The sequence below is a fragment of the Kitasatospora sp. NPDC057738 genome (genome assembly GCF_042798815.1).
Lineage (GTDB): Bacteria > Actinomycetota > Actinomycetes > Streptomycetales > Streptomycetaceae > Kitasatospora > Kitasatospora lactacystinica.
Genome location: NZ_JBHVJT010000001.1, coordinates 212,024 through 261,250 on the forward strand (window position 1 = coordinate 212,024; position 49,227 = coordinate 261,250).

Annotated in this window: 39 protein-coding genes, 2 pseudogenes and 2 riboswitches; of the genes and pseudogenes, 22 read left to right on the plus strand and 19 right to left on the minus strand. The window is 74.4% G+C overall.

The annotated features are described in order from the left end of the window. Positions 1-41: 41 nt before the first annotated feature. Positions 42-1,322 (minus strand): sensor histidine kinase, encoded by a 1,281-nt coding sequence (locus ACFVGO_RS00905; RefSeq protein ID WP_380630478.1) that lies wholly within the window; start codon positions 1,320-1,322, stop codon positions 42-44. Positions 1,323-1,588: 266 nt separating this feature from the next. Here ACFVGO_RS00905 and ACFVGO_RS00910 point away from each other — a divergent pair, with 266 nt between their 5' ends. Both ACFVGO_RS00910 and ACFVGO_RS00915 read left to right on the plus strand, forming a co-directional pair. Continuing rightward, complete coding sequence (locus ACFVGO_RS00910) at positions 1,589-2,170, plus strand: hypothetical protein (RefSeq protein ID WP_380630479.1); 582 nt, start codon at positions 1,589-1,591, stop codon at positions 2,168-2,170. Between the two features lie 216 nt (positions 2,171-2,386). Continuing rightward, positions 2,387-3,121, plus strand: coding sequence for a (2Fe-2S)-binding protein (locus ACFVGO_RS00915; protein ID WP_380630480.1), 735 nt, complete (start codon positions 2,387-2,389; stop codon positions 3,119-3,121). Between the two features lie 40 nt (positions 3,122-3,161). Here ACFVGO_RS00915 and ACFVGO_RS00920 read toward each other — a convergent pair whose 3' ends face one another. Then, the gene (locus ACFVGO_RS00920; protein WP_380630481.1) at positions 3,162-3,998 is read right to left on the minus strand and encodes a cache domain-containing protein; all 837 of its coding nucleotides are present in this window, start codon (positions 3,996-3,998) and stop codon (positions 3,162-3,164) included. Positions 3,999-4,049: 51 nt separating this feature from the next. After that, on the minus strand, positions 4,050-4,802 hold the full coding sequence (locus ACFVGO_RS00925; RefSeq protein WP_359907770.1) for an FCD domain-containing protein: 753 nt from the start codon (positions 4,800-4,802) through the stop codon (positions 4,050-4,052). A gap of 255 nt (positions 4,803-5,057) precedes the next feature. Here ACFVGO_RS00925 and ACFVGO_RS00930 point away from each other — a divergent pair, with 255 nt between their 5' ends. From ACFVGO_RS00930 to ACFVGO_RS00940, 3 genes are read left to right on the plus strand one after another with little or no spacing between them, the layout of a single operon-like run. After that, positions 5,058-6,581 carry an amino acid permease gene (locus ACFVGO_RS00930; protein WP_359907773.1) on the plus strand — a complete coding sequence of 508 codons (1,524 nt, stop codon included), beginning with the start codon at positions 5,058-5,060 and terminating at the stop codon, positions 6,579-6,581. Beyond that, positions 6,578-7,843, plus strand: a complete 1,266-nt coding sequence (locus ACFVGO_RS00935) for a CaiB/BaiF CoA transferase family protein (RefSeq protein WP_380352348.1) — start codon at positions 6,578-6,580, stop codon at positions 7,841-7,843. The genes ACFVGO_RS00930 and ACFVGO_RS00935 overlap by 4 nt, the downstream gene beginning before the upstream one ends. Positions 7,844-7,869: 26 nt before the next feature. Then, entirely contained in the window at positions 7,870-9,030 is a 1,161-nt protein-coding gene (locus ACFVGO_RS00940; RefSeq protein WP_359907862.1) for an acyl-CoA dehydrogenase family protein, read from the plus strand. A 159-nt stretch (positions 9,031-9,189) separates the two neighbouring features. Here the strand turns inward: ACFVGO_RS00940 and ACFVGO_RS00945 are convergent, their stop codons facing one another. The 5 genes from ACFVGO_RS00945 to ACFVGO_RS00965 all read right to left on the minus strand — a co-directional run bounded on the left by ACFVGO_RS00945 (position 9,190) and on the right by ACFVGO_RS00965 (position 16,002). Continuing rightward, complete coding sequence (locus ACFVGO_RS00945; protein ID WP_359907779.1) at positions 9,190-10,251, minus strand: hypothetical protein; 1,062 nt, start codon at positions 10,249-10,251, stop codon at positions 9,190-9,192. A 224-nt stretch (positions 10,252-10,475) separates the two neighbouring features. Continuing rightward, the gene (locus ACFVGO_RS00950) at positions 10,476-12,080 is read right to left on the minus strand and encodes an alpha-amylase family glycosyl hydrolase (RefSeq protein ID WP_380630482.1); all 1,605 of its coding nucleotides are present in this window, start codon (positions 12,078-12,080) and stop codon (positions 10,476-10,478) included. Positions 12,081-12,332: 252 nt separating this feature from the next. After that, positions 12,333-13,058, minus strand: coding sequence for a bifunctional 4-hydroxy-2-oxoglutarate aldolase/2-dehydro-3-deoxy-phosphogluconate aldolase (locus tag ACFVGO_RS00955; protein WP_380630484.1), 726 nt, complete (start codon positions 13,056-13,058; stop codon positions 12,333-12,335). Then, positions 13,055-14,701, minus strand: a complete 1,647-nt coding sequence (locus ACFVGO_RS00960) for a D-aminoacylase (RefSeq protein ID WP_359907788.1) — start codon at positions 14,699-14,701, stop codon at positions 13,055-13,057. The genes ACFVGO_RS00955 and ACFVGO_RS00960 overlap by 4 nt, the downstream gene beginning before the upstream one ends. Continuing rightward, on the minus strand, positions 14,701-16,002 hold the full coding sequence (locus tag ACFVGO_RS00965) for an amino acid deaminase (protein WP_359907790.1): 1,302 nt from the start codon (positions 16,000-16,002) through the stop codon (positions 14,701-14,703). Before ACFVGO_RS00965 ends, ACFVGO_RS00960 begins: the two co-directional genes overlap by 1 nt. Positions 16,003-16,232: 230 nt before the next feature. On the opposite strand from ACFVGO_RS00965, the gene ACFVGO_RS00970 reads away from it, so the two are divergent. The 4 genes from ACFVGO_RS00970 (at position 16,233) to ACFVGO_RS00985 (ending at position 19,464) form a co-directional block, all read left to right on the plus strand. Beyond that, positions 16,233-17,372 carry a sugar kinase gene (locus ACFVGO_RS00970; protein WP_380630485.1) on the plus strand — a complete coding sequence of 380 codons (1,140 nt, stop codon included), beginning with the start codon at positions 16,233-16,235 and terminating at the stop codon, positions 17,370-17,372. 31 nt (positions 17,373-17,403) lie between these two features. Then, a complete protein-coding gene (locus tag ACFVGO_RS00975) occupies positions 17,404-18,153 on the plus strand; it encodes an IclR family transcriptional regulator (protein ID WP_359907796.1) in 750 nt (249 codons plus the stop codon). Positions 18,154-18,187: 34 nt separating this feature from the next. Next, on the plus strand, positions 18,188-18,616 hold the full coding sequence (locus ACFVGO_RS00980; protein WP_359907799.1) for a RidA family protein: 429 nt from the start codon (positions 18,188-18,190) through the stop codon (positions 18,614-18,616). Between the two features lie 128 nt (positions 18,617-18,744). Next, complete coding sequence (locus ACFVGO_RS00985) at positions 18,745-19,464, plus strand: DUF2470 domain-containing protein (protein ID WP_359907802.1); 720 nt, start codon at positions 18,745-18,747, stop codon at positions 19,462-19,464. A 64-nt stretch (positions 19,465-19,528) separates the two neighbouring features. On the opposite strand, the gene ACFVGO_RS00990 is transcribed toward ACFVGO_RS00985, so the two are convergent. Both ACFVGO_RS00990 and ACFVGO_RS00995 read right to left on the minus strand, forming a co-directional pair. Then, entirely contained in the window at positions 19,529-21,079 is a 1,551-nt protein-coding gene (locus ACFVGO_RS00990) for an APC family permease (RefSeq protein WP_380630487.1), read from the minus strand. Between the two features lie 387 nt (positions 21,080-21,466). Continuing rightward, positions 21,467-22,459 (minus strand): peptidoglycan DD-metalloendopeptidase family protein, encoded by a 993-nt coding sequence (locus tag ACFVGO_RS00995; RefSeq protein ID WP_380352358.1) that lies wholly within the window; start codon positions 22,457-22,459, stop codon positions 21,467-21,469. Between the two features lie 2 nt (positions 22,460-22,461). Beyond that, positions 22,462-22,662: riboswitch (cyclic di-AMP (ydaO/yuaA leader) on the minus strand. Positions 22,663-22,953: 291 nt separating this feature from the next. Here ACFVGO_RS00995 and ACFVGO_RS01000 point away from each other — a divergent pair. Further along, positions 22,954-24,495 (plus strand): MFS transporter, encoded by a 1,542-nt coding sequence (locus ACFVGO_RS01000; protein ID WP_380630489.1) that lies wholly within the window; start codon positions 22,954-22,956, stop codon positions 24,493-24,495. A 7-nt stretch (positions 24,496-24,502) separates the two neighbouring features. Here ACFVGO_RS01000 and purB read toward each other — a convergent pair whose 3' ends face one another. Next, on the minus strand, positions 24,503-25,942 hold the full coding sequence (gene purB / locus ACFVGO_RS01005; protein ID WP_359907812.1) for an adenylosuccinate lyase: 1,440 nt from the start codon (positions 25,940-25,942) through the stop codon (positions 24,503-24,505). Between the two features lie 109 nt (positions 25,943-26,051). On the opposite strand from purB, the gene ACFVGO_RS01010 reads away from it, so the two are divergent. Continuing rightward, the gene (locus tag ACFVGO_RS01010) at positions 26,052-28,181 is read left to right on the plus strand and encodes a HelD family protein (RefSeq protein WP_380630491.1); all 2,130 of its coding nucleotides are present in this window, start codon (positions 26,052-26,054) and stop codon (positions 28,179-28,181) included. A gap of 49 nt (positions 28,182-28,230) precedes the next feature. Here the strand turns inward: ACFVGO_RS01010 and ACFVGO_RS01015 are convergent, their stop codons facing one another. The 3 genes from ACFVGO_RS01015 to ACFVGO_RS01025 form a co-directional block, all read right to left on the minus strand. Continuing rightward, a complete protein-coding gene (locus ACFVGO_RS01015; protein WP_359907818.1) occupies positions 28,231-28,686 on the minus strand; it encodes a MarR family transcriptional regulator in 456 nt (151 codons plus the stop codon). A gap of 81 nt (positions 28,687-28,767) precedes the next feature. Further along, positions 28,768-29,184 carry a DUF3037 domain-containing protein gene (locus tag ACFVGO_RS01020; protein WP_359907821.1) on the minus strand — a complete coding sequence of 139 codons (417 nt, stop codon included), beginning with the start codon at positions 29,182-29,184 and terminating at the stop codon, positions 28,768-28,770. Beyond that, positions 29,181-29,936, minus strand: a complete 756-nt coding sequence (locus ACFVGO_RS01025; protein WP_380630495.1) for a HipA family kinase — start codon at positions 29,934-29,936, stop codon at positions 29,181-29,183. Before ACFVGO_RS01025 ends, ACFVGO_RS01020 begins: the two co-directional genes overlap by 4 nt. A 203-nt stretch (positions 29,937-30,139) precedes the next feature. On the opposite strand from ACFVGO_RS01025, the gene ACFVGO_RS01030 reads away from it, so the two are divergent. Then, positions 30,140-31,498 (plus strand): NAD(P)/FAD-dependent oxidoreductase, encoded by a 1,359-nt coding sequence (locus ACFVGO_RS01030; RefSeq protein WP_359907826.1) that lies wholly within the window; start codon positions 30,140-30,142, stop codon positions 31,496-31,498. 79 nt (positions 31,499-31,577) lie between these two features. Here ACFVGO_RS01030 and ACFVGO_RS01035 read toward each other — a convergent pair whose 3' ends face one another. After that, positions 31,578-32,777, minus strand: a complete 1,200-nt coding sequence (locus tag ACFVGO_RS01035) for a GDSL-type esterase/lipase family protein (RefSeq protein WP_380630497.1) — start codon at positions 32,775-32,777, stop codon at positions 31,578-31,580. Between the two features lie 273 nt (positions 32,778-33,050). Further along, positions 33,051-34,388: an aminotransferase class I/II-fold pyridoxal phosphate-dependent enzyme gene (locus tag ACFVGO_RS01040; RefSeq protein WP_359907831.1), complete on the minus strand. Its 1,338-nt coding sequence runs from the start codon at positions 34,386-34,388 to the stop codon at positions 33,051-33,053. Between the two features lie 34 nt (positions 34,389-34,422). On the opposite strand from ACFVGO_RS01040, the gene ACFVGO_RS01045 reads away from it, so the two are divergent. The 6 genes from ACFVGO_RS01045 (at position 34,423) to ACFVGO_RS01070 (ending at position 40,151) form a co-directional block, all read left to right on the plus strand. Next, positions 34,423-35,094: a pyridoxamine 5'-phosphate oxidase family protein gene (locus tag ACFVGO_RS01045; RefSeq protein ID WP_380551428.1), complete on the plus strand. Its 672-nt coding sequence runs from the start codon at positions 34,423-34,425 to the stop codon at positions 35,092-35,094. A 14-nt stretch (positions 35,095-35,108) separates the two neighbouring features. Further along, positions 35,109-35,858, plus strand: a complete 750-nt coding sequence (locus ACFVGO_RS01050; RefSeq protein ID WP_359907836.1) for an FMN-binding negative transcriptional regulator — start codon at positions 35,109-35,111, stop codon at positions 35,856-35,858. A 117-nt stretch (positions 35,859-35,975) separates the two neighbouring features. Continuing rightward, positions 35,976-37,388, plus strand: a complete 1,413-nt coding sequence (locus ACFVGO_RS01055) for a sugar porter family MFS transporter (RefSeq protein WP_380630500.1) — start codon at positions 35,976-35,978, stop codon at positions 37,386-37,388. Between the two features lie 57 nt (positions 37,389-37,445). Continuing rightward, complete coding sequence (locus ACFVGO_RS01060; RefSeq protein ID WP_359907842.1) at positions 37,446-38,147, plus strand: alpha/beta fold hydrolase; 702 nt, start codon at positions 37,446-37,448, stop codon at positions 38,145-38,147. Between the two features lie 107 nt (positions 38,148-38,254). Then, positions 38,255-39,523, plus strand: coding sequence for an MFS transporter (locus ACFVGO_RS01065; protein ID WP_359907845.1), 1,269 nt, complete (start codon positions 38,255-38,257; stop codon positions 39,521-39,523). A 100-nt stretch (positions 39,524-39,623) separates the two neighbouring features. Beyond that, complete coding sequence (locus tag ACFVGO_RS01070; protein ID WP_359907848.1) at positions 39,624-40,151, plus strand: HAD domain-containing protein; 528 nt, start codon at positions 39,624-39,626, stop codon at positions 40,149-40,151. On the opposite strand, the gene ACFVGO_RS01075 is transcribed toward ACFVGO_RS01070, so the two are convergent. Then, on the minus strand, positions 40,129-40,917 hold the full coding sequence (locus tag ACFVGO_RS01075) for a CPBP family intramembrane glutamic endopeptidase (RefSeq protein ID WP_380352367.1): 789 nt from the start codon (positions 40,915-40,917) through the stop codon (positions 40,129-40,131). The two genes, ACFVGO_RS01070 and ACFVGO_RS01075, sit on opposite strands and share 23 nt — an antisense overlap. Before the next feature lie 106 nt (positions 40,918-41,023). Beyond that, complete coding sequence (locus ACFVGO_RS01080) at positions 41,024-42,529, minus strand: glutamate--cysteine ligase (protein ID WP_359907854.1); 1,506 nt, start codon at positions 42,527-42,529, stop codon at positions 41,024-41,026. Positions 42,530-42,907: 378 nt separating this feature from the next. Here ACFVGO_RS01080 and ACFVGO_RS01085 point away from each other — a divergent pair, with 378 nt between their 5' ends. Together ACFVGO_RS01085 and ACFVGO_RS01090 are read left to right on the plus strand one after the other, a co-directional pair. Then, positions 42,908-43,480 (plus strand): hypothetical protein, encoded by a 573-nt coding sequence (locus ACFVGO_RS01085; RefSeq protein WP_359907856.1) that lies wholly within the window; start codon positions 42,908-42,910, stop codon positions 43,478-43,480. A 593-nt stretch (positions 43,481-44,073) separates the two neighbouring features. Next, complete coding sequence (locus ACFVGO_RS01090; RefSeq protein ID WP_188300053.1) at positions 44,074-44,265, plus strand: DUF5999 family protein; 192 nt, start codon at positions 44,074-44,076, stop codon at positions 44,263-44,265. Between the two features lie 120 nt (positions 44,266-44,385). Here the strand turns inward: ACFVGO_RS01090 and gcvP are convergent, their stop codons facing one another. After that, positions 44,386-47,286, minus strand: a complete 2,901-nt coding sequence (gene gcvP, locus ACFVGO_RS01095) for an aminomethyl-transferring glycine dehydrogenase (protein WP_380352369.1) — start codon at positions 47,284-47,286, stop codon at positions 44,386-44,388. A gap of 237 nt (positions 47,287-47,523) precedes the next feature. Then, positions 47,524-47,627: riboswitch (glycine riboswitch) on the minus strand. Positions 47,628-47,853: 226 nt separating this feature from the next. On the opposite strand from gcvP, the pseudogene ACFVGO_RS01100 reads away from it, so the two are divergent. Continuing rightward, positions 47,854-48,237 (plus strand): annotated as a pseudogene (locus ACFVGO_RS01100) (PRC-barrel domain-containing protein); the annotation flags it as partial. Positions 48,238-48,663: 426 nt separating this feature from the next. Continuing rightward, positions 48,664-49,128: pseudogene (locus tag ACFVGO_RS01105) on the plus strand (YsnF/AvaK domain-containing protein); the annotation flags it as partial. Between the last annotated feature and the right edge of the window lie 99 nt (positions 49,129-49,227).

The following is a 49,227-nucleotide window of genomic DNA, read 5'->3' on the forward strand; positions in this document are numbered from 1 at the left end:
CGCCCCCCCCCCCTCTTCTCCCCACCCCCCCGGGGCGCGCCTCAGCGCCCCGGCAGGGAGCAGCCGACCCGCCAGCCCGCGGGCGTGCCCGGGCCGGCGGTCAGCGAGCCGCCGTGGGCGGCGGCCCGGGCGGTGAGGCCGGCCAGGCCGGTGCCACCGGCGCCCGGGCGGCGGCGCAGCAGCGGCTTGCGGGCGGGGCCACCGTCGTCGGCGACGGTCAGCTCGACGGCGCCGCGCTCACCGGGGGCCACCCGGACGGTGACCTCGGTGGCCTGCGGGGCGTGCCGGCGGAGATTGGTCAGCGCCTCCAGGACCACGGCGTACGCGGTCGCCTCGGCCTCGGCGGAGAGCCGGCCCGCGGTGCCGGGCGCCAGCTCGACGGTGGCGCGCAGGGCGCCGGTGGTGCCGAAGCGGGCGACGAGCTCGGGGAGGTCGGCCAGGCCCAGCCGACGCGTGGTCGCTCCGCCCGCCCGGTCCGACCCGTCGGAGCGGTCGCCCTCGAGGTCCTTGCCACCCTTGCCGTCCCGGGCCTCCCGGCCCTCCCGGCCGCTCGGCTCGCGCAGGGCGCCGACCATCTCGTCCATCGAGTCCAGTGCCCGCAGCCCGGCCTCCTCCAGGCGGCGCAGCAGTGCGGTCGTCTCCTCCGGCTCCTGGCCCGGGAGTTGGCCGGCCTGGGCCTCCAGCACGATGCCGGTGATCTCGTGGGCGACGAAGTCGTGCAGTCCCCGGGCCACCTCCAGCCGCTGTTGGCGCCGGGCCCGGGCCACCGCCCGCTCCCGGCGGGCGTCCAGGACGCGCAGGTAGAGGGCCGCCGCCGCGACACCGAGCAGTGGCAGCAGCGAGAGCAGCACCCCGACCACCGGCCCGGCCGCACCGCCCTGCGGCGTCCGCAGGGCGAACCGCAGCGGCAGCAGCACCGCCGCCAGTCCCACCAGCCCGCCGACCGGACCGGCCGACCGGTCGGGCAGCCGCCGAACGGCCCGGAAGAGCAGTCCGAGCAGGGCGAGCCACTCGAACGGCAGCCAGAACGCGGGCAGCCGGTACGGCCCCGGGTAGACCGCGTCGACCAGCAGCGAGGCCCCGGCCACCGCTCCGGCGGCCGCACCGAGCGTGATCCGACCGGCGGGCCAGGGCAGCAGTGCCGCCACCGCGGCGAGCACCGCCGTCAGGGCGAGCAGCGCGGCCGCTCCCCGGGCGTCCGGTCGCGCCAGCAGCACGGGCGCCAGCAGGGCGAACGCGGAGACGGCGGCGAGCGGCCGACGGATCCGGGCCGGTCGCGGCCGCGCGGGATCGGGGTGAGCGAAGGGAGAGTCGGTGGGCACCCGGCCGAGCCTACGGGCAGCTCTCCCGGGGGAGGCACGGTCCTCCTCAGGAGGGAGCGGTGCGCCGTCAACTCCCCTCCGCAGCGGGAGGTCTGCGCGACCGGGCGGGAGCATGATCGGTCGCATCGGAACACCCGCAGAGGACGCCCGCACCGGACACCCGAACCGGACGCCCGCAAGCGACACCCGAACCGGACGGCCACGCCGGACGCCCGCACGGGAACAGCCACCCGGGAACACCCGCGCCGAAGGAGACCCGAACCGCCATGAACCGCCGCCTCGCCACCGCCGCACTCTCGCTGCTCCTGCTGGCCGCGACCGCCGCCACCGCCGCACCGGCCGCCGTCGCGGAGCCGGCCCCCGCCGCACCGGTCACCGCCCCGGAACCGGCCGCCCCAGCAGGCGACTTCGGGCCGGTCGGTGTGCGCGGCACCGGCAACACCGTCCTCAGCGCCGGGTTCCAGGGCTTCGAGGGCGACCCGGTGCGGATCTCGGTGGACGCCCGTGCGACCACCAACACCGATCCGCGCGGCACCACGGGCCACTTCCACGTCCGTCACGTGCACACCGACGGCTGGCTGGTCGCCGACTTCGAGGGCGACATCACCTGTCTGGCCGTCGGCGGCCGGGAGGCGATCGCCACCGGGGTGGTCACCAAGGGCGAGGCGCCGTGGTTCCCGGGCCTGGAGCTGATCGGCCAGAAGGTCTCGCTCTCGGTGGAGGACGACGGGCGGCGCGGGGACCGGATGGGCTGGGTCTGGGGCGCGCTCGGCCAGCCGGTGTCGGACTGCCAGGGCACGGTACCGTTCATCCGCACGACCAGTGGTGACTTCTCCGTGCGCAGCTGACACCCGGCCGACCGGGCCGACAGGACCGGTCAGGGCCTCCCGGACCGACCGGACCGACCAGGCCACCCGGACCGACCAGGCCACCCGGGCGACGACCGGGGGCTGCGCACCGCCACCCGAGCGCCCGCAGACCTGGAGGCCCCCATTGTCCCTCGACCGTCCGACCGCTCCGCCACCGGCGGGCGCGGGGTTCAACGACCTGACAGGGGAGGGCCGTTGAACCCCGCGCCCGACCGGCATTCGCCCGACTACGCCCGGCTGGCCGCCGTCGGGCCGTACTTCGCGCTGGACACCTCGCCGGCCGACCGGCCGCCGGAGGGCTTCCGGCCGCTGGCCGAGCTGTACGGCACCGGACCGGACGCGCCGTTGGCGGCGCGGCTGCGGGTGGTGGCGCAGCGGCTCGGCACCGGGGAGCCCCGGGTCGCCGCCTCGATCCTGCACCTGGGGCTGGCCGCCCGTTTCTGGTCGGTGGGGCTGGGCTCGGCGGTCCTGCTGGGGACGGTCCCGACCTTGGAGCACGCCTGGGTGCGGATCCCGGACCAGGGCCCGCTCGACCTGTGGGCACCGCCGGAGCCCGCCCGTCCGGCCGCCGGCTCGCTCGCCGACCAGCTCCACGAGGCCGTCCTGCTGGGACAGTTGACACCGCTGGCGGAGGCCGTCCGGGCCGCCGCCCCGCTCTCCCACCGTCTGCTGCTCGGCAACGCCACCTCCGCACTGGCCGGGACGCTGCGGGTGCTGGACGCCCACGCGCCGGACGCCGCACGGGCGTTGGCCGCGGAGTTGCTGGACCGTCCGCCGCTGGCCGGGTCGGGCGTCCTGCGCGCCGGGCCGGGTGGCACGGCGTTCCGGCGGAACAGCTGCTGCCTCTACTACCGGGTGGGTCCGGGTGCCGGGCTCTGCGGGGACTGCTGCTTCAGCACGCCGCCCGGCCGCGGGAAGCGGAACGAGTAATACCTTCACAAATGAAGGTCATACAGATCTTCGGCCGCCGTCAGCCGCGCACCACCGCCCAGTCCACCGCCGCCGACGGCACCCCGGCCCGCCCGGCCGCCGGGTCCGCGAGCAGTCCTCGTGCCAGCGAACCCACCGGCAGGGCCGGGGTGGTGGCGGCCAGCACCCTGCCCTCGCCGTCGAGCAGCGCCGCGTCGCCGGACAGCGCCCGCAGCGGGGGCACCAGCAGCCGCTCCAGCGCGGCCAGCGGGACGTCCCCGGCCACCACCCCGACGAAGCCAGCACTCGGGACGACCACCGGCCGGGCGCAGCACAGCACGTACCGGTCGGCACAGAGCAGGTCGACCTGCGGCCCGGCCACCGCCGCCCGCCCCTCGTCCCGGGGCCGGGCGAACCAGGGCAGCACCCGGTAGTCGTAGAACTCGGCGTCCGCCGGGTCGAGCGCGAGCCGCAACCGCCGCTCCCCCGCCCCGCGCGCACCGCGGTACCACCACTCCACGTGCAGGTCGGCGTCGGCAAGCGCGCCGGGTGCCACGACCGTTCCGCAGCCGAACCAGCGCGAGCCGGGCCGCGCCAGCAGCTCGCTCACCACTCCGTGCACCACGGCGAGTTCGGCCGCGGCGGGCCGGCGCCCCTCGGCGGCCGCCCGGGCCCAGCAGCCCGCCGCGGCCGCCCGCAGGCCGTCCAGTTCGGCGAGCACCGCGTCGACGGCGGCGGCGATCTGCCGGGCGCACCGCTCGACGGCGGCAGCGTCACCGGCGGCAGGGTCACCGGCGGCGGGCTCGCCCAGGTCGGGCCCGCCGGCGGCGGACTCACCGGCAACCGGCGCACCGGCGGATCGGGCCACGGGCAGGGTGGTGCTGAACGCGCTGGTCATGACGGCTCCGGCGGCGAGGGAGGGATCCGGGAACGGTGGCGCGGCCCCGGCTCAGCCGTCGTCCGCCAACTCCAGGTGCCGCCGGACCAGATGGTGCACGCAGGCCACGGCGTGCGTCTCGGCGGCGGCCCGGGCGCCGGCCGCGTCGCCGGCCAGCACGGCGACCAGGATCTCCCGGTGCTGCTCGGCGAAGCGCTCCTGGTCCGGCCCGTGCGGGGCGGGCAGCCAGAGCAGCGGGCCCAGTTCGGCCTGGAGCCGGACGGCGAGCTGGGTGAGCCGCACCGACTGGGCGGCGACGGCGAGTTCGATGTGGAAGCGGGCGTCGGCGCGGCGCTGCTCGGCGGGCCCGGCGGCGTCGCGCAGGTCGTGCACCAGTCGGGTGAGCCGGGGGCCGAGGTCGGCCGGGGCGCGCTCGGCGGCGAGCCGGGCGGCGGTGCCGAAGACGGCCAGCTCCTCGTCACCGAGGTCGCGCAGGTCGACGGTGGCGAGGTCGCGCAGCCGGGCGAGCTGGAGGTGTTCGGAGCCCTCGGCGGGGGTGCGGACGAAGCTGCCGCCGTTGCGGCCGCGCCGGGTCTCGATCAGTCCGGCCTCGCGGAGCAGGGCGAGGGCCTCGCGAACGGTGCCGTTGGCGACGCCGAGCTGGTCGGCCAGGTCGTTCTCGCTGGGCAGCTGGTCCCCGTCGGCGACCAGTCCGAGGGCGATCGCCTCGGTGATCCGGCGGGCCACCGCGTCGGCGCGGCCGAGGTCGGCGAGCGGCGCGAGGACGGCACTGAGCAGCGGGGTCGCACTGCCGATGGTCGTCACGCCGTTCCCCTCCCCGATCGCCGTCGCCGGATCCTCGCCGGATCGCCGCCGGACCGCCGGCCCGATCACTGTCCGATCGCTGCCCGATCGCCGCCCGATCGCCGCCCGACCGGATGTTTCCCGCAGGGTACCTCCAGGTCCGATGCGCACTCTTGCCCGTAGAAACTCAATCTCGTATGTTTTCCCGCAACCTCGGCCCGAGCCGCACCCCGCAGTGCTCCCCCACGCATCACGACACGTTCCCAGGAGCAGGTCATGACCGATGCCAGTGCACGTGCCACCGTCCACTCCCCCGACCCGGACGCCGAACGGCTGGCCGCCCTCGGCTACACCTCCGAGTTCAAGCGCGACATGAGCCTCTGGGCGAACTTCTCGCTCGGCTTCACCTATCTCTCCCCCGTCGTTGGCGTGTACACACTCTTCGCCACCTCACTTCGGACCGCCGGGCCGCCGATGGTCTGGAGCTTCCTGATCGCGGGCCTCGGCCAGCTGCTGGTGGCCCTGGTGTTCAGCGAGGTGGTCGCCCAGTTCCCGGTGGCCGGCGGGGTGTACCCGTGGGCGCGCCGGCTCTGGGGCCGCACCTGGGGCTGGCTGACCGGCTGGACCTACCTGCTGGCGCTGATGTCCACCATCGCGGCCGTCTCCTACGGCGCCGGCCCGTACGTGGCCGCCCTGCTGGGCGTCGAGCCGAGCACCGCGACGACCGTCTGGTGCGCACTGGGCCTGCTGGCGCTCGCCACCGTGATCAACCTCGGCGGCACCCGGGTGCTGTCGGCGGCAGCCGTGTTCGGCTTCGCCGCCGAGTTGCTCGGCGCCCTGGCGGTCGGCGCCTGGCTGCTGCTGACACACCGCTACCACGGCCTCGGCGTGGTCCTCGACCGCTTCGGCGCGGGCGGCGACGGCGACTACGCCGACGCCTTCCTGGCCGCCGGGCTGATCGCGGTCTTCCTGTTCTTCGGCTTCGAGGCCTGCGGCGACGTCGCCGAGGAGGTGCCGGACCCGGGTCGACAGATCCCCAAGTCGATGCGGCGCACCATCTACGTGGGCGGCGCTGCGGCGATCGGGATCAGCCTGGCCCTGGTGATGTCGATCCAGGACATCGGCGCGGTGGTCTCCGGCGACGACAAGGATCCGGTGGCCAAGGTGCTGCACGACGCCTTCGGCGCGGTCGGCGCCCGGGTGGTGATCGGCGTGGTGCTGATCTCCTTCCTGTCCTGCGTGCTCAGCCTCCAGGCGGCGGCGAGCCGGCTCGCCTACTCCTTCGCCCGGGACCGGATGATCGTGGGCAGCCGGCTGCTGGCCACCGTCTCGGACCGGCTGCGGGTGCCGCCGTACGCGCTGCTGCTCGCCGCGGCGCTGCCCGGTGTGATCATCGTGGGTGCCTCGGCGCTCTCCGAGGGCGCCCTCACGAAGATCATCTCCTTCTCCAGCATCGGCATCTACCTGGCCTTCCAGATGGTGGTGCTGGCCGCCCTGCGGGCCCGGCTGCGCGGCTGGCGCCCGAGCGGGGACTTCCGGCTCGGCCGCTGGGGCCTGGCGGTGAACATCGGCGCGCTGGTCTACGGCGTCGCCGCGATCGTCAACATCTGCTGGGGCCGCACCCCGGACGCCGCCTGGTACGACAACTACCTCGTGCTGCTCTCGGCGGTGGTCGTGCTCGCGGCCGGCGGCCTCTACCTCCTGCTGGCCCGCCCGCACCTGCGCGGCGACGCCCCCTCGGGCGACGCGACGGCCGCGCCCGGGGCCGCCTCCGCCGAACCGGCCCGGGGGCGGGCATGACCGGGCTCCCGCTGGACGGCGTCCTGGTCGCCGACTTCGGCCGGGTGCTCGCCGCGCCCTACCTGACCATGCTGCTGGCCGACCTCGGCGCCGACGTGATCAAGGTCGAACGGCCCGGCACCGGCGACGACACCCGCGCCTGGGGCCCTCCGCACGCCCAGGGCGAGGCCACCTACTTCCTCTCCGTCAACCGCAACAAGCGCTCCCTCACCCTCGACCTGCGCGAACCGGCCGACCATGCCCGCGCCGTCGAACTCGTCCGCCGCGCCGACGTGCTGGTGGAGAACTTCCGCCCCGGCACGATGGCCCGCCACGGCCTCGGCCCGGACCGCGCCCAGGCCCTCAACCCGCGGCTCGTCTACTGCTCGATCACCGGCTTCGGCCCCGGCAAGGGCGCCGAACTGCCCGGCTACGACCTGCTGGTGCAGGCCGTCGGCGGCCTGATGTCGGTGACCGGCCCGGCCCCCGGCGAACCGGTGAAGACCGGCGTCGCACTGGTGGACGTGCTGACCGGGCTGCACGCGGCGGTCGGCGTGCTGGCCGCACTGCGCGAGCGCGAGACCACCGGCCGGGGCCAGCTGGTGGAGCTGAACCTGCTCTCCACGCTGCTCTCCGGCCTGGTCAACCAGTCCGCCGGCTACACCCTGGCCGGCGCGGTGCCGGGCATCCTCGGCAACCGCCACCCGTCCATCGCCCCCTACGAGGTGTTCACCGCCGCCGACCGCCCGCTGGTCGTCGCGGTCGGCAACGACCGGCAGTTCGCCGCGCTCTGCCGGGGCGTGGGCGCCCCCGAGCTGGCCGACGACCCCCGCTTCGCCACCAACTCCGACCGGGTCGCGCACGTCACCGCGCTGGCCCGCGAGCTCACCGCCCGGCTCGAACGCCGCACCGCCGCCGAGTGGTTCGCGGTGCTCACCCCGCTCGGCGTGCCCTGCGGCCCGGTCAACGACCTGGCCGAGGCCTTCGACCTCGCCGACTCGCTCGGCCTGCGGCCCCGGGCGCCGCTGCCCGGCCCGGACGGCCGCCCGCTGGACCTGGTCGCCAACCCGATCGGCCTCTCCCGCACCCCGCCCCGCTACCAGCTGCCCCCGCCCCGGCTCGGCGAGCACACCGCCGAACTCACCGCCTGGCTGGACACCCCGCACGACCGGCCGCCGCACGGCGGGTCTCCCCACGAGCAGCCTTCGCACGAGCAGCCTCCGCACGACCGGCCGCCGCACAACCCTCCCCCGCACGACCAGGACTTCGAGGACCGCCCATGAGCACCCCGCACGGCACCGGCACCGCCATGTCCGACCCGCTCGACCTGATCGACTTCGCCACCCTCCTCACCGAGGAGGAGCGCGAGATCCAGGCCACCGTCTCCCGGTTCCTCGCCGACCGGGTCCGCCCGCACCTGCCGGAGTGGTTCGACAACGCCCACTTCGCCCGCGAACTCGCCCCCGAACTCGGCGCGTTGGGCCTGCTCGGGATGCACCTGGAGGGCTACGGCTGCGCCGGCACCAACGCCGTCTCCTACGGCCTGGCCTGCCTCGAACTGGAGGCCGCCGACTCGGGCTTGCGCAGCTTCGTCTCGGTCCAGGGCTCGCTCTCGATGCACTCGATCCACCGGTGGGGCTCGGAGGAGCAGAAGCAGGAGTGGCTGCCCGGGCTCGCCGCCGGCACCGCGATCGGCTGCTTCGGCCTCACCGAGCCGGACTTCGGCAGCAACCCGGCCGGAATGCGCACCCGCGCGGTGCGCGACGGCTCGGACTGGATCCTCGACGGCACCAAGACGTGGATCACCAACGGCGGCATCGCGGACGTCGCCACCGTCTGGGCGAACACCGAGGACGGCGTGCGCGGCTTCCTGGTGCCGCGCGGCACGCCCGGCTTCACCACCCGCGACATCGGGCGGAAGCTGTCGCTGCGCGCCTCGGTCACCTCCGAGCTGCACCTGGACGGCGTCCGGCTGCCCGCCGAGGCCCGACTGCCGGGCGCGAAGGGGCTGCGCGGCCCGCTGTCCTGCCTGAACGAGGCGCGGTTCGGCATCCTGTTCGGCGCGGTCGGCGCGGGCCGAGACTCGCTCCAGGCGGCGCTGCGGTACGCGGACTCGCGGGTCCAGTTCGACCGGCCGATCAGCGGTTTCCAGCTGACCCAGCGCAAGTTCGCCGACATGGCGCTCGCGCTCGGCAACTCCGCGCTGCTGGCGGTCCACCTCGGCCGGCTCAAGGACGGCGGGCGGCTGCGGCCCGAGCAGGTCAGCGTCGGCAAGCTCAACAACGTGCGGGAGGCGCTGAAGATCGCCCGCGAGTGCCGCACGGTCCTCGGGGCCAACGGCATCTCGCTGGAGTACTCGCCGATCCGGCACGCCAACAACCTGGAGTCGGTGCTGACCTACGAGGGCACCGGCGAGATCCACACGCTGGTGGTCGGCCAGGCGCTCACCGGGCAGGCGGCCTACCGGTAGGGCGTGTCCGACACGCCCTCGGCACGCCCCGGGCGCGCTCACCTCCCCGGGACGCGCCGAGGCCCGCGTCCGGCTTGTCCAGAGCCGGGCGCGGGCCGCCCCGTTCCCACCCGCTGCCGATGCCCGTGGCGCCGGGTGGAGCCTCTCCGGGGAGTCCGGTCAGACCGCGACCGTCTCCTCCATCTCCTCCTCGGCCTCCTCGGCCTCCTGCGGCGCCTCCGCCGGACGGCGCCCACGCCCTTCGTACATGGCCGCGGCCACCAGGGCGGCCCCGCCGAGCAGCAGCCAGACCAGCAGGGTCACGACGTGCCCGCCGAGGCCCGCGCCGCCGTCGAAGTACATGATGCTGCGCGCGCCCTCCAGGAAGCCCGCGCCCGTCCAGAAGCCGTGCAGGCCACCGAAGAACCCGTTCTGCAGTTCGGGCCGGTAGATGCCGCCGGAGGAGGTGAAGTTCAGCATCACGAACAGCACCATCAGGGCCAGCGTGGTCCACTTCTTCAGGAAGCTGTGCAGGCCGATGCCGATCAGTACGATGCCCGCCGAGTAGAGCCAGCCGAGCGCCCAGATCGCCGCGTAGTCGTGGTCGACCACGTGGAAGACCGGCCCCGCGGTGACGATCCCGATCACGCTGACCACCAGCGAGACGGCCACTCCGACCAGTGCCCGGATCTTCACGCTCAGCCCCGCGCCGGCCGCGCCGATCGCCGCGACGCTGGCGTAGGAGCCGATGCTCAGCGCGACCAGCAGGAAGAACAGGCCCTGTCCGGTCGGGTCGCCCTTGGCCGGGGTGGTCAGGTCGGTCACGTGCAGCGGCACGCCCTGCCTGTCGGTGACGTTGGTGAACACCGCGGTGGCGGCCACCACGGAGGTGTCCGAGTTGCCCTTGGCGACGATCAGTTCGGGGCTCTTGGCGTCCGGGACGAAGGCGCCCACCAGGTCCCGGTCGCGCAGCTGCTGCTCGGCGGCGGCCCGGTCGTCCACGGTGCGGACGTCGAGCGCGTCCCCGGCCTTGCCCTGGATCGCCTGCGCCAGGCCCTGCGCCTGCGGCGTGGTGCCGACCACGGCCACCTTGAGGTGGTGCGGCTCGGGCTGGTGGAAGGCGCCCTGGTAGGCGAGCGCCATGCCCAGGCACATCAGCAGCGGGGTGATCAGGTGGGTGGCCAGGTGCTTGAGCGAGTGCCCCAGGGTGGGCGCTGCGGCGGGGTTCCGGGGTGTGCTCATGGCGTTCGTACCGTCCTCCGGTGGTGTCTCTCGGTGACGAGAAGGTGGGAAATGCAACCAATGCAGGTGGTAAATGCAACCATCTATCGATGTAGCTTACAACTATCCGACATCATTCGGAAGCCTGGCCACCGACCGGACACCGACCGACCGCCGACCGGCCAGCGACCGACCGGCGACCGGACAGCGACCGACCGGCGGCCAGGCCCTGCCCGGGGCGACCGTCAGCCCAGCTCGAACACCCCGTACGAGAACCCGTCCGCCCGCAGCTCCCCGTCCACCAGCCGCACGCCCTGCACCTCCAGCGGCCGGACACCCGGCGCCCACCGGTCACCCTCCGGCAGGCCCGGCAGCCGTACGGATGCCGGCTCCCGGCCCGGGTTGACCGCCACCAGGTACCGCCCGGCCCGGGTGTACACCAGCGGGTAGCCGGCGTGGCGGACCTCCAGCCCGCCGGCCGCGCCCAGCCCCGGGTGCGCCCGGCGCAGTGCGATCAGCCGCCGCACGGTGTGCAGCAGCGAGGTCGGGTCGGCGCGCTGGGAGAGCACGTCCGGGCGGTGCGGGTCCGGATCCACCGGCAGGTACAGCCGCTCGGGCGGGGCGCTGGAGAAGCCCGCGGTCGGGCCGGGCGTCCACTGCATCGGGGTGCGCGAGCCGGCCCGGTTGAACCGCGGGCCGAGCACGCTGCCCTCGGTGTCGGGCAGGCCCGGCAGGTAGCGCATTCCGATCTCGTCGCCGTAGTAGACGGCCGGGAGGGTGGGCCAGGTGAGCAGGAAGGCGAAGGCCGGGGCGAGTTGCTCCGCGCCGCGCGGGCCGGTGGCCAGGCGGGAGAAGTCGTGGTTGGCGGTGGGCAGCACGATGTGCCCGCCGCCCTCGGTGAGTTCGGCCGCCGAGCGCCAGGCGTCCAGGAAGGGCTGCGGGGTGCCGCGGCCCTCGGCCTCGAAGTAGCAGGCCTCCTGGTGCCAGAACTCCTCGACCGTCCCGCCGTTGTTGTTCCAGAGCGAGCGCAGCGGCAGGCCGTGGTCCTCCCCGCCGAAGTGCAGGAAGAAGTCCGCGTGGAAGCCCGCCGCGACGGCGGCGGCCGGGTCGCCCCACTCGGCGAGCAGGGCGGCCTCGGGGTGGCCGCGGTCCAGCCAGTCGCGCAGCTCGGTCCAGAGCTTGGCGGTCTCCGCCTTGCCCGGGTCGTCCTTGACCAGCGAGTACGCCATGTCCACCCGGAAGCCGGACACCCCGAGGCCGAGCCAGTGCGCCATGATCGCGCGCAGCGCCGCCCGGTTGGCGCGCGGGCCGTCCGCGTCCACCGCCTGCCGCCAGGGCTCCTCCGAACTGCTGCGCGCGTACCCGAAGTTGAGCGCCGGCTGACAGTCGAAGAAGTTCGGCCGGTACCAGCCGGGGCGGCTGCCGGGCGAGGCCACGAAGCCGTCCACCGGGCGGTCGGACCAGATGTAGCGGTGGTCGGACGGGTCCTCGGCGGAGGCCAGGAACCAGGGGTGGCGGTCGGAGGTGTGCCCGGCCACCAGGTCCAGCAGGACCCGGATTCCCCTGCGGCGGGCGGCCTCGACCAGGGCCACCAGGTCATCGGTGCCGCCGTAGCGCGGGGCGGGGGCGAGGTAGTCGGTGACGTCGTACCCGGCGTCGCGGAACGGCGAGGCGAAGCAGGGGTTGAGCCAGACGGTGTCGATGCCGAGCCAGGCGAGGTGGTCCAGGTGCCCGGCGATGCCGGCGAAGTCGCCGATGCCGTCGCCGTCGGAGTCGGCGAAGCTCTGCGGGTAGATCTGGTACAGCACGGCGTCGGCGAGCCAGTCGGGGCCGGGGCGGGTCGAGGTCATGGGTGGTTCCTCCTGCCGGGGTCCGGGGGCCCGGGGCTGGCCGGGCGGGGCTGAGCCGGGACGGGATCGGCCGGGGCCGAGCCGGGTGCCCCCGATTCTCGTCCAATCCCGGCCGTCCCGACAGCCCGCCTCGCCCCGCCACCGCCTTCTTCACGGGGCCCGCACCCGCGCCGCCTTCTTCACGGGACCATCGCCGCCTTCTTCACGGGACCCGCACTGCCTTCTTCACGGGACCCGCGGCGACGGCGCCCCCTACGAGGCCGACGCCGCGCAGGCCGCCGTGAACGCCCGGGCCCGCCGGGTGATCTCCGCCCAGTCCCCCGCCGCGACCACGTCCGGCGGGACCACGTCCGTCCCCGCGCAGACCGCGAGCGCGCCGTGCGCCAGGAACTCGGCGGCGTTGCCCGCGTTCACCCCGCCGGAGGCCACCAGCGGCACGTCGGGGTAGGGGCCGCGCAGGTCCTTGAAGTAGCCGGGGCCGAAGGCCCGGGCCGGGAAGATCTTGACGGCGGCGGCGCCGAGGTCCACCGCGTGCGCGACCTCGGTCGGGGTGAGCGCCCCGAGCACCACCGGCACCCCGGCGGCGGCCGCCGCCTCGGCGACCTCGGGCCGGCAGCCGGGGGTGACCAGGAAGGCCGCCCCCGCCCCGACCCCCCGCCGGGCCTGCTCCGCGGTCAGCACCGTCCCGAGGCCGACCCGCCAGCCGGCCTTCGAGGCCTTCAGCAGATGCTCCGTCACATTCGTTGTGGTGCAGGTGAATTCGGTGAGGTTGATGCCTCCCTCGGCGAGGGCGGCGCAGAGCGCGGCGGCGTCCGGGATCCGGGGTGCGCGGACCACCGCGATCACCGGGTCGTCGCGCAGGAAGGAGCAGCCGGTAGCGGCGGCGGAACCGGTCACGGAGAGACCGGTCGCGGACGGACCAGCCGCGGACGGACCGGCCGGGGCCGGGAGATCGGTCGGGGCGGAGAGCTCGGTCATATGGCCAGGGTTCCTCGATCGGTGCGGCGCAGGGCGCGCCCGGGCCGGGCGCCGGTGGTGCGACCCTGCCGGACGACGGCGGTGCCGTTGACGTACACGTACTCGATGCCCTCGGCGGGCAGCCGGGGGCTCTCGAAGGTGGCGGCGTCCCGGACCTTCCCGGGGTCGAGGAGCACCAGGTCGGCGTGGTGGCCGGGGGCGATCCGGCCGCGCCGGTCCAGCCCCAGCCGGGCGGCCGGGCGGCCGGTCATCCGGGCGATCGTCTCCTCCAGCGTCAGCACGCCCAACTCCCGGCTGTAGTGGCCGAGGTAGCGGGGAAAGGTGCCCCAGGCCCGCGGGTGCGGCCGGGCCCCGACCAGCAGCCCGTCGCTGCCGACGGTGTGCGCGGGGTGGCGCATGATGGCCCGGACGTTCTCCTCGTGCCCGACGTGCTGGAGGATCGTGGTGGACAGTTCGTCCCGGCGCAGCAGGTCCAGGAACACCTCGGTGCCGGTCCGTTCCTCCTCCTCGGCCAGTTCGGCGACGGTGCGGCCGACCGCGCCGTCGAGCGCGGCCGAGCGGACGCCGGAGATCTGGATCGTCGTCCAGTCGGTGACCACGCCGTGGCAGCCGTCGCTGCCCTTCTCCTCCACCTCGTACCGGATCCTCGCGCACTGCGCGGGGTCGGCGAGCCGCGCCAGCGTCGCGGCCGGGCCGCCCTCGGTGGCCCAACTCGGCAGCAGGGCGGCCAGGGTGGTGGATCCGGGCAGGTAGGGGTAGCTGTCCAGGGTGAGGTCGACGCCGTCGGCGAGCGCCCGGTCGAGAAGCTCCAGAAGTTCGCCGGCCCGGCCACGGTTGACCCCGAAGTTCATCGTGGCGTGGGTCAGGTGCAGCGCGCAGCCGCTCCGCCGGGCGATCTCCACCATCTCCGCGTAGCCCTCCAACGCCCCGGCGCCGTAGGAGCGTTGGTGCGGGGCGTGGAAGCCGCCGTAGGCCGCGACGACGGTGCACAGCTCGATCAGCTCGGCGGTGTCGGCGTACATTCCGGGGGTGTAGCTGAGGCCGCTGGACATGCCGACCGCGCCGTCCAGCAGGCTCTTCGCCAGCACCTGCCGCATCCGGTCGAGTTCGCCCGGGGTGGGCGGACGGTCGGCCCAGCCCATGGCGAGCATCCGCAGCGTTCCGTGCGGGACGAGGTAGCAGGCGTTGACGGCCGTTCCGGTGCGGTCGATCCGGTCCAGGTAGCCGGCGACGTCCCGCCAGTCCCAGTCGAAGCCGTCCGGATCGCCGTTCCAGCCCGCTGTCTGGCGGCGCAGCGCGGGCAGCGTGACGTCGTCCACCGGGGCGTAGGACAGGCCGTCCTGGCCGAGGACCTCGCAGGTGACGCCCTGGGTGACCTTGGCCGGGTGCTCGGGTTCGAGCAGCAGGGCGAGGTCGGAGTGGGCGTGCATGTCGATGAAGCCGGGGGCCAGCACCAGGCCGTCGGCGTCCACCCGGTCGGGCGCGTCGAGGCCCTCGCCGATCTCGGTGATCAGACCGTCGGCGATCCGGACGTCGGCCCGGTAGCGCTCCGCGCCGGTGCCGTCCACCACGGTGGCGCCCCGGAAGACGGTCGCGCCGCCGCCGTCCCGCCCACCCGTGGCGGACGTTCTCTCCCCGGGCATCAGAAGAACGTCCTGACCAGGCCGGTGACCTTCGGCTCGGCCGCGTCCGCGGAGTCCAGCACCGGGATCGCCGTCCACTTGTCGAAGGCCGTGCACGGGTGCGAGACGCCCAGCCGCAGCACCGCGCCGATCGGCGCGAGGTCGCCCGCGTCGCGCAGGAAGGCGTGCTGGTCGTTGAGCGCGGTGATCCGCGCCGCCGTTCCGGTCAACTCCACTCCGCCGCGCACCCGTTGCGGCTCGGGCAGGCCCTCGTCGAAGGGCAGGTCGCGCTTGCCGGCGTCCAGCAGCGCGAGCTGCGGCTCGGGCCGGGACACCACCCGGGCCCAGCCGTGCAGCGCGCCGCGGAACGGCGTCCGCCCACCGTCCCGGGCGAGCGGCGAGATGCCGCGGTAGAAGCCGTCGTCGTGGGCGATGTACGCGCCCGAGCGCAGCACCGTGAACGCCTCCGGCAGGTCCGCCAGTTCCTCGACCACCAGGTCGAAGTAGGCGCTGCCGCCGGCCGAGACCACCGGCCGGGTGCCGTCCGGGTAGGCGCTCGCCAGCCGGCCGTGCAGGTCGCCCAGCTCCCGCAGGTAGCGGCGGACGGCGGCCAGCCCCTCGGCCGAGGCGTCGTGCGCGATCGCGCCCTCGTACCCGCCGACGCCCGCCAGGCGCAGGGTGGGGGCGCGCAGCACGGCGGCGGCGACCTCGACGGCGGCGTCCGCGCCGCGGGCGCCGGTGCGTCCGCCGGGGCCGCCGAGCTCGACCAGCACCTCGACCGGCCGCTCGGCGCCGGCGGCGCGCAGCGCCTCGTCCATCAGCCGGACGCTCTCGGTGGAGTCGACCCAGGACAGGAAGGCGAAGTCCGGGTCGGCGGCGAGTTCGTCGGCGAGCCAGGCGAGGCCGGCCGGGTCGAGCAGGGTGTTGGCGAGCAGGATGCGCTGCACCCCGAAGGCCCGGGCGACCCGCACCTGGGGCAGGTTGGCGAGGGTGATGCCGTGGCTGCCGGCGTCGAGCTGCGCCTGCCAGAGGGCGGGCGCCATGGTGGTCTTGCCGTGCGGGGCGAGCGCGACGCCCGCCTTGGCGCACCAGTCGGCCATGGTGCGGACGTTGTGGTCGACGGCGGCGCCGTCGAGGGTGAGCATCGGGGTGCCGAGCGAGGAGAGGGTGGGGCCGGTGGCGAGCCATTCCCGGGTGCTGCGGCCCCACGACTGCGGTGGAGCGGCTTTGAACCGCCAGTCGAGCGGCTCGTCGGCCAGGGCGGCCACCGCGCCACGGGCGATGCCCGGTCCGGTGACACTGCTTGCGAAGGTCTGCTCCACCGTGTTCCTCCATCCGCACAGGTTGCAACATGCGCAACGAGGGTTGCACATGCTGGCAACACGGTTCTAGCATCGGCGCCGGATCAAGGTCAACGGACCCGACTCCCGGTCAACGGGGTCGGCTCACGTGAGCGCTCTCGGACGACGCGGCACTCACACGCTCACACGCAGCGGAGTCGGCCCGGTGGGCCCGCTCTCGACGGAACGGCCGCAGACGAGGAGCCCCGCACATGCCGCGACAGGACACCCAGGGCCCGACCCGCCCCGGCCCTCCCCCGACGGCCGTGTGCGTGGGCGAGTCGATGGCCGTCCTGCTGCCGGACCGCCCGGGCCCGCTGGAGTCGGTGGAGAGCTTCCGGCTCTCGGTCGGCGGAGCGGAGTCCAACGTGGCGGGCGCACTGGCCGCCCACGGCGTGCCGACCGCCTGGATCAGCCGGGTCGGCGACGACGGCTTCGGCCGCCGGCTGCTCGCCGAGGTGGCCGCCCGCGGCGTGGACGTCTCGGCGGTCGCGGTCGACCCGCACCGCCCGACCGGCCTCTACCTCAAGGAGGTCGGCGGAAGCACCGGCGACCGCCACGACCTCGGGCCCGGCCGCAGCCGGCTGCACTACCACCGGCGCGGCTCCGCGGCCGCCGCGCTCTCCCCCGACCTGCTCGCCGAGCCGGCCGCCGCCGCCCTGCTGACCGGCGCCCGGCTGCTGCACCTGTCCGGGATCACGGCCGCGCTCTCAGACGACTGCCTCGCCCTGCTGCGCGCCCTGCTCGCCGACCGCCGGCCGCACCGCCTGGTCAGCTTCGACCTCAACTGGCGCCCCTCGCTCTGGCGCGAGCGCGACCCGGCCGTGCTGCCGCCGCTACTGGACGCCGCCGACCTGCTGCTGCTCGGCGCCGACGAGGCCGCCGCCGCCTTCGGCACCGGCGACCCGGCCGCCCTGCGCCGCCGCTTCCCCGCCCCGGCCACCCTCGTGGTCAAGGACGCCGCCCGCCAGGTGACCGCCCTGGAACGGGACGGCACGGCGGTCACCGAGCCGGCCCTCGCGGTCGAGGTGGTCGAGGCGACCGGCGCGGGCGACGCCTTCGCGGCCGGCTACCTGGCCGGCACCGTCCGGGGCCTGGACCAGCGGCGCCGGCTGCGGCTCGGCCACCTGAGCGCCGCCTGCGCGCTGACCGCCCACGGCGACCAGGCCGAACTGCCGGACGCCGCCGTGGTGGCCGCGCTGCTCGACGCCTCGCCCGCCCAGTGGGCCGCCACCCGGGTCACCGCGGAGGGCATCACCGGCCCGGCCCTGCCCGCCGACGGCGCGCGCCCCGCCGACCGCACACCGTCCGCCGGACCGCCGCCGGCCGCCGACCGGGCCCGGGCACAATGAGCGGGAACCCCGGCCCTCGAAGCGGAGCACGATGAGTCAGACCGTCACCCGCGCCCTGCGCATCCTCGCCGAGCTCGGCGAGGGCGAGCGTTCCCTCGACCAGCTCGCCGAGGTGCTCGGCGTCCACAAGACGACCGTCCTCCGACTGCTCCAGAGCCTCGAAGAGGAACGATTCGTCTATCGCGACGCGAGCTACCGCTACCACCTGGGCGCCGGCCTCTTCGCACTCTCCGGCCTGGCCCTGGAGCAGCGCGGCGTGCGCCGGATCGCCGCCCCGCACCTGGCCGAGCTGAACGCCGCCACCGGCCAGACCGTGCACCTGGCCGCCTACGAGGGCGGCGAGGTGGTCTACATCGACAAGTTCGACTCCCGCCACCCGGTGCGGATGTACTCCCGGATCGGCCTGCGCGCCGCCCTGCACAGCGCCGCCGTCTCCAAGGTGCTGCTCGCCGACCTGCCGCTGCCCGAGCGGCGCCGGGTGGTGGCCGGGATCGACTTCACCCCGCACACCGCGCGCACCCTGACCACCCCCGAGGCCCTGCTCGCCGAGCTGGAGAAGGTCGCCGCCCAGGGCTGGGCGCAGGACCACGCCGAGCACGAGGCCTTCATCAACTGCGTGGCCGCACCCGTCCGGGACGCCAGCGGCCGGGTGGTGGCCGCCGCCTCGATCTCCGTCCCGGACGTCGTCCTGCCGTACGAGCAGGTGCTGGACCTGCTCCCGCAGCTGCTCGCCACCACCCGCGCCGTCTCGGCCGACTGCGGCCGCCCCGACCACAACTGACGAACCGTCGACACAGTTAAGGAATCCGAATCCCATGACCTCCGAGCACCTCCGGAACGGCGAGAAGACCGAGATCCGCACCGACGGCGCCCCCGCTCCCGCCTGGATGTTCTCCCAGGGCGTCCGCAAGGGTCCGATCCTCCAGGTCTCCGGCCAGGGCCCGCAGGACCCGGCCACCGGCGAGTACCTGCACCACGGCGACGTGAAGGCGCAGACCCGCCGCACCCTGGAGAACGTCAAGGCCATCGTCGAGGCCGGCGGCGCCACCGTCGAGGACGTGGTGATGTTCCGCGTCTACCTGACCAAGCGCGCCGACTTCCCGCTGATGAACGAGGTCTACGCCGAGTTCATCGACGAGAACATCAAGCCCGGCGGCGTGAAGCCGTGCCGCACCACCGTCTTCGTCGAGCTGCCGCAGGAGCCGATGCTGGTCGAGATCGACGCCCAGGCCGTCGTCGGCTGACGCACCGCCGCACCGAGGGGCCCGGACGCCGCAGTCGCGTCCGGGCCCCTCGCCCGTCCGGCGGCCTGCTTGCCACGCCTCCACCCGCACATTAGGTTAGGCTCACCTAACTAACTGGAGGTCCGTCCATGAGCCTGCCCACCGGCGACACCGAGGTCCCCGAGCCCACCACCGCCGAACGGATCCACAGCCTGCTCAGCACGACCTCCTCGCTCACCGTCCGCGCCCTCGGCGAGCACCACCACCTGAACACCCCGGTCTCAGTGCACGGCTCCCGGCTGCGCCTGCGCACCGCCCTGGACGACCCGCTCACCACGGCCGCCATCGGCGCCGCCGACGGTCTCGCCGTCGTCCTCGACGTCACCGACATCGCCCCCGTCGCCGTCCGCGACCGGGTCCGCGCCCGCCTCACCCTGGCCGGCCGGCTCCACCTGGCCCACCTCGCCGACGACGGCCTCGGCGTGCACCTGCGGGTGGACGTCGCCCACGCCGTCCTCGCCACCCCGTACGGCACCGGCGCGATCACCGCCGCCGACCTCGCGCTCGCCGGCCCCGACCCGCTGGCCCGGCACGAGGCCGCGCTGCTCACCCACTTCGCCGACGACCACGCCGAGGCGCTCGACGTCCTGACCCGGCTGCTCGACCCGGCCGTGCTCACCCACGACCCCGAGGTCCGCCCGCTCGCCCTGGACCGCCACGGCCTGGTGCTGCGCCTGGACCACCCGCACGGCCACCGCGACGTCCGCCTGGTCTTCCCCGAACCGGCCCGGGACACCGAGGACTTCGGCCACCGGATGCACGCGCTGCTGGCCGCCGCCCAGTACGGCCTGCCGGTCCACCGGCGCTGAACCCGGCGCACCGCGAGCGCCGGCCGGTGACCGCTCGACCGCGCCCCCAGCACCACCCGCCCGTTCACCGCTCGACCGCGTCCTCCAGCACCACCCGCCCGATCCGCGCGTACAGCTCCGGCCGCCAACGGCGCACCGCCAGCGCCAGCCCGACCCCGCCCGCGAACACCCCGATCACCAGGTACGGGATCAGCCGGAACAGCAGCGTGTGCGCCGCCGCCCCGGCCGCGGCGTCCTTGTTGAGCACCAGCAGCACCACCACCCCGGCCATCGCCACCCCGCCCACCAGCGGTGCGACCAGCGTCCGGAACCAGTTCGCGGTCTCCGGGTGCCGCCCCCGCACGTGGAAGTACCCGACCACGGCGAAGGAGCAGAGCGTCTGCACGACCAGGATCGCCATCGTCCCGAGCAGCGCCAGCAGCGTGTACAGGTGCGCGTACGGGTCCATCCCGGCCGCCAGGAACCCCGCCACCAGCCCCACCGCGATCACCGACTGCACCACCGAGGCGACGTGCGGCGAACCGTGCCGCGCATGGGTGCGGCCGAGCGCCGGGTGCAGCAGCCCCTCCCGGCCGATCGCGTACAGGTACCGGGCCGCGCACTGGTGGAAGGCCATCGCGCAGGCGAACGAGCCGGTGACGACCAGCCATTGGAACACCTTCACCGCCCAGGCCCCCAGGTGCGCGCCGAGCGGGTCGAAGAACAGGCTGTTGCCGTCCTTGCCCGGCACGGCGCCGCTCGCCACCGCGACCGCCCGCCCGACGCCGTTGCCGGACACGATCATCCAGGACACGAAGACGTAGAGCAGCCCGACGCCGATCACCGACACCAGCGTCGCCCGCGGCACCACCCGCTTGGGGTCGCGGGACTCCTCGCCGTACATCGCGGTGGACTCGAATCCCACCCAGGACCAGAACGCGAAGAACAGGCCGAGCCCGGCCGCCGCCGCGCCCGAACCACCCACCCCCCTCAGCGCGTTCAGCGGGTTCACGGCCCCGACCACGATCCCGTCCGGCCCGCCGCCGGAGAACAGCACCGCGAACGAGACCGCCCCCAGCACCCCGATCTCCAGCACCAGCGCGACCCCGAGCACCTTGGCCGTCAGGTGCAGGTCGAACCAGGCCATCACCCCGATCACCGTCGCCCCGAACAGCGCGTACCAGCCCCAGCCCAGGTCCACCCCCAGCTGCGAACGGACCAGTCCGCGCAGCGAGTACGCGAAGAAGCCGAGGGCCGAGGCCTCGGTGACGACGTACGCCAGCACCGCGAGCAGCCCCGAGGCCATCCCGACCACCCGGCCCAGCCCGTGCGAGACGTAGCCGTAGAACGCGCCGGCCGCGGTGATGTGCCGGGCCATCGCCACGTACCCGACCGAGAACACCGTCAGCACCACGGTCGCCACGACGTACGCGGCGGGCGCGCCGGCGCCGTTGCCCTGCCCGACGATGATCGGCAGGTTGCCCGTCATCGCGGTGATCGGGGCGGCGGTGGCGAGCGCCATGAACACCACGCCGACCAGGCCGACCGAGTCCGCCTTCAGCCGGTCGACGCCGCCCGTCCCCGGCCGCTCCCGCCCGGCCTTCTCCCCCGCCACGTCCCCGCTCCGGACCGCCATCCGGCCTCCTCGCCTCCCGGACCCGCCCGACCGCCGGACCGGCCGGACGCTGACCGTCCGACAGCATGGCGCGCCGGAGCAGCCCCGCGATCGGGCCGACGGCCCTCCGGAGCAGTCGGGTTGACGCCGCGTTCGACCGGTCGAACGACGCTCCGGAACCCGCCGGACGGCCGGGGCACGACCGGACGGGCCCGGAAACGGCAGCGGCCGGCCCGGCCGTACGAGGAGGTCCTCGTGCGGCCGGGCCGGCCTGGGCGTGTCCCGCGCCCATGTCCGCCGTGCGGCGATCACCCGGTCGAGCGGTCACCCGACATGACCATCCCGGAGGATCGATTCGCCCCGCAGCAGCGGTGGTTCCGAAAACCCTCGGCGCTCAGCGGCCCCGGATCAGAGCGCGACGCCGTGCGCGCGCAGGTAGGCGACCGGGTTGATGTCCGAGCCGTACTCCGAGCCGTTGCGGATCTCGAAGTGCAGGTGCGGGCCGGTCACGTTGCCGGTGGCGCCGGAGAGGCCGATCTGCTGGCCGGCGGTGACGGCCTGACCGATCCTCACGCCGATCGAGGAGAGGTGCGCGTACTCGGCGTAGTGACCGTCGGCGAGCTTGATCTCGACCTCGTTGCCGTAGGCGCCGCCGTTGCCGGCCTTGACCACGACGCCGTTGGCGACGGCGCGCAGCGGGGTGCCGGTGGAGGCGACGAAGTCCTGGCCGGTGTGGTGGCCGGAGGCCCACATCGAGCCGGCCACGCCGTAGGCGGTGCCGAGCCTCGGGTTGGCCAGCGGGGCGACGAAGCCGGAGGTGGCGGCGGCGACCGGAGTGGCGGTCACGACCGCAGCCGGAGCGGCGACCTGCAGCTGGGTCTGGAGCTGGGCGGACGGCTTGGCGGCCTCGGTCTTCACCTGGACCTGGGCCTGCGGCTTGGCGGCCTGGGTCGCCGGGGCGGCCGGCTGGGCGGGCTTCGCCGGGGCGGCCGGCTTGGCCGGGGCGGCGTCGGCGGCCGGCGCGGCGGCGTGGCCCGACAGCGCGAGCTGCTGGCCCGGGAAGATCAGGTTCGGGTCGGCACCGACGACCGAGCGGTTCTGCTCGTACAGCGCGTGCCAGCCGCCCTCGACGTTCTTGGCGTCGGCGATCTTGGACAGGGTGTCTCCGCTGACGACGCGGTAGCTCTCCTGCGCGGCCGGGGTGGCCGGGGCAGCGGCCGGCGCGGCCGGCTTGGCGTCCGTGGAGGCGGCGGCCTGCGCGGCCGGGGCGGCCGGAACGGTGTGGGCCTGGGCGCTCACCGCGGTGACGAGCGGGAGGGCGAAGGAGACACCGGTGACGGCGGTCGCGATGCCGATACGGGCGGCGCGGGGCAGGGCGATACGACGAGCCTGAGCAGGCATGGAATTTTCCTCTCCGACGCCTGCGAGGTGAGCTGTCGGGTTCGGGCTGGAGTTGCCCGGCCGCATGCGCGGCTTCACCCCTAGCCGGTCCTGGACGCCCGCGCCCTGAGGCGCGAACTCCGGTCCGGCGACTTACCTGTGGGTCCCCCGCTCCTGCCGTACAGAGTTCGTTTCGAACCACCGGGCAGCGGCAGGACTCGGCGTTCCACCCGGTGGATCCGTCCGGACTGGCCGGGCGGTCGCTGAACTAAAACCCATCCGTTCGGGTGAAGCAATGTCGATCTCTTGAAAGGGCAACCATCTCCCCCGTTCCGGTGACCCTCCGCAGACCGGACCCCACGGTGCGTACACAACCCATTCACCCCCCGCCACTGATCCACGACCCTGCGCCGAGATCGGCGACGGAACGCAGCCACCCGTTCACGCACCGCCGACCGTCAACACACCCACCGGTGACCCTTGTCACGTGCGCCCCGGCAGCGCAGGATTCGCCCGTGGCCACCTCCGAGGCCGGCACCCTGCGCCTGGGCACCGCGCAGGGTCGCTGGGTACTACTGGCGACCGTGCTCGGCTCGAGCATGGCGATGCTCGACGGCACCGTCGTGAACGTCGCCCTGCCCCGGATCGGCGCCGACCTCGGCGCCTCCCTGGCGTCCCTGCAATGGACTCTGAACGCCTATCTGCTCACCCTGGCGGGCCTGATCCTGCTCGGCGGCGCGCTCGGCGACCGGTACGGGCGGCGCAAGGTCTTCCTGATCGGCGTGGTCTGGTTCGCCATCGCCTCCGCGGCCTGCGCCGCGGCGCCGAACATCCACGTGCTGATCGCCGCCCGCGCCGTCCAGGGCATCGGCGGGGCGCTGCTCACCCCCGGCTCGCTCGCCATGCTCCAGGCCGTCTTCCACCCCGACGACCGCTCGGCCGCGGTCGGGCTCTGGTCCGGCCTCGGCGGGGTGTCCGCCGCGATCGGCCCCTTCCTCGGCGGCTGGCTGGTGGACGGCCCCGGCTGGCGCTGGATCTTCCTGCTGAACCTGCCGCTCGCCGCCGCCGTGATCGCGGTGACCACCCGGTCGGTGCCGGAGACCCGGGACGAGGCCGCCACCGGCCGCTTCGACGTGCTCGGCGCCGTGCTCGCCGCCCTCGCGCTCGGCGCGATCACCTACGCGCTGACCGCGGCCGGCGAGGGCCTGTCCCCGGCGGTCTGGGTCAGCGGGGTGATCGGGGTGGCGCTCGGCGTCGCCTTCGTGGCCGTCGAGCGCCGCGCCCCCGAACCGATGCTGCCGCTCGGGCTGTTCTCCTCCCGGCTGTTCACCGCGGTGAACCTGGTCACCCTGTGCGTGTACGCGGCGTTCAGCGGCGTCTTCTTCCTGCTGGTGGTGCAGCTCCAGATCGTGTCCGGGTTCTCGCCGCTGGTGTCGGGCTTCGCCCTGGTGCCGATCACCGTGCTGATGCTGGCGCTGTCCGCGCGCGCCGGGCGCCTCGGCAAACGGATCGGCCCGCGCGTCCCGCTGACCGTCGGCCCCCTGCTGTGCGCCGCCGGGGTGCTGCTGATGCTGCGCATCGGCCCCGGCTCCTCGTACTGGGTGGACGTGCTGCCCGCCGTCACGGTGCTGGGCTGCGGGATGACGCTGCTGGTCGCGCCGCTGACGGCGACCGTGCTGGCCGCCGTCGAGGTCCGGCACGCCGGCATCGCCAGCGGGGTCAACAACGCCGCCGCCCGCGCGGCCGGCCTGCTCGCGGTGGCCGCCCTGCCGGCGCTGGCCGGGCTGAGCGGCGACGCCTACCGGGTGCCCTCCGCGGTCGACTCCGCCTTCCACACCGCGATGCTGATCTGCGCGGGCCTCCTGGTGGCCGGCGGGCTGATCGCGGCCGCGACCGTACGGGGCAATGTGCTCGCCCCCGAGGAGCAGCCGGTGGCCGAGCCGAACTGCGACTGGCCGTGCGGACCCACCACCCCGCCGCTCGACCCCGGCCACGTCCCCACGACGAGCGAGGGCCCCGCCACCGGTCCGGCGGCAGGGCCCTCGACTCTGAACTGACCGAACGTCAGAGGATGTCGGCCGGCGCGTACTTGGCGGCCTCCGGGTAGGCGGCCGCGACGGCCTCCACCTGGCGGACGACCTCGGCGACCTGGGCACCGGCCGCGCCGGTGAAGGACAGCCGGTCGGCCAGCAGCGCGTCCAGCGCGGCCCGGTCCAGCGGGATCCGCTCGTCGGCGGCCAGCCGGTCCAGCAGCTCGTTCTCCCGGGCGCCCGCGCGCATCGCCAGCGCGGAGGCGACGGCGTGCTCCTTGATGACCTCGTGCCCGGTCTCCCGGCCGACGCCCGCGCGCACCGCGCCCATCAGCACCTTCGTGGTGGCGAGGAACGGCAGGTAGCGGTCCAGCTCGGCCTCGATCACGGCGGGGAAGGCGCCGAACTCGTCGAGGACGGTCAGGAAGGTCTCCAGCAGGCCGTCGAAGGCGAAGAACGCGTCCGGCAGCGCGACCCGGCGCACCACCGAGCAGGAGACGTCGCCCTCGTTCCACTGGTCGCCGGCCAGCTCGCCGGTCATCGAGGCGTAGCCGCGCAGGATGACGGCCAGGCCGTTGACGCGCTCGCAGGAGCGGGTGTTCATCTTGTGGGGCATCGCGGAGGAGCCGACCTGGCCCTCCTTGAAGCCCTCCGTGACCAGCTCGTGGCCGGCCATCAGGCGGATGGTCTTGGCCAGGCTGGACGGCGCGGCGGCCAGCTGGACGAGGGCGGTGAGCACCTCGAAGTCCAGCGAGCGCGGGTAGACCTGGCCGACGCTGGTCAGCACGTTCTCGAAGCCGAGGTGCCCGGCGACCCGGCGCTCCAGCTCGGCCAGCTTGTCGGTGTCGCCGCCGAGCAGGTCCAGCATGTCCTGGGCGGTGCCGACCGGGCCCTTGATCCCGCGCAGCGGGTAGCGGGCGATCAGCTCCTCCAGGCGGCGGAAGGCGACCAGCAGCTCGTCGGTGATCGACGCGAACCGCTTGCCCAGGGTGGTGGCCTGCGCGGCCACGTTGTGCGAGCGGCCGGCCATGACCAGCTCGGAGTGCTGGGCGGACAGCTTGGCCAGACGCACCAGGACGGCCACCGTGCGGTCGCGCACGTGCTCCAGGGACTGGCGGATCTGGAGCTGCTCGACGTTCTCGGTCAGGTCCCGGGAGGTCATTCCCTTGTGGATCTGCTCGTGCCCGGCGAGGTCGCTGAACTCCTCGATCCGGGCCTTGACGTCGTGGCGGGTGACCCGCTCACGGGCGGCGATCGAGCCGAGGTCGACCTGGTCGATCACCCGCTCGTAGTCGGCGACGGCGGTGGCCGGCACCTCGACGCCGAGGTCCTGCTGGGCCTTCAGGACGGCGAGCCACAGGTGGCGCTCGAGGACCACCTTGTGCTCGGGGGACCACAGCTGGGCCAGGGTCGCCGAGGCGTACCGGGAGGCCAGGACATTGGGGATCTGGGGCTTCGCGCTCACGCTTCGCAAGAGTAACAGCCGAGGTCACGCCGAACGTCGGCGGCCGGGGTAGGCTGGGTCAATTGAGCGCCTTTCAGATGGCGCACCGCAACCTTCTCACCGCAAGGATACCACACCGATGAGCGAACATCCAGTGGTCCCGGGAAACCCCGGCGACGCCCTCGCCGCGGCCCTGCGCACCGAGCAGGCCCGCCTCACCCGGCTCTACTCCCGGCTCGACACGGTGCGCGAACGGGCCCGCCGCACCGCCGACGGCGCCCACGACGGAGCCGCCCCCGGCGGCACCCACCAGGCCCGGCTGGAACGCGAGGTGCGCGCCCGCGAGGCCGCCCGCCACGCGGCCCGGCTGGACGCGGTCGAACGCGGCCTGTGCTTCGGCCGCCTCGACGAGCGCGACGGCACCGTCCACTACATCGGCCGCACCGGCCTGACCGACGACGCGTACGAACCGCTGCTGCTCGACTGGCGCACCCCGGCCGCCCGCCCCTTCTACACCGCGACCCCCGCCCGTCCGGGCCCGGTCGTGCGCCGCCGCCACCTGCACACCCGGGGCCGCACCCTCACCGGGCTGGACGACGAGGCGCTCGACCTCGCCGGGCTGGACGAGTCCGGCCGGCGCGGCCTGGTCGGCGAGGCCGCACTGCTCGCCGCCCTCGGCCGCGAGCGCACCGGCCGGATGGGCACCGCCGTCGCCACCATCCAGGCCGAGCAGGACCGGGTGATCCGCTCCCCGCTGCCCGGCGCCCTGGTGGTCCAGGGCGGCCCCGGCACCGGCAAGACGCTGGCCGCCCTGCACCGCGCCGCCTACCTGCTGTTCACCCACCGCACCGCACTGGAGCGCCGGGGCGTGCTGGTGATCGGCCCCAACCCCGGCTTCCTGCGGTACATCGACCAGGTGCTGCCCGCCCTCGGCGAGACCGAGGTGGTGCTGCGCACCGTCGGCGAGCTCCTCCCCGGCGTCACCGCCACCCGCACCGACGCGCCGGCCGCCGCCCTGGCCAAGGGCGGCCCCTGGATGGCCGGGGTGCTCCGCCGCGCCCTGGCCGCCCACCAGACGGCCCCCGCCGACGGCCTGGACCTCGGCGACGGGCTGCGGGTCTCCGCCCGGACCTGCGCCGAGGCCCGGGACGCCGCCCGAGGCCTGCGGCTGCCGCACAATCGGGCCCGCGGCTTCTACCTGAGCACCCTGCTCGACGCCCTCGCCATCGCCCAGGCGCTCACCCTCGGCCGCCCGTACGACGACGAGGAGGCCCACTACGCCCCGCGCGAGCTGTGGGAACGGCCGGACGTCCGCGCCGCGCTCGACCCGCTCTGGCCCCGGCTCACCGCCCTGCAACTGATCGAACGACTGCTCACCGACCGGGAGTTGCTCACCGAGACGGCCCCCGACCAGGCATCCGCCCTGCTCCGCCCGCCCGGCTCGGACTGGACGGTCGAGGACGTCCCACTGCTCGACGAGGCCGCCGAACTCCTCGGCACGACACGGGAATCCGCCCCGACCGACGACGACCCGGACGAACTCGCCTTCGCCCAGGGCGTGCTGACCATCACCGGGCAGACCGACGACGCCCTGCTGGACTCCGCCGCCCTCGCCGAGCGCTTCCGTGACAACGGCCCGTACCGCTCCACCGCCGAACGCGCCGCCGCCGACCGCACCTGGGCGTACGGCCACGTCGTCGTGGACGAGGCGCAGGAGCTGTCCGCGATGGCCTGGCGCGCCGTCCTGCGGCGCGTCCCGACCAGCTCGCTCACCATCGTGGGAGACCTCGCCCAGACCGGATCGCCCGCCGGCGCCCGCGGTTGGGCCGACATGCTCGACCCGCACCTGCCCGGCCGCTGGCGCGAGGAACGGCTGAGCGTCAACTACCGCACGCCGGAGCCCGTCATGGCCCTCGCCACCGCCGTGCTGCGCACCGCCCTGCCCGACCACCGGCCGCCCGAGTCCATCCGCCCGGGCACCGAGCGGCCCCGCGCCGTCCCCGTCCCGGACGGCGACTTCGCCGCGGCGCTCACCCGGCTGCCCGGCGGCCCGGGCACCCTGGGCGTGATCGCCCCGGACACCCTGGCGGCCGAGCTGGACGCGCTCACCGTCGCGGACGCCAAGGGGCTGGAGTTCGACGCGGTGGTCGTCGTCGAGCCGGCCGGACTCGCCCCGCGCGACCTCTACGTCGCCCTGACCCGGACCACCCGCTCACTCACCCTGCTCCACCACCGGCCGCTGCCACCGGAACTCGCCGGGCTGCTCTGACCGGGACGGCGCGCGGGCGGCGCGGGCGGCGCGTTCTCTTCTGCGCGCGCTACTGCGCGCCGCCCGTACGGCCGGCCAGCACCGGCAGCACCTGCGCGCAGATGGAGTGCAGCGCGATCCGCTGCTCGTCGTCCATCGCCTCGAAGGCCTGGTGGGTCCGGGCCATCTCGCCGCGGATCCGGTTGAGGATCTCCCGGCCCTCGGCCGTGATCACCACGATCTTCACCCGGCGGTCACCGGCCGCCGCCTCCCGGTTGGCCAGACCCAGCGACTCCAGCCGGTCCACGATCCCGGTGACGTTCGACGCGTCACAGCCCAGCCGCCCGGCCAGCGCCCGCATCGGCACCGGCTCCTGCACCGCGCCCAGCGCCTTGGCCTGCGAGGAGGAGAGCCCGTGCCGGGCCGCGGCCGCCGCGAAGTCCTGGAAGTACGCGGCACCGACGGCGGCCAACGCCTCCATCAACTCGGCGTTGGTCGGTACGGTCGTCGTCGCTGTCGAACCCATGGGGCCAGCGTACGGCCAGGTGCTTCAGTATCTCAAGCTTTGACCAGGGCAACCGTCGACGAACCGCCCCGGCCCCCGGTGTCAGAGCACCAGCTGGTCGAACAACCGCCGCAGCTCCGCCTCCGGATCCGCGGTCAGCCCGGTGTGCACGGGCCCCGGCTGGACGATCGCACTGCGCGGCGCGGTCAGCCAGCGGAACCGCTGCCCGGGGCTGTCCCCCGCCGCCGGACCGGCCTGCGGCCCGCCGTGGCAGACCGCCTCGATCCCGTGCAGCGCCCGCCGCACGCCCTGGACGTCCGCCACCGGGTCCAGCGCCAGCAGCCGGGCCTGGTCCAGATGGGTACGGGCCGCCAGGTGCGAGCTCTGCCGGCAGTACAGCAGCACCCCGACGTTGACGCACTCGCCGCGCTCGACCCTCGGCACCGCGCGGATCACGGCGTACTCGTAGTCGTGCAGTTCGACGGTGGCCGGCAGCGCGGACAGCGCGGGCTCGGTCATGCGGGCACCTCCGGCAGCCAGTCGCGCGGACCGGCCAGTCGCTCGGTCAGCTGGGCACGGTACGCGGCGCGCACCTCGTCGGGCGAGTCGAAGCCGAACTCGTCCACCAGCCAGACCTCGGGGATCTGCGCCACCGCGCCCTCGATCGCCGCCTCGGCGAGCGGCGCGAGCGCCTTGTCGGCCGCCGCCAGGTCCGGCCGGGCCCCCAGCAGCGCGTGGTCGGAGGCGTCGTACGGACGGCGGACCCAGGAGGCGGCGCCCGGCCAGTTGTGGTGGAAGATCAGGCTCGCGCCGTGGTCGATCAGCCGCAGCCCACCGGTGGCCACCAACAGGTTGGGATTGCGCCAGGAGCGGTCGACGTTGCCGATCAGCGCGTCGAACCAGAGCACCTGCCCGGCGAGCTCCGGCTCCACCTCGAAGCAGAGCGGGTCGAAGTTGAGCGCGCCGCTGACGAAGGCCATCCCGAGGTTGGTCCCGCCGCTGGCCCGCATCTGGTCCTGGACCTGGTGGTCCGGCTCGCTGCGCGCGAGCACCGGGTCCAGGTCGACCGTCACCAGCTCCGGCACCGGCAGCCCGAGCCGCCGACCGAGTTCCCCGGCCAGCACCTCCGCGACCAACGCCTTGCGGCCCTGCGCCGCACCGACCCATTTCAGCGCGTACAGCCGCCGATCGTCGGCCTCGACCAGGCCCGGCATCGAGCCGCCTTCTCGCAGTGGCGTCACGTACCGGATCGCCGTCACCTCGGGTAGCACGGCCGACAGCCTATCGGTGTCACCGCCCCACCCGCTCCGCCCCCGCCACCGCGCCGCCCCTCTCCCCCACCCGCCCCGCTGCTCCCCCACCGCCGCACCGCCGCTCTCCCCCACCCCCACGGCCCCACCCCGGTGGCAGCCCCCGCTGCTCCGTGCGAGTGTGGCGGACAGTAATGGGGACCTTCACGGCAAAGGGATGAGCGATGGAACGACCTCGGATCCTGATCGTGGGCGGTGGCTTCGCCGGCCTGGAGTGCGCCCGCCGACTCGAACACAAGCTGTCACCGTCGGAGGCCGAGATCTCGCTGGTCACGCCGTTCAGCTACCAGCTCTACCTCCCCCTCCTCCCCCATGTCGCGGCCGGCGTCCTGACCCCGCAGTCCGTGGCCGTCTCCCTGCGCCGCTCGCTGCGCCGCACCCACATCGTCCCCGGCGGGGCCATCGGCGTGGACCCGGCCTCCAAGGTGTGCGTCGTCCGCAAGATCACCGACGAGGTGGTCGCGCAGAAGTACGACTACCTGGTGCTCTCCCCCGGCAGCGTCACCCGCACCTTCGACATCCCCGGCCTCACCGACTACGCCCGCGGCATGAAGACGCTCGCCGAGGCGGCCTACGTCCGCGACCACGTGATCGCCCAGCTCGACCTCGCCTCCGCCACCCTGGACCAGAAGGAGCGCGAGTCCCGGCTCCAGTTCGTGGTCGTCGGCGGCGGCTACGCGGGCACCGAGACGGCCGCCTGCCTCCAGCGCCTGACCACCGCCGCCGCCCACCGCTACCCGCGCCTGGACGCCCGGCAGATCAAGTGGCACCTGATCGACATCGCCCCGAAGCTGATGCCGGAGCTGGGCGATCCGCTCGGCGAGGCCGCCCTGGAGGTGCTGCGCGAGCGCGGCATCGAGGTGTCGCTGGGCGTCTCGGTGGCCGAGGTCGGCGCCGAGACCGTCAAGTTCACCGACGGCCGGGTGCTCCCCTGCCGCACCCTGATCTGGACCGCCGGCGTGGCCGCGAGCCCGCTGATCGGCACCCTGGACGCCGAGACGGTCCGCGGCCGGCTCGCCGTGACGGCGGAGATGCGGGTGCCGCAGTTCGAGGGCGTGTTCGCGATCGGCGACGCCGCCGCCGTCCCCGACCTCGCCAAGGGCGACGGCGCGGTCTGCCCGCCGACCGCCCAGCACTCCGCCCGCCAGGGCCGCGCGGTCGCGAACAACCTGATCGCCTCGCTCCACGGCCGCCCCCTGGAGCCGTACTACCACAAGGACTTGGGCCTGGTCGTCGACCTCGGCGGCAAGGACGCGGTCTCCAAGCCGCTCGGCGTGGAGCTGCGCGGGGTGCCCGCCCAGCTGGTGGCGCGCGGCTACCACCTGATGGCGATGCGGACCAACGCGGCCAAGTTCCGGGTGGGCGCCAACTGGCTGCTCAACGCGACCGCGGGCGACGACTTCGTCCGCACCGGCTTCCTCGCCCGCCAGCCCGCCCGCCTGCAGGACTTCGAGTACACCGACGCGTACTTGACGAAGGACCAGGTCCGCGCGCACGCCCAGTCGCTGCTCGCCAAGGGCTGAGCGACGGCCGTACGGCGCCCCCGCGGCCGAGGCTGCGGGGGCGCCGTGTCACGCGGTCGGCGCGCCGTCGGGCGCGCGGTCACCGAGCGGTGAGGTACATCCCGCCCGCGTCCTGCCCGGCCGTGTTGCGGCACGCGTAGTCACCGCTCGGACGCGCCCACAGCAGCGTCAGGCAGCGCCCGACCGCCTGCTGGCCGTAGTAGTTGGGGTGCATCGACTCCTGCAGCACGCCCTGCGTGGAGTTGAGCCCGCCGTCCAGGAAGCGCGCCCACTCGCTGGTGGTCGCGGACGGGCCGGTGCTCGCGGTCGGCTGCTTGGTGGCCGTCGAGCAGACCTCGCGGCCCTGCAGCATGTCCGACAGGTCCAGGAACTGCGCGCCCTTGGCAGCGGCGACGCCCGCCAGCGCCCGGGAGATCTGCGGCACCATGGAGTCGCGGGCCCAGTCGGCGTCCCCGTCCCAGAACGGGCAGCCGCCGGTGTTGGAGCGGGTCCAGCCGCTCTCCGGGTAGCGCATCTCGGCGCCGCGCGGGATCGGCGACGGGTAGGACTGCAGCACCAGGCGGTAGTCCGACTGCGCGTAGCCGGCGTCGGCCATCACCGCGCGGACCTCGTCGACCGCCTTGCCGACCCCGGCCATCGCGGCGGGCATCCTGTCGTCGATCTGGGACTGCGCGGAGTAGTGGCAGTAGGAGTACCAGACCAGGTAGTCCTTCACGCAGGTGGAGATGACGTCCGAGAAGCCCAGGTCGTTGCCGCCGATCGACAGGGTGATCAGCTTGACGTTGTTCTGCCGTGCCACGGTGGCGAGTTGGTCGGCCTGCGGGGCCTCGCCCTTGAGCGACTGGCCGCCGTTGGAGGCGCGGAAGACGTTCGCGCTGACGGCTCCGGAGCAGGCCAGGTCGATCTCGTTCTGGGCCCCGGTCGAGGCGCTGAGCACCTCGGAGACGTCCGAGCGGTCGCATCCGCTCGCGGCGGTGGCGCCGTAGACCCGCGAGGCGTCGTACGCGCTGCCGGTCCAGGCCCGGTCGGTGCCGTTGCGGCTGCCGCTGGTGCCGGCCGAGTTGCCCTTCCAGCGGCCGGCCTCGCCGGAGATGTAGCTGTCGCCGAGCGTGACGCTGGCGGTGGGCCCGGACGGCACGGCGGCCGGTGCGGCCGGTGCGGCGGAGGCCGGCGAGGCGACGGCCAGGCCCGCGACGACGAGCGGGAGCGCGAGGGCTGCGGCCAGCAGCCGCCGGCCGGGACGACGGGTACTGCGGCTGCTGCGGGTGTTGCGGGTCATGCTCGAACAGTTCTCGGGCACTGCGGAACTCCTGCGGCTCGATCCTCCCGAGGAATGGGGAACGGGAGGATGCCTGGGTGAGGGTGGGCCGCCGGCCGGTGGCGCGATGAAAGATGACATGCCCGCGCTCGCCACCGCTAGGCATCTGCGGGAGGTTTCCGCTTTTGTTACCGCCGGGTTCAGACCAGGCGGGCGGGCGACGACCGGATGCCGCCCGGGGTTCACACCCGCCACACCTGCCCCACCCGGCCCACGGCGCACCGGCCCACGGGCTCACACCAGCCGCGACCCGCCCCCGCCCGCCCCCAGCACCGCCGCCAGGTCCTCCGCCAGCTCCCGCGCCTGCGCCGCCTCCAGCCGCGCCGTGGTGAACCGCAGCCCGGGCGGCGACTGGATCCGGTACCGCGCGCCGGGCGCCGCGACCCAGCCGCGCTGCACCAGGGCCGCCAGCACCGAGGTCTCGTCCGGCACCGGCACCCAGACGTTCAGCCCGCTCCGCCCGTGCGCCGCGATCCCACGGGCCGCCAGCTCGCCCAGCAGCGCGTCGCGCCGGGCCCGGTACGCGGCGGCCACCCGGTCCGCCGGCGCGGCGTCGCCGCGCCACAGCTCCGCGACGGTGCGCTGCAGCAGGTGGCTGACCCAGCCGGCGCCCAGCCGCAGCCGGCCGGCCACCCGCCCGATCGTCTCCGCGTCGCCGACCGCCACCGAGACCCGCAGGTCCGGCCCGTACGCCTTGGCCGCCGAGCGCACCACCGCCCAGTTCCGGGTGCCGGGGCCGACCAGCGGGTGGTACGGCTGGTCGACCATGCCGTGCCCGTGATCGTCCTCGATCAGCAGCACCCCGGGGTGCTCGGCCAGTACGGCCTTCAGCGCCTCGGCCCGCCGCGCGGTGAGCGCCGCCCCGGTCGGGTTCTGCGCCCGGCTGGTGACCACCACGGCCCGGACGCCCTCGGCCAGCGCGGCGGCCAGCGCCTCCGGCAGCGGGCCCTCGTCGTCCAGCCGGACGGGCACCTGCTTCAGGCCCAGCGCGGGCAGCAGGTCGAGCAGGCTGCCCCAGCCCGGGTCCTCGACGGCCACCGCGTCGCCGGGGCGCAGCCGGGCCTCGAGGATCCGTTCGATGGTGTCCAGCGAGCCGGAGGCGACGGCGATCGGGCCGCCGGGCAGGCCGTCGGCCTCGAAGGAGGCGCGGGCGAGCGCGAGCAGCTGCGGGTCGACGTCGGCGTGCCCGTACAGCACCGGGTCGGTGCGCGCGGACTCGGCGGCGGCCGCGAGGGCCGGGGCGAGGTCGGGCAGCAGGGCCGGGTCGGGGTTGCCGGTGGACAGGTCGCGGGCGTGCGGCGGGACGGGGATGCGGATCTGGTCGCGCGGGGTGAGCGCGGGCCTGGGCAGGATGCGGCTGCCCTTGCGGCCGGCGGTCTCGATCACGCCGCGGTCGCGCAGCAGCCGGTAGGCGGCGGCGACGGTGTTGGGGTTGACCCCCAGTTCGGCGGCGAGGTCGCGCAGCGGGGGCAGGGCGGTTCCGGGGGCGAGTCGCCCGCTGCTCACGCCCTGCTCGATGTGGGCCGCGATTTCGCTGGCGCGTCGACCCTTCAGCGGATAGTCTCCTAGCACAAAGCAAATTATGCACTAGTACATAGAGGATGTCATGTCAGCCACCCCGGAAGGGTCGCCCAGCTACTCCCGCACCGCCAGGACCACCCCCACCCGCTACCGGGACCGGGCCACCTGGGAGCAGGAGGCGATCCACGCCATCCTCGACAGTGCCTACATCTGCCACCTCGGCTTCGTGGTCGACGGCGCCCCCGTGGTGCTGCCGACGATCTTCGCCCGGGTCGGCGGCCGGCTCTACGTCCACGGCTCCACCGGCAGCCGTCCGATGCGCAACGCCTCCGGCGAGCAGGGCATGCCGGTCTGCGTCACCGTCACCCAGGTCGACGCGCTGGTGCTGACCAAGTCCGCGTTCAACCACTCCGTGAACTTCCGCTCGGTGGTCGCCCACGGCACCGCGCACCAGGTCACCGACCCCGAGGAGCTGGACGTCGCGCTCGCCGCCCTGGTCGACCACGCGATACCGGGGCGCTCCGCCGAGGTCCGTCCGGCCAACGCCAAGGAGCTCGCCGCCACCGCCGTCCTCCGGCTGGAGCTGGACGAGGTCTCGGCCAAGACCCGCGAGGACGGCGCCGACGACGACCCGGAGGACGCCGACCTGCCGTACTGGTCCGGCCTGATCCCGGTCACCGCGGTGCACGGCACCCCCGAGCCGCACCCCGGCACCACCGTCCCGCTCCCCGCGCACCTGCGCGGCTACCCCCGCTGACGGGAGGCGCACCCGTGCTGATCAGATCCTGGGACCGCGGCGACGAGGCCGAGTGGCGGGCCTGGCTCGCCGAGGGCCGCGACTTCGGCCTGCTCGCCGCCAACGGCGGCCCCGGCGAGGGCCCGGTGCTGGTCCCGACCCACTTCCTGCTGGACGTCGAACACGGCGAGATCCTGCTCCACCTCGCCGCGCCCAACCCGCTGCTGGCCGCCGTCCGGGCCGACCCGAAGGTCACCCTCGCGGTCACCGACGGCTACGCCTTCGCGCCGGGCCACTGGCGCGGCGCACCGGGCACACCCACCAGCTACTACGCCTCCGTCCACTTCCACTGCACCGCCGAGGTGGTGGAGTCCGCGGCCGGCAAGGCGGAGATCCTCAACCGCCAGCTGGCGCACTTCCAGCCGGAGACGCCGGAGGTCCGGGTGGTGCCCGGCGAGGGCGAGTTGGCCCGGCAGCTGCCCGGGCTGCGCGCGCTCCGGCTGACCGTCGACGAGGTGCGGGCCAAGTTCAAGTACGACGACAAGAAGCCGGCCGAGGCACAGTACGCGATCGCCGACCGGCTCGCCGAGCGCGCCGACGGCCCGGGGCGCGGCCGGGACCAGTACGCCGCCGCCCGCGCCCAGTTGCTCCGCCGTCACCGGCGGCGCACCGACGGGCCGCGCACCGCACCGCAGGGCCCCGCCGGCCCCCCGGACAACGCCCCGCGCTCCGACCTCCCGCGCACCACCGGACGGCGCACCGACGGGCCGCACGCCACCGGCTGACCCCGGATCACCCGGTCGGCCGCCAACTCGGGCAGGTCGGCCGCCGCGCTGCTCGAATGTGAGACGAGCCCTGCCCACTCGGCGTCGGAGCGGGCCCGTCGACCCCCGGGAGCGCGCGTGTCCTCAGTCAACAGCCAACGGGCGGCCGGTGAGACCCACCTCGGCCACGTGGTGTTCATCTCGGCGGCCGCCGCCATGGGCGGCTTCCTGTTCGGCTACGACAGCGCGGTGATCAACGGTGCCGTGACGGGCATCCAGAAGCACTTCGCGGTGGGCCATGGCACCACCGCCTTCGTGGTGGCCATCGCCCTGCTCGGCTCGGCCGTGGGGGCGGTGCTCGCCGGCCGACTCGCCGACCACCTCGGCCGGGTCCGCACGATGCTGCTGGCCGCCGCGCTGTTCGCGGCCAGCGGCATCGGCTCGATGTTCCCGCCGAACATCGAGACCCTCGCCGCCTGGCGCGTGGTCGGCGGCATCGCGATCGGCATCGCCTCGGTGATCGCCCCCACCTACATCGCCGAGGTCGCCCCGACCGCCTACCGCGGCCGGCTCGCCTCCTTCCAGCAGATGGCGATCGTGCTCGGCATCACCGTCTCCCAGCTCGCCAACTGGGCGCTCAACCAGGCCGCCGGCGGCGAGTCCACCAACCACCTCGGCGGCATCCAGGCCTGGCAGTGGATGCTCGGTGTCGAGGCCATCCCGGCCCTGGTGTACGGGCTGATGGCGCTCGCCATCCCGGAGTCGCCGCGCTTCCTGATCGCCGACCACCGCGAGGAGCAGGCCCGCAAGGTGCTGGCGGAGGTCGAGGGCGAGGGCGTGGACCTGGACGCCCGGGTGGCGGAGATCCGCGCGGTGCTGGAGTCCGCCCACAAGCCCCGGCTCAAGGACCTGCTCGGCGGCCGCTTCGGCCTGCTGCCGATCGTCTGGGTCGGCATCGGCGCCTCGGTGTTCCAGCAGTTCGTCGGCATCAACGTGATCTTCTACTACTCGTCGTTCCTGTGGCAGTCGGTCGGCATCAACGAGTCCAACTCGCTGCTGATCAGCCTCTCCACCTCGATCATCAACGTGATCGGCACGGTGATCGCGATGGCCCTGGTGGACCGGATCGGCCGCAAGCCGCTCGCCCTGGCCGGCTCGATCGGCATGGCGGCCGCGCTGGGCACCGCCGCCTGGGCGTTCTCCTACCGGGAGGGCACCGGCAGCACCGCCACCCTGGACAACACCCACGCCACCGTCGCCCTGATCGCGGCGCACGTCTTCGTGCTCTGCTTCGCCTTCTCCTGGGGCGTGGTGGTCTGGGTCCTGCTCGGCGAGATGTTCCCCAACCGGATCCGCGCGCTGGCGCTGTCCGTCGCCGCCTCGGCGCAGTGGATCGCCAACTGGGCGATCACCGTCAGCTTCCCGGACCTCGCCGACTGGAACCTCTCGGCGACGTACGTCATCTACGCGGCCTTCGCCCTGCTCTCCGTCCCGTTCGTGGTCTTCTGCATCAAGGAGACCAAGGGCCGTGCCCTGGAGGAGATGGGCTGACCCGGCCCGCCCCGCCGAACACCCGCCGCACGCGGCCCGACCCACCGAGAGGAAGCCATGCCTGACGAGGGCGGCTCCCGGCAGAACGTCACCTTCCCGAGCAACGGCCGCACCGCGCACGGCTACCTGGCCCGCCCGCCTCAGGGGGTCGGGCCGGGCCTGGTGGTGGTGCAGGAATGGTGGGGGCTCACCTCGCACATCGCCGACATGGCCGACCGCTTCGCCGCCGAGGGGTTCACCGTCCTGGCCCCCGACCTGTTCGGCGGCGCCACCACCCACGACGGCGCCGAGGCCGCCCGGTTCAAGCGCGAGCTCCCGGTCGACCGGGCGGTGGAGGACCTGGCCGGGGCCGTCGACCACCTGCTCGCCCTGGACGGCGTGGTCGGCGACGCGGTCGGCGTGGTCGGCTTCTGCATGGGCGGCGGCTTCGCCCTGCTACTGGCCGCCCGGGCCGGCGACAAGGTGGCCGCCGTGGTCCCGTTCTACGGCCTGCCGCCCGATCCGGACTTCGACTACCGCGGACTGACCGCCCATGTGCTCGGCCACTTCGGCGAGTTGGACGGCTCGATCCCGATGGCCGCCGTGGACGAGGCGGCGATCCGGATCGGCGAGGCCACCGACGTCCGCCCGGAGATCCACTTCTACCCGGCCGGGCACGCCTTCATGAACGACGAGAACCTGATCGGCACCCACGACCCGCTCCAGGCCCGGATCGCCTGGCGCCGGACCCTCACCTTCCTCTGGGGCCACCTCGGCTGAGGGGGCGCCTCGGCCGATCGGGCCGTCTCGGCCGAAACCCCACGCTCCGGGCCTCCGGGCGGGTAAACCGGATGGACACCCGTACGGCCCCACGGCATAGTCTCCGGGTGCCGACCCCACTCCCGTCCCCGCGCCGCTTCGCCTGGGCGAGCCGCAACTTCCGCATCCAGACCGCCGCCACCGTGATCAGCGGCCTCGGCAACGCCGGCGCCCCCATCGCCACCGCCTTCGCCGTGCTCGGCACCGGCGGCACCACCACCGAGGTCGGCTACGTCACCGCCGCCCGGCTGGTGCCCACCGTGCTGCTCATGGTGGTCGGCGGCACCCTCGCCGACCGGCTGCCGCGCCACCTGATCATGGTCGCCGCCAATGTGTTCAGCGGGGTCTCCCAGGCCGTCCTGGCCGCCCTGGTGCTGACCGGGGAGGTCCGGCTCTGGCAGATGCTGGCGCTCTCCGCGGCCGGCGGGGCCGGCTACGCCCTCTACTCCCCCGCCTCCGGCGGCATGATCATGCAGGCCGTCCCGCAGGAGCACGCCGCCCGCGCCTTCGCGGTCTTCCGGATGGGCCTCAACGCCTCCCAGATCGGCGGCGCCGCCCTCGGCGGCGCCCTCACCGCCGCCGTCGGCCCCGGCTGGGTGCTCGCCCTGGACGCGCTGTGCTTCCTGGCCGCCGCCGCCCTCCGCTTCTTCCTGGAGCCGGAGCAGGGCCCCGCGTCCACCGGCACCAGCATGCTGCGCGATCTGCGCGAGGGCTGGCGGGAGTTCGCCTCCCGCCGCTGGCTCTGGGTGATCGTGCTCCAGTTCTCCGTGCTGGTCGCCTGCATCAACGCGGTGGAGTCGGTGTACGGGCCGACCGCCGCCAAGGAGCGGCTCGGCGGCGCGGGCGCCTGGGGCCTGGCGATGTCCGCCTACGGCGTCGGCCTGGTGGCCGCCGGCGTGTTGATGACCCGCTGGCGGCCCCGCCGGATCCTGCTGGTCGGCAACTGGGGGGTCTTCCTGTTCGGCGTGCCCGCCGTGGCCCTCGCCGCCGAGGTGCCGCTGCCGCTGCTGGTCGTCGCGATGTTCCTGTCCGGCGCCGGCGTCACCGTCTTCAGCGTCAACTGGATGGTCGCGCTCCAGCAGGAGATACCCGAGGAGATGTTCTCCCGGGTGTCCGCGTACGACGAGCTCGGCTCCTACTCGCTGGCCCCGGTCGGCACGGCGCTGGCCGGCCCCGCGGCCGTGGCGCTCGGCCTGTCCGGCGCGCTCTGGGCGTGCGCCGTCGCCTGTCTGGTGCTCAGCGCGGTCGTCCTGCTCGACCCGCAGGTCCGCCGGCTGAGCCGTCGGAGCACGTCGGACGCACCGGTGCCCGTCGGCGAGCCCGCGCCCACCCCGTGAGCGCCCCGTGCGCCCCGCGTGCGCCCGCCCGCGGGCAACCGGAGGTGTGCGAGGGTCGTCCGAACAGGCAGGAAACACCACCGCATCCGAGGGGCCACCGGTGCCGAAGCCACTGCTGTTCCTGGACGTCGACGGCGTCCTGAACCCGGTCTGCCCGCACCCGGACGCCGGGTTCGACGCCCACACCCTGTTCGGCTACACCGTCCTGCTGTCCGCCCGGCACGGCGCGTGGCTGCGCGAGCTCGCCGGAACGTACGACCTGGTCTGGGCCACCACCTGGGAGGAGCACGCCAACACCCACATCGCCCCCGCGATCGGCCTGGACCCGCTCCCCGTGGTCACCTTCACCGGCTACGTCCCGCAGCCCGGCGACCCGCGCGTCCCGCTGATGGAGCTGTTCTCCGCCGCCAAGTGGGCCCCGCTGCTGCGCTACGCCGACGGCCGGCCGTTCGCCTGGGTGGACGACGTCATCCCGCCGCGGCTGGTCCGCCGCTCCCAGTGGCGCCGGGACCGCCTGCTGCTGCCCGTCGACCCCGGCCAGGGCCTGGAACGCCGGCACGTCGACCGGCTGCTCGCCCGTCCGCCGCGCGGCCAGGCGCTCTCGCTCAAGGGGTCGGAAGCCAGCTGACGTGCCCGGCCAGCAGGGCGTACCCGACGAAGGCCACGGTGTCGATCAGCGCGTGCGCCGCCACCAGCGGCATCACCCGCCCCCAGCGCCGGTACAGCAGGCAGAACACCACGCCCATCACCATGTTGCCGATCAGCCCGCCGACCCCCTGGTACAGGTGGTACGAGCCGCGCAGCACCGAACTCGCCACCACCGCGGCGGGCCACGACCACCCCAACTGCCCCACCCGGCGCAGCAGGTAGCCGAGGACGACGACCTCCTCCAGGATGGCGTTCTGCCAGGCCGACAGCACCAGCACCGGTACCCGCCACCACACGTCCGGCAGCCCGGACGGCGCCACCGTGAGGTTGTACCCGGCCGCCTGCGAGGCCAGGTAGAGCGCCAGCCCCGACCCGCCGATCGCGGCCGCGACGGCGGCGCCCCGCCCCAGGTCGCGCAGCTTCTGCCCGAGGTCGAAGCCCAGCACCCGCAGCGTGACGCCCTCGCGCACCAGCAGGTAGCCGACCAGCACCACCGGCATCAGCCCGCGCCCGATGTAGTACAGCTGCCAGACCAGGTCCAGCCAGGGCCGCCCGGGCGCCCGCGAGCCGTTCAGCGTGGCGACCTGCTGGCCGAGCTTGAGCGGTTCGGTGAGCGAGCCGGTGAAGCTGATCAGCGCGCTGATCCCGCTGGCCCCGAGGGAGAGGCCGAGGACGATCAGCAGTTCCGCGCCGAACAGCCGACGGGTGGGCTTCGCGGTCTCCGGCGCGGTCGGGACGGTGGTCACGGGGGCTCCAGCGGAGGGGCGGTCGCTCCGGCCGTCGGCCGACCGCCGGAGCGATCATCCTGACACAACCGCCGGGACGCCCCGGCGGGGAGGCGGGTTCCGGGGGTCAGCCCACCGGCCAGGTGTGCACCGGCTCCCCGCCGCGCATGTGTTCGGCGTAGCGCCTGGTCATCGCCGCGAGCGCGGCCGGCCGGTCCATGCCGTACTGCTCGCGCAGCCGGTGGAAGGTCGCGACCTGCCAGGACGCGCCGTTGGCGCGGCGCAGGCAGCGCTGCTCGATGATGCCCAGGTAGCGGTCCCGGTCGGCGGGCTCCACGCCCCACTCGTCGAGGCCCTGGTGGGCCATCGGCAGCAGCTCGTTCAGCACCAGGTCGACGGCGGACACGGTCTGCAGCCCGCCGCCGCGCCCGGCCCGCCCGGAGCGCGGCCACTGGAACACCGCGTCGATGCCGTACCGGGCGCCCTGCTGGAAGTTCTCGTCCGCCCGTTCGAACGGGAGCCGGGTCCAGATCGGCCGGGGCTGCTCGGCGAGCACCCGCACCAGCCCGTAGTAGAAGGCGGCGTTGGCCAGGGTGTCGGCCACCGTGGGCCCGGCCGGCAGGGCCCGGTTCTCCACCCGCAGGTGCGCCACCCCGCCCGCGATGTCGTACACCGGGCGGTTCCAGCGGTAGATGGTGCCGTTGTGCAGCCGCATCTCGGCGAGCCTGGGCGCGCCGCCGGAGGCCAGCACCTTCAGCGGGTCCTCGTCGTCGCAGATCGGCAGCAGCGCGGGGAAGTACCGCAGGTTCTCCTCGAACAGGTCGTACGCCGAGTCCACCCAGCGCTCGCCGAACCAGGTGATGGGGCGCACGCCCTGCGCCTTGAGCTCCGCCGTCCGGGTGTCACAGGCCTGTTGGAAGAGCACCGGACGGGTCTCCCGCCACAGCTCCCGACCGAACAGGAACGGCGAGTTGGCGCCGAGCGCGAGCTGCGGCCCGCAGATCGCCTGGGCCGCGTTCCACACCGAGGAGAACCGCTCCGGGGTCACCTGGAGGTGCAGCTGGAGCGAGGTGGCGGCGGCCTCGGCCACCATGGTGATCGACTCCAGCTGGAGGCGCTCGACCCCCTCGATGTCCAGGGCGATGTCCTCGCCGCGGGCGGCCAGGATCTGGTCGCTGAGCAGGCTGTACCGCTGGTTGTGGCTCATCGCGTCGAGCCCGGTGTGGGCGTGCTCCAGGGTCGGCAGGATGCCCACCATGACGATCCGGGCGCCCGCCTCGGCCGCCCGCCGGTCGGCGTAGCGCAGCCCGGTGTCGATCTCCTCGCGCAGCTCCTCGAAGACGTGCCCGCAGAGCCGGTGCGGCGTGATGTTGACCTCGATGTTGAAGCGGCCCAGTTCGGTCTGGAAGTCGCTGGAGCCGATCGCGCTCAGCACCTGCGCGTTGTTCATGGCCGGCAGGCCCTGCTCGTCGGCCAGGTTGAGCTCGATCTCCAGGCCCATCACCGCCCGCGGCCGGTCGAAGCGGTCCTCGCGGAGCATCCGTCCGAGCGCTTCGAGACACGCGTGGAGCTTGCGCCGGTACAGCTGTCGGTCCGCCAGTTCCGCGCGAGTCGCCACGACCTTCTCGCCCACGGTCCCCTCCTCCAGAGTCACCCGTCGAGCACCCGGTCGACCGACCGTGCAAGCATCATGCCCACCTCGAAGATCGATACCCGAATGCGCGTACTGGCTTGCATTGCAAGGCATCTGACGGAAAATCAGACGAACTGTAGACTTGCCCGGCGCCACAGCCTGTGATAAACAGATCACCCTGTGCATCTGTTCGAATTGGTACAGCGCTCCGGCCGGTCCGCCTCGCCCCGAAGGCCCTCGTCGACGGCGGCGACCGCGCCGGCACCGCGATCCTGCACAACCGGACACGACCGGGCCCCCGTCACCGAAGACGCGTCGCCCGCCACGCCGGTATGCCGCACTCGCACGCCGATCTCGCTTGGAGAGGCGGACCCCGCCATGACTCTGCAAACCCCCCAGCCCCCGCCGAGCGCACTGCGCGCCGTCCTGGGCGCGCTCGACTCGGAGACCGCACTGCGCCAGCCCGCCGCCGCAGCACTGCGTCATCCGACCGGCCCGCTGCTCCCCGCCCACCCCCTCGCGGTGCACGTCCTGACCGGCGGGCGCCCGGAGCTCCCGGCCGCCCGCCGCACCGGCTGGCGCTTCCTGATCAAGGACGGCGCCGAGGTGGCCGCCGCCGCCGAGGTGGTGCAGAGCGCCGAGGGCCACACCTTCTCCCACTTCACCGCGGGCCCCTACCTCGACTCGACGGTCCGGGCGCTGCGCGAGGCCTGGCAGCTCGCCCAGACCTCCCGGACCCGCCAACAGCCCCGGCTGCTGACGTTCCCCGGCCAGTACGCCACGGCGCTGTGGCTGCACGGCCCCGACGGCGACCCGGCCGCCGACCTGCTGATCCCGCTGGCCCCGGCCCCGCTCGGCGTCACTGCGCACCGCGCCTGCCCGGCCGCCGAACTGCTGCCGCTGCTCGCCCGCGCCCCGCTCGCCAGGCCGCTGCTGCTCGGCTCCTCCTGACCCACCGACGCCCCCTCGGGCCGCCGGGCCCAACCGCCCGGCGGCCCGGGGCCATAACCTGGCGCCCGCAAGGAGTCCCGCGGTTCCCCGGCCCTGCCGCCCGCTCGGCATGACCCACCGTCAGATCATCGGCATCGGCGGCGCGCCCACCCTCCTCCCCCCCCCCCCCCCCACCCTCCCCCCGAGGCCGTACCCGCGCGCCCGCACGGCGCCCCGCGGTCCCCCGGCCCTGCCGGCGCACCCGCCCCCGCGGCTCCTCACCCGAACGGCGACCACCCGTCCGGGCCATCCGGCATGGCCTCATCGGGCCATGCCCCGACTGACCCACTGGTGCGCCTTTTCCCGTCGGCCCCACCTGAACGGGTGATCTCTACCCGGGAGTTGTGGCGCATGTCACGAAATCCCTGCGCGCGGGTCCCGGGATGCCGACACTGGGAACCAGCGTGGAAGGACCCCCTGTCCTACCCACTTGAACGCCGGTCCACACTTGGCCGGCGTGCGGACAGGATCCGACCACCGCGGCGGTTCCGGACGGCACGGCCTCCGGCGACCGCACCACGGGGAGGATCGCAGAGCGAAGCGAGGGTACGCGTATGTGCCAGCACCGTCCTGAGTGCCCATCGGCCGAGTCCGAGGACCGCGAGGCGGCCGCGTCGGTGGCCCGCCATCCGGAGCAGGGCTGGAGCCTGCTCTGCAACGGCGTCGTCCTGTTCGAGGACACCGGAGAGCTGCTGCCCGACGGCCGGGTGATCGCCCCGCGCCGCCCCGTCGCCCACGCGGCCTGACCACCCGTCCGGCCGTACGGCGGGGGCAGCCGCCGACTCGACAGCACCACGGGCAGGGCCCCGGCGGAAACTCCGCCGGGGCCCTGTCGTGCGGGTCGGACCTCCGAGGGCCCGGTCCGGTCAGACGCCGTACTCGTCCAGCGGCGGGCAGGAGCAGACCAGGTTGCGGTCGCCGTACGCGCCGTCGATCCGGCTCACCGGCGGCCAGTACTTGTCCGCCGGGTTCACGCCCGCCGGGAAGACCGCCTCCTGCCGCGAGTAGCCGTGCGCCCAGTCGCCGGCCAGCGTGGCGGCGGTGTGCGGGGCGTTGCGCAGCGGGTTGTCGTCGGCCGCCCACTCGCCCGAGCCGACCTTGTCGATCTCGGCCCGGATGGTGATCATCGCGTCGCAGAACCGGTCGATCTCGTACAGGTCCTCGGACTCGGTCGGCTCGATCATCAGCGTGCCGGCCACCGGGAAGGACATCGTCGGCGCGTGGAAGCCGTAGTCGATCAGGCGCTTGGCGATGTCGTCCACCGTCACGCCCGTCTCCTTGGTCAGCGGGCGCAGGTCGATGATGCACTCGTGCGCGACCAGCCCGCCCGGGCCGGTGTAGAGCACCGGGAAGTGCGGCGCCAGGCGCTTGGCGATGTAGTTGGCGTTCAGCACCGCGACCTGGGTCGCGCGCTTGAGGCCCTCGCCGCCCATCAGCCGGACGTACGCCCAGGAGATCGGCAGGATGGCCGCCGAGCCCCACGGCGCGGCCGAGATCGGGCCCACACCGGTGGCCGGGCCGGCCTCCGCCTGCAGCGGGTGGTTCGGCAGGTACGGCGCCAGGTGGGCGCGCACCGCGACCGGGCCGACGCCCGGGCCGCCGCCGCCGTGCGGGATGCAGAAGGTCTTGTGCAGGTTCAGGTGGGAGACGTCCGCGCCGAACTTGCCCGGCTTGGCGAGGCCGACCAGGGCGTTCAGGTTGGCGCCGTCCACGTACACCTGGCCGCCGGCCTCGTGCACCAGGGCGCAGATGTCGGTGATCTGGGTCTCGTACACGCCGTGGGTCGACGGGTAGGTGACCATCAGCACCGACAGGTTGTCGCGGTGCTGCTCGATCTTGGCCTTCAGGTCCTCGACGTCCACGTCGCCGTCGACCAGGGTCTTCACCACGACCACCCGCATGCCGGCCATCACGGCGGAGGCCGCGTTGGTGCCGTGCGCGGAGGACGGGATCAGGCAGACGTCGCGCTGGGTGTCACCGTTGGCGTGGTGGTAGGCGCGGACGGCCAGCAGGCCGGCCAGCTCGCCCTGCGAGCCGGCGTTCGGCTGGATCGAGACGGCGTCGTAGCCGGTCACCTCGACCAGCTGCTGCTCCAGCTGGCGGATCAGGGTGAGGTAGCCCTGGGCCTGGTCGATCGGCGCGAAGGGGTGCAGCTGGCCGAACTCCGGCCAGGTCACCGCCTCCATCTCGGTGGTCGCGTTGAGCTTCATGGTGCAGGAGCCCAGCGGGATCATGCCGCGGTCCAGCGCGTAGTCCCGGTCCGACAGGCGGCGCAGGTAGCGCAGCATGGCGGTCTCCGAGCGGTGGCTGTGGAAGACCGGGTGGGTCAGGTACTCGTCCTCGCGCAGCAGCGCGGCGGGCAGCGCGTCGGCGGTCTCGGGGACCTCGACCGGCTCGACGCCGAACGCGGCCCAGACGCCGGCCAGGTGCTCGCGGGTGGTGGTCTCGTCGGTGGAGACGGAGATCCGGTCCGCGCCGTCCTGGAACAGGTTGATGCCGTTGGCGCGGGCGGCGGCGGCGATCTCGGCGGCGCGGCCCGGGACGACGGCGGTGACGGTGTCGAAGAACTCGCCGTGCAGCAGCTCGACGCCGCCGGCCCGCAGGCCCTCGGCGAGCGCGGCGGCGTAGCGGTGGGTGCGGCGGGCGATGTCGGCCAGGCCGTCCGGGCCGTGGTAGACGGCGTACATCGAGGCCATCACGGCGAGCAGCACCTGGGCGGTGCAGATGTTGCTGGTGGCCTTCTCGCGGCGGATGTGCTGCTCGCGGGTCTGCAGCGCCAGGCGGTAGGCGCGGTTGCCGTCGACGTCGACGGAGACGCCGACCAGGCGGCCGGGCAGCGAGCGGGCGTACTCGGCGCGCACCGACAGGTAGCCGGCGTGCGGGCCGCCGAAGCCCATCGGCACGCCGAAGCGCTGCGAGGTGCCGCAGGCGATGTCGGCGCCCAGCGAGCCCGGGGACTTGAGCAGGGTCAGCGCGAGCAGGTCGGCGGCGACGGCGACGATCGCGCCCAGGCCGTGCGCCTGCTCGATCACCGGGGTGAGGTCGCGGACCACGCCGGTGGCACCCGGGTACTGGAGCAGCACGCCGAAGACGCCGCGCTCGGCGATCTCGGCCGGGATGCCCTCGGACAGGTCGGCGACGACGACCTCGACGCCGGTCGGCACGGCGCGGGTGTTGATCACCGCGACGGTCTGCGGCAGGGTCTCGGCGTCGACCAGGAAGACGCCGCCCTTGACCTTGGTAACGCGGCGGGCCAGCGCCATCGCCTCGGCGGCCGCGGTGCCCTCGTCCAGCAGGGAGGAGCCGGAGGTCGGCAGGCCGGTCAGGTCGGAGACCAGGGTCTGGAAGTTCAGCAGCGCCTCCAGGCGCCCCTGCGAGATCTCCGGCTGGTACGGGGTGTAGGCGGTGTACCAGGCCGGGTTCTCCATGACGTTGCGCAGGATCACCGGCGGGGTGAAGGTGCCGTAGTAGCCCAGGCCGATCATCGGCTGGAGCACCTGGTTGCGGCCGGCCAGCTCGCGCAGTTCGGCGAGGACCTGGGCCTCGGACCGGCCCGCGGGCAGGTCCAGGGCGGTGATGGAGCGGATCGCCTCGGGCACCGCGGTCCCGGCGAGCTCGTCCAGCGAGCCGTAGCCGACGGACGCCAGCATCTTCTCCTGCGCGGCGGCGTCGGGGCCGATGTGGCGGTTCTCGAAGGGGCTGGCCAGCTCAAGCTCGGTGAGGGTCGAGGCGCCGGTGGGGCGTCCCGCGTTCGGCTGGGCGTTCATGGTGGTCGAGGCCTCCTGGTCACGGACCGGCGGGGGTACGCACGCCGGCCGGCTCCACCGCTGCGGGCAGCGGACGAGCCTGGGCGCGCGGACCCAACAGGCCTCCCCCTCTGTCATCGGGACCTGAGAGCTTCACCCGCACGGAGCGCTGTGGGCGCTCCGCCGGCTTGCACCGTCGGTGAGGGTGGTGATCGCCGGCTTCCGTGCCGACGCTCCTGCCCTGCTTTCCAGAGTGACCTACCCCACACGGTACGGATGCCTGAGAGATTCCGGGGAGGAGTTGCTCCTTCGGCGCTCCGACCAGCGGTTTTCGTGATCGGAGACTCTCCCGAGCGGGCTCTGCGGTCGCCGCCCAGGGTACCAGCGGGAGGCCCCCCGATCACGGGTGTGTCTGGTCACTGGAGGTCTACGCGCGTCCCCCGGACGGTCCAGTGCCAACCCCGTACGGCGCACCCGGGGTCGCGCTCGTCCGATTCATGGCTTTTGGTGTGAAGTGGCGGACGGAATCGGGTGCTCCGGCCGCCTTCCTGCGGGAGTTCCGCAGGTTCAGCGCGCGGGAGGAAAGAAGTGCAGACGGACATCGACCCCCGGGACCTCATCGGCCACAAAGCCGTCGACCGCAACGGAGACAAGATCGGCACGGTCGACGAGGTCTACCTGGACGACGCCACCGGCCGGCCCGAGTGGGCCGCGGTCCGGACCGGCATCTTCGGCCGGGACGCCTTCGTCCCCCTGACCACGAGCGAGTTCGCCGGCGACGAGCTCCGGGTGCCGTACGACAAGTCGCTGGTGAAGGAGTCGCCGGACTTCGGCGTCGGCCAGCACCTGTCCCCCGCCCAGGAGCTCCAGCTCTACCGCTACTACGGGCTCGACACCCCGATGGACAGCCGCCCGAACGGCGAGAACGGGAGCCGGCCCAGGCAGCCCGACCTCGACTTCGGCACCACGGCGGCGGCGGCCGCCACGACGACCGCGGCGGCCCCGGCCAAGTCGCTCACCTTCCACACCCCCGAGCGGCCACCCGAGCGGTCGTCCGAGCACTCCCCCGAGTCCGCACCGACCAGGCCCCCCGTTGCCGCCGCGCCCGTTGCCGCCGACACCACCAGGACCGCCCCGGAGGCCGAGCTGCGGAGCCTCAGCACCCCCGCGGCCCCCACCGCCTCCCCGCCGGCCGAGCCCGGCTTCGCCGCACCCGCCGCCAGCACCGCCTCCGCCGCCCCCGTCGTGGAGCCGAAGCCGCAGCCGCAGCCCGCCGCCACGCCCGTCCCCACGCTCGCCCCGGCGGCCGCCACCGCCGCGGCCGCGAACGTCACCGCCGCCGCGAACGCCGACGCCTCCTCGTCCGCCCCCAGCAGCCCGGTCGAGATCACCTGCCGCGAGGAGCGGCTGGAGATCACCACCGAGTGGCACACCCTCGGTACCGCGAAGCTGCGCAAGTACGTGACGACCGAACAGGTGGAGCGCCGCATCCCGGTGGTCCGCGAGCGCGTCCGGGTCGAGCGGACGCCGATCAGCGACGCCGAGCGCGCCACGCTCACCGAGAAGGAGATCTCCGAGGCCGTCGAGGAGGTGACCCTCCGCGAGGAACGCGCGGTGGTGCGCAAGTACCTCGCCCCCGTCGAGCGGGTCCGCCTGATCGTCGAGCGGTACACGACCGAGGAGGTGGTCCGGGAGGAACTCCGCCGCGAGAACGTCGAGGTCCACGACGCCACCGCCACCCGGCCCACCGCCTCGGCCACCCCCGCCCATTCCGCCGCCCCGCCCTCCGGCGCGTCCCCCGACGCGGCCCGTGACATGGCCCACGAGGCGCCCCGCCCGGCCGGCCTGCGGCCGCTCGTCTGACCGCGGGGGCAACGCCCCGCGACCAGGGCTCCGGACACCGTCCGGGGCCCTGGTCGCGCTCCCCGCCCGGGGGCCCAACCCCCTTTTTGCCTGCCCCAC

Excerpts from the sequence above, each read along its gene's own strand:
- ACFVGO_RS00940 (WP_359907862.1), top strand. The coding sequence starts at position 7,870 with ATGTCCGACCCGCTCGACCTGATCGACTTCGCCACCCTCCTCACCGAG.
- ACFVGO_RS00980 (WP_359907799.1), top strand. The coding sequence starts at position 18,188 with ATGACCTCCGAGCACCTCCGGAACGGCGAGAAGACCGAGATCCGCACC.
- ACFVGO_RS01090 (WP_188300053.1), top strand. The coding sequence starts at position 44,074 with ATGTGCCAGCACCGTCCTGAGTGCCCATCGGCCGAGTCCGAGGACCGC.
- ACFVGO_RS00950 (WP_380630482.1), bottom strand. The coding sequence starts at position 12,080 with ATGACCTCGACCCGCCCCGGCCCCGACTGGCTCGCCGACGCCGTGCTG.
- gcvP (WP_380352369.1), bottom strand. The coding sequence starts at position 47,286 with ATGAACGCCCAGCCGAACGCGGGACGCCCCACCGGCGCCTCGACCCTC.
- ACFVGO_RS00960 (WP_359907788.1), bottom strand. The coding sequence starts at position 14,701 with ATGCCCGGGGAGAGAACGTCCGCCACGGGTGGGCGGGACGGCGGCGGC.
- ACFVGO_RS00995 (WP_380352358.1), bottom strand. The coding sequence starts at position 22,459 with ATGCCTGCTCAGGCTCGTCGTATCGCCCTGCCCCGCGCCGCCCGTATC.
- ACFVGO_RS01060 (WP_359907842.1), top strand. The coding sequence starts at position 37,446 with ATGCCTGACGAGGGCGGCTCCCGGCAGAACGTCACCTTCCCGAGCAAC.
- ACFVGO_RS00970 (WP_380630485.1), top strand. The coding sequence starts at position 16,233 with ATGCCGCGACAGGACACCCAGGGCCCGACCCGCCCCGGCCCTCCCCCG.
- ACFVGO_RS00920 (WP_380630481.1), bottom strand. The coding sequence starts at position 3,998 with ATGACCAGCGCGTTCAGCACCACCCTGCCCGTGGCCCGATCCGCCGGT.
- ACFVGO_RS01045 (WP_380551428.1), top strand. The coding sequence starts at position 34,423 with ATGTCAGCCACCCCGGAAGGGTCGCCCAGCTACTCCCGCACCGCCAGG.
- ACFVGO_RS01030 (WP_359907826.1), top strand. The coding sequence starts at position 30,140 with ATGGAACGACCTCGGATCCTGATCGTGGGCGGTGGCTTCGCCGGCCTG.
- ACFVGO_RS01085 (WP_359907856.1), top strand. The coding sequence starts at position 42,908 with ATGACTCTGCAAACCCCCCAGCCCCCGCCGAGCGCACTGCGCGCCGTC.
- ACFVGO_RS01010 (WP_380630491.1), top strand. The coding sequence starts at position 26,052 with ATGAGCGAACATCCAGTGGTCCCGGGAAACCCCGGCGACGCCCTCGCC.
- ACFVGO_RS01015 (WP_359907818.1), bottom strand. The coding sequence starts at position 28,686 with ATGGGTTCGACAGCGACGACGACCGTACCGACCAACGCCGAGTTGATG.
- ACFVGO_RS00945 (WP_359907779.1), bottom strand. The coding sequence starts at position 10,251 with ATGAGCACACCCCGGAACCCCGCCGCAGCGCCCACCCTGGGGCACTCG.
- ACFVGO_RS00955 (WP_380630484.1), bottom strand. The coding sequence starts at position 13,058 with ATGACCGAGCTCTCCGCCCCGACCGATCTCCCGGCCCCGGCCGGTCCG.
- ACFVGO_RS00910 (WP_380630479.1), top strand. The coding sequence starts at position 1,589 with ATGAACCGCCGCCTCGCCACCGCCGCACTCTCGCTGCTCCTGCTGGCC.
- ACFVGO_RS00975 (WP_359907796.1), top strand. The coding sequence starts at position 17,404 with ATGAGTCAGACCGTCACCCGCGCCCTGCGCATCCTCGCCGAGCTCGGC.
- ACFVGO_RS00935 (WP_380352348.1), top strand. The coding sequence starts at position 6,578 with ATGACCGGGCTCCCGCTGGACGGCGTCCTGGTCGCCGACTTCGGCCGG.
- ACFVGO_RS00990 (WP_380630487.1), bottom strand. The coding sequence starts at position 21,079 with ATGGCGGTCCGGAGCGGGGACGTGGCGGGGGAGAAGGCCGGGCGGGAG.
- ACFVGO_RS01020 (WP_359907821.1), bottom strand. The coding sequence starts at position 29,184 with ATGACCGAGCCCGCGCTGTCCGCGCTGCCGGCCACCGTCGAACTGCAC.
- ACFVGO_RS01035 (WP_380630497.1), bottom strand. The coding sequence starts at position 32,777 with ATGACCCGCAACACCCGCAGCAGCCGCAGTACCCGTCGTCCCGGCCGG.
- ACFVGO_RS00930 (WP_359907773.1), top strand. The coding sequence starts at position 5,058 with ATGACCGATGCCAGTGCACGTGCCACCGTCCACTCCCCCGACCCGGAC.
- ACFVGO_RS00985 (WP_359907802.1), top strand. The coding sequence starts at position 18,745 with ATGAGCCTGCCCACCGGCGACACCGAGGTCCCCGAGCCCACCACCGCC.